This window comes from Terribium retamae (assembly GCF_022347545.1).
Taxonomy (GTDB): Bacteria; Pseudomonadota; Alphaproteobacteria; order Rhizobiales; family Rhizobiaceae; genus Mesorhizobium; species Mesorhizobium retamae.
Genome location: NZ_JAKREW010000030.1, coordinates 1 through 57,671 on the forward strand (window position 1 = coordinate 1; position 57,671 = coordinate 57,671).

54 protein-coding genes and 1 pseudogene (1 of these 55 running past the window's edge) are annotated in these 57,671 nt (G+C 59.5%); 24 read left to right on the plus strand and 31 right to left on the minus strand.

What is annotated here, in order from left to right:
- Positions 1-135: 135 nt before the first annotated feature.
- The 4 genes from L4923_RS22540 to L4923_RS22555 all read left to right on the plus strand — a co-directional run bounded on the left by L4923_RS22540 (position 136) and on the right by L4923_RS22555 (position 4,335).
- Positions 136-1,116: a DUF7146 domain-containing protein gene (locus tag L4923_RS22540; protein ID WP_239369408.1), complete on the plus strand. Its 981-nt coding sequence runs from the start codon at positions 136-138 to the stop codon at positions 1,114-1,116.
- A 362-nt stretch (positions 1,117-1,478) separates the two neighbouring features.
- Positions 1,479-2,414, plus strand: coding sequence for a DUF2493 domain-containing protein (locus L4923_RS22545; protein WP_239369346.1), 936 nt, complete (start codon positions 1,479-1,481; stop codon positions 2,412-2,414).
- Between the two features lie 143 nt (positions 2,415-2,557).
- Positions 2,558-2,974, plus strand: a complete 417-nt coding sequence (locus tag L4923_RS22550; protein ID WP_239369347.1) for a hypothetical protein — start codon at positions 2,558-2,560, stop codon at positions 2,972-2,974.
- A 143-nt stretch (positions 2,975-3,117) separates the two neighbouring features.
- On the plus strand, positions 3,118-4,335 hold the full coding sequence (locus L4923_RS22555; protein WP_239369348.1) for an ISAzo13 family transposase: 1,218 nt from the start codon (positions 3,118-3,120) through the stop codon (positions 4,333-4,335).
- A gap of 203 nt (positions 4,336-4,538) precedes the next feature.
- Here the strand turns inward: L4923_RS22555 and L4923_RS22560 are convergent, their stop codons facing one another.
- From L4923_RS22560 to argE, 5 genes are all read right to left on the minus strand, one after another.
- Complete coding sequence (locus tag L4923_RS22560; protein WP_239369349.1) at positions 4,539-5,681, minus strand: aminotransferase class V-fold PLP-dependent enzyme; 1,143 nt, start codon at positions 5,679-5,681, stop codon at positions 4,539-4,541.
- Between the two features lie 84 nt (positions 5,682-5,765).
- Positions 5,766-6,620, minus strand: a complete 855-nt coding sequence (gene trpA / locus L4923_RS22565; protein WP_239369350.1) for a tryptophan synthase subunit alpha — start codon at positions 6,618-6,620, stop codon at positions 5,766-5,768.
- A 2-nt stretch (positions 6,621-6,622) separates the two neighbouring features.
- Positions 6,623-7,843 (minus strand): tryptophan synthase subunit beta, encoded by a 1,221-nt coding sequence (trpB, locus tag L4923_RS22570; protein WP_239369351.1) that lies wholly within the window; start codon positions 7,841-7,843, stop codon positions 6,623-6,625.
- A 286-nt stretch (positions 7,844-8,129) separates the two neighbouring features.
- Entirely contained in the window at positions 8,130-9,440 is a 1,311-nt protein-coding gene (locus L4923_RS22575) for an MFS transporter (RefSeq protein ID WP_239369352.1), read from the minus strand.
- A 65-nt stretch (positions 9,441-9,505) separates the two neighbouring features.
- A complete protein-coding gene (argE, locus tag L4923_RS22580; RefSeq protein ID WP_343303924.1) occupies positions 9,506-10,681 on the minus strand; it encodes an acetylornithine deacetylase in 1,176 nt (391 codons plus the stop codon).
- A 393-nt stretch (positions 10,682-11,074) separates the two neighbouring features.
- Here argE and L4923_RS22585 point away from each other — a divergent pair, with 393 nt between their 5' ends.
- Positions 11,075-11,797: a GntR family transcriptional regulator gene (locus L4923_RS22585; RefSeq protein ID WP_239369353.1), complete on the plus strand. Its 723-nt coding sequence runs from the start codon at positions 11,075-11,077 to the stop codon at positions 11,795-11,797.
- A 564-nt stretch (positions 11,798-12,361) separates the two neighbouring features.
- On the opposite strand, the gene L4923_RS22590 is transcribed toward L4923_RS22585, so the two are convergent.
- The 10 genes from L4923_RS22590 to L4923_RS31130 all read right to left on the minus strand — a co-directional run bounded on the left by L4923_RS22590 (position 12,362) and on the right by L4923_RS31130 (position 24,551).
- Positions 12,362-13,123: an SDR family NAD(P)-dependent oxidoreductase gene (locus L4923_RS22590; protein WP_239369354.1), complete on the minus strand. Its 762-nt coding sequence runs from the start codon at positions 13,121-13,123 to the stop codon at positions 12,362-12,364.
- 737 nt (positions 13,124-13,860) lie between these two features.
- Positions 13,861-15,849, minus strand: coding sequence for a hydantoinase B/oxoprolinase family protein (locus L4923_RS22595; protein ID WP_239369355.1), 1,989 nt, complete (start codon positions 15,847-15,849; stop codon positions 13,861-13,863).
- An 11-nt stretch (positions 15,850-15,860) separates the two neighbouring features.
- Positions 15,861-17,963, minus strand: a complete 2,103-nt coding sequence (locus L4923_RS22600; protein WP_239369356.1) for a hydantoinase/oxoprolinase family protein — start codon at positions 17,961-17,963, stop codon at positions 15,861-15,863.
- 764 nt (positions 17,964-18,727) lie between these two features.
- Positions 18,728-19,573: an alpha/beta hydrolase gene (locus L4923_RS22605; RefSeq protein ID WP_239369357.1), complete on the minus strand. Its 846-nt coding sequence runs from the start codon at positions 19,571-19,573 to the stop codon at positions 18,728-18,730.
- 112 nt (positions 19,574-19,685) lie between these two features.
- Positions 19,686-20,372 carry an ABC transporter ATP-binding protein gene (locus tag L4923_RS22610; RefSeq protein WP_239369358.1) on the minus strand — a complete coding sequence of 229 codons (687 nt, stop codon included), beginning with the start codon at positions 20,370-20,372 and terminating at the stop codon, positions 19,686-19,688.
- The gene (locus tag L4923_RS22615; RefSeq protein WP_239369359.1) at positions 20,365-21,126 is read right to left on the minus strand and encodes an ABC transporter ATP-binding protein; all 762 of its coding nucleotides are present in this window, start codon (positions 21,124-21,126) and stop codon (positions 20,365-20,367) included. Before L4923_RS22615 ends, L4923_RS22610 begins: the two co-directional genes overlap by 8 nt.
- Positions 21,119-22,051, minus strand: a complete 933-nt coding sequence (locus tag L4923_RS22620) for a branched-chain amino acid ABC transporter permease (RefSeq protein ID WP_239369360.1) — start codon at positions 22,049-22,051, stop codon at positions 21,119-21,121. Before L4923_RS22620 ends, L4923_RS22615 begins: the two co-directional genes overlap by 8 nt.
- Positions 22,052-22,077: 26 nt before the next feature.
- Positions 22,078-23,010 carry a branched-chain amino acid ABC transporter permease gene (locus tag L4923_RS22625; protein WP_239369361.1) on the minus strand — a complete coding sequence of 311 codons (933 nt, stop codon included), beginning with the start codon at positions 23,008-23,010 and terminating at the stop codon, positions 22,078-22,080.
- A 63-nt stretch (positions 23,011-23,073) separates the two neighbouring features.
- Positions 23,074-24,258 carry an ABC transporter substrate-binding protein gene (locus tag L4923_RS22630; protein ID WP_239369362.1) on the minus strand — a complete coding sequence of 395 codons (1,185 nt, stop codon included), beginning with the start codon at positions 24,256-24,258 and terminating at the stop codon, positions 23,074-23,076.
- Between the two features lie 29 nt (positions 24,259-24,287).
- Positions 24,288-24,551, minus strand: a complete 264-nt coding sequence (locus L4923_RS31130; RefSeq protein WP_343303947.1) for a hydantoinase/oxoprolinase family protein — start codon at positions 24,549-24,551, stop codon at positions 24,288-24,290.
- On the opposite strand from L4923_RS31130, the gene L4923_RS22640 reads away from it, so the two are divergent.
- Positions 24,528-24,785, plus strand: coding sequence for a hypothetical protein (locus L4923_RS22640; RefSeq protein WP_239369412.1), 258 nt, complete (start codon positions 24,528-24,530; stop codon positions 24,783-24,785). The two genes, L4923_RS31130 and L4923_RS22640, sit on opposite strands and share 24 nt — an antisense overlap.
- A 414-nt stretch (positions 24,786-25,199) precedes the next feature.
- On the opposite strand, the gene L4923_RS22645 is transcribed toward L4923_RS22640, so the two are convergent.
- From L4923_RS22645 to dctP, 3 genes are all read right to left on the minus strand, one after another.
- A complete protein-coding gene (locus L4923_RS22645) occupies positions 25,200-26,516 on the minus strand; it encodes a TRAP transporter large permease (RefSeq protein ID WP_239369363.1) in 1,317 nt (438 codons plus the stop codon).
- Positions 26,513-27,040 (minus strand): TRAP transporter small permease, encoded by a 528-nt coding sequence (locus tag L4923_RS22650; protein ID WP_239369364.1) that lies wholly within the window; start codon positions 27,038-27,040, stop codon positions 26,513-26,515. Before L4923_RS22650 ends, L4923_RS22645 begins: the two co-directional genes overlap by 4 nt.
- A gap of 68 nt (positions 27,041-27,108) precedes the next feature.
- Complete coding sequence (gene dctP, locus L4923_RS22655) at positions 27,109-28,092, minus strand: TRAP transporter substrate-binding protein DctP (RefSeq protein ID WP_239369365.1); 984 nt, start codon at positions 28,090-28,092, stop codon at positions 27,109-27,111.
- A gap of 394 nt (positions 28,093-28,486) precedes the next feature.
- Here dctP and L4923_RS22660 point away from each other — a divergent pair, with 394 nt between their 5' ends.
- Positions 28,487-29,188: a GntR family transcriptional regulator gene (locus tag L4923_RS22660; RefSeq protein ID WP_239369366.1), complete on the plus strand. Its 702-nt coding sequence runs from the start codon at positions 28,487-28,489 to the stop codon at positions 29,186-29,188.
- Positions 29,189-29,310: 122 nt separating this feature from the next.
- Here L4923_RS22660 and L4923_RS22665 read toward each other — a convergent pair whose 3' ends face one another.
- The gene (locus L4923_RS22665; protein ID WP_239369367.1) at positions 29,311-29,805 is read right to left on the minus strand and encodes a helix-turn-helix domain-containing protein; all 495 of its coding nucleotides are present in this window, start codon (positions 29,803-29,805) and stop codon (positions 29,311-29,313) included.
- 612 nt (positions 29,806-30,417) lie between these two features.
- On the opposite strand from L4923_RS22665, the gene L4923_RS22670 reads away from it, so the two are divergent.
- The 3 genes and pseudogenes from L4923_RS22670 (at position 30,418) to istB (ending at position 33,051) form a co-directional block, all read left to right on the plus strand.
- Complete coding sequence (locus L4923_RS22670) at positions 30,418-30,675, plus strand: hypothetical protein (RefSeq protein ID WP_239369368.1); 258 nt, start codon at positions 30,418-30,420, stop codon at positions 30,673-30,675.
- A 68-nt stretch (positions 30,676-30,743) separates the two neighbouring features.
- Positions 30,744-32,281 (plus strand): annotated as a pseudogene (istA, locus tag L4923_RS22675) (IS21 family transposase).
- Between the two features lie 14 nt (positions 32,282-32,295).
- Positions 32,296-33,051 (plus strand): IS21-like element helper ATPase IstB, encoded by a 756-nt coding sequence (istB, locus tag L4923_RS22680; RefSeq protein ID WP_239369369.1) that lies wholly within the window; start codon positions 32,296-32,298, stop codon positions 33,049-33,051.
- A gap of 511 nt (positions 33,052-33,562) precedes the next feature.
- Here the strand turns inward: istB and L4923_RS22685 are convergent.
- The 12 genes from L4923_RS22685 to L4923_RS22740 all read right to left on the minus strand — a co-directional run bounded on the left by L4923_RS22685 (position 33,563) and on the right by L4923_RS22740 (position 48,636).
- Entirely contained in the window at positions 33,563-34,285 is a 723-nt protein-coding gene (locus L4923_RS22685) for an SDR family oxidoreductase (protein ID WP_239369370.1), read from the minus strand.
- A gap of 114 nt (positions 34,286-34,399) precedes the next feature.
- Positions 34,400-35,602, minus strand: a complete 1,203-nt coding sequence (locus L4923_RS22690) for an FAD-dependent monooxygenase (protein ID WP_239369371.1) — start codon at positions 35,600-35,602, stop codon at positions 34,400-34,402.
- A gap of 181 nt (positions 35,603-35,783) precedes the next feature.
- Positions 35,784-36,188: a RidA family protein gene (locus tag L4923_RS22695; protein WP_239369372.1), complete on the minus strand. Its 405-nt coding sequence runs from the start codon at positions 36,186-36,188 to the stop codon at positions 35,784-35,786.
- 276 nt (positions 36,189-36,464) lie between these two features.
- Positions 36,465-37,796, minus strand: a complete 1,332-nt coding sequence (locus tag L4923_RS22700; protein ID WP_275448536.1) for a fumarylacetoacetate hydrolase family protein — start codon at positions 37,794-37,796, stop codon at positions 36,465-36,467.
- 33 nt (positions 37,797-37,829) lie between these two features.
- Positions 37,830-38,912, minus strand: a complete 1,083-nt coding sequence (gene mabB, locus L4923_RS22705; RefSeq protein ID WP_239369374.1) for a 5-aminosalicylate 1,2-dioxygenase — start codon at positions 38,910-38,912, stop codon at positions 37,830-37,832.
- A gap of 481 nt (positions 38,913-39,393) precedes the next feature.
- A complete protein-coding gene (locus tag L4923_RS22710) occupies positions 39,394-40,713 on the minus strand; it encodes an MFS transporter (RefSeq protein ID WP_239369375.1) in 1,320 nt (439 codons plus the stop codon).
- Between the two features lie 116 nt (positions 40,714-40,829).
- A complete protein-coding gene (locus L4923_RS22715; protein ID WP_239369376.1) occupies positions 40,830-41,624 on the minus strand; it encodes a cyclase family protein in 795 nt (264 codons plus the stop codon).
- Positions 41,625-41,755: 131 nt separating this feature from the next.
- Positions 41,756-43,225: an aldehyde dehydrogenase family protein gene (locus tag L4923_RS22720; RefSeq protein WP_239369377.1), complete on the minus strand. Its 1,470-nt coding sequence runs from the start codon at positions 43,223-43,225 to the stop codon at positions 41,756-41,758.
- A gap of 14 nt (positions 43,226-43,239) precedes the next feature.
- Positions 43,240-44,226 carry a PhnD/SsuA/transferrin family substrate-binding protein gene (locus L4923_RS22725; RefSeq protein ID WP_239369378.1) on the minus strand — a complete coding sequence of 329 codons (987 nt, stop codon included), beginning with the start codon at positions 44,224-44,226 and terminating at the stop codon, positions 43,240-43,242.
- Between the two features lie 262 nt (positions 44,227-44,488).
- A complete protein-coding gene (locus tag L4923_RS22730) occupies positions 44,489-45,628 on the minus strand; it encodes a zinc-binding dehydrogenase (RefSeq protein ID WP_239369379.1) in 1,140 nt (379 codons plus the stop codon).
- Between the two features lie 90 nt (positions 45,629-45,718).
- Positions 45,719-47,146, minus strand: coding sequence for a purine-cytosine permease family protein (locus L4923_RS22735; RefSeq protein ID WP_239369380.1), 1,428 nt, complete (start codon positions 47,144-47,146; stop codon positions 45,719-45,721).
- Between the two features lie 242 nt (positions 47,147-47,388).
- Positions 47,389-48,636, minus strand: coding sequence for a dienelactone hydrolase family protein (locus L4923_RS22740; RefSeq protein WP_239369381.1), 1,248 nt, complete (start codon positions 48,634-48,636; stop codon positions 47,389-47,391).
- A 947-nt stretch (positions 48,637-49,583) separates the two neighbouring features.
- Between L4923_RS22740 and L4923_RS22745 the strand changes: the two genes are divergently transcribed.
- The 14 genes from L4923_RS22745 to L4923_RS22810 all read left to right on the plus strand — a co-directional run.
- On the plus strand, positions 49,584-49,985 hold the full coding sequence (locus tag L4923_RS22745) for a single-stranded DNA-binding protein (protein WP_239369382.1): 402 nt from the start codon (positions 49,584-49,586) through the stop codon (positions 49,983-49,985).
- Positions 49,986-50,212: 227 nt separating this feature from the next.
- Positions 50,213-50,467 carry a helix-turn-helix domain-containing protein gene (locus tag L4923_RS22750; protein ID WP_239369383.1) on the plus strand — a complete coding sequence of 85 codons (255 nt, stop codon included), beginning with the start codon at positions 50,213-50,215 and terminating at the stop codon, positions 50,465-50,467.
- A 100-nt stretch (positions 50,468-50,567) separates the two neighbouring features.
- Positions 50,568-50,831: a DNA -binding domain-containing protein gene (locus L4923_RS22755; RefSeq protein WP_239369384.1), complete on the plus strand. Its 264-nt coding sequence runs from the start codon at positions 50,568-50,570 to the stop codon at positions 50,829-50,831.
- Positions 50,832-50,945: 114 nt separating this feature from the next.
- The gene (locus tag L4923_RS22760; RefSeq protein WP_239369385.1) at positions 50,946-51,194 is read left to right on the plus strand and encodes a transcriptional regulator domain-containing protein; all 249 of its coding nucleotides are present in this window, start codon (positions 50,946-50,948) and stop codon (positions 51,192-51,194) included.
- 196 nt (positions 51,195-51,390) lie between these two features.
- Complete coding sequence (locus L4923_RS22765; protein WP_239369386.1) at positions 51,391-51,717, plus strand: DUF2285 domain-containing protein; 327 nt, start codon at positions 51,391-51,393, stop codon at positions 51,715-51,717.
- A gap of 135 nt (positions 51,718-51,852) precedes the next feature.
- A complete protein-coding gene (locus L4923_RS22770) occupies positions 51,853-52,134 on the plus strand; it encodes a helix-turn-helix transcriptional regulator (protein ID WP_239369387.1) in 282 nt (93 codons plus the stop codon).
- Positions 52,135-52,153: 19 nt separating this feature from the next.
- A complete protein-coding gene (locus L4923_RS22775; protein ID WP_239369388.1) occupies positions 52,154-53,332 on the plus strand; it encodes a replication initiator protein A in 1,179 nt (392 codons plus the stop codon).
- Positions 53,329-53,967 carry a ParA family partition ATPase gene (parA, locus tag L4923_RS22780; protein ID WP_239369389.1) on the plus strand — a complete coding sequence of 213 codons (639 nt, stop codon included), beginning with the start codon at positions 53,329-53,331 and terminating at the stop codon, positions 53,965-53,967. Before L4923_RS22775 ends, parA begins: the two co-directional genes overlap by 4 nt.
- The gene (locus L4923_RS22785) at positions 53,964-54,218 is read left to right on the plus strand and encodes a hypothetical protein (RefSeq protein WP_239369390.1); all 255 of its coding nucleotides are present in this window, start codon (positions 53,964-53,966) and stop codon (positions 54,216-54,218) included. The genes parA and L4923_RS22785 overlap by 4 nt, the downstream gene beginning before the upstream one ends.
- Positions 54,215-54,736 carry a DUF2840 domain-containing protein gene (locus tag L4923_RS22790; RefSeq protein ID WP_239369391.1) on the plus strand — a complete coding sequence of 174 codons (522 nt, stop codon included), beginning with the start codon at positions 54,215-54,217 and terminating at the stop codon, positions 54,734-54,736. The genes L4923_RS22785 and L4923_RS22790 overlap by 4 nt, the downstream gene beginning before the upstream one ends.
- Positions 54,733-55,278 carry a S26 family signal peptidase gene (locus tag L4923_RS22795; RefSeq protein WP_239369392.1) on the plus strand — a complete coding sequence of 182 codons (546 nt, stop codon included), beginning with the start codon at positions 54,733-54,735 and terminating at the stop codon, positions 55,276-55,278. The genes L4923_RS22790 and L4923_RS22795 overlap by 4 nt, the downstream gene beginning before the upstream one ends.
- 68 nt (positions 55,279-55,346) lie before the next feature.
- On the plus strand, positions 55,347-55,685 hold the full coding sequence (locus tag L4923_RS22800; RefSeq protein ID WP_239369393.1) for a DUF736 domain-containing protein: 339 nt from the start codon (positions 55,347-55,349) through the stop codon (positions 55,683-55,685).
- Positions 55,686-55,688: 3 nt separating this feature from the next.
- Positions 55,689-56,471, plus strand: coding sequence for a lytic transglycosylase domain-containing protein (locus tag L4923_RS22805; RefSeq protein WP_239369394.1), 783 nt, complete (start codon positions 55,689-55,691; stop codon positions 56,469-56,471).
- A 250-nt stretch (positions 56,472-56,721) separates the two neighbouring features.
- On the plus strand, positions 56,722-57,671 hold the 5' portion of the coding sequence (locus L4923_RS22810; RefSeq protein ID WP_239369395.1) for a relaxase/mobilization nuclease domain-containing protein. The gene runs 814 nt beyond the window's last position; the window shows 950 of its 1,764 coding nt (coding positions 1-950); it begins with the start codon at positions 56,722-56,724; its stop codon lies off the right edge, out of view.

The following is a 57,671-nucleotide window of genomic DNA, read 5'->3' on the forward strand; positions in this document are numbered from 1 at the left end:
CCCCCGCCCCCCCCCCCCCCCCCGGGGGGGGGCCGCCCCCCCCCGCCCCCGCCCCCCCCCCCCCGCCGGGGGGGGGGGGGGCCCCGCCCCCCCCCCGCCCCCCCCCCCCCCCGCCGCGCCCCCCCCCCCGAGGCGGTGTGCAGGCATTATCTCTCGAAGGGCAAACGCGAAGGCCGCTACTGGCTGGTCGGGGACGTTCGCAATACCCCCGGTCGGTCGATGTTCGTCCGGCTCACCGGGCCGGAATCCGGCAAGGGTGCCGCGGGTAAATGGACCGACGCCGCCTCGGCCGAACATGGCGATCTGCTCGATGTCATCCGTGCAAGGTGCGGTCTCGTCGATTTCAGGCAAGTCGCTGACGAAGCCCGGTCCTTCCTCAGCCTGCCGAGACCTGAGCCTGATCCACCTCCCAAGTCCCGGCCGGGAAAAGCGCCAAGCGGATCGCCGGAAGCGGCGCGGCGTCTGTTCGCCATGGCGCAGCCGATTGGCAGGACCATCGTGGAAACACATCTGCGGAACCGTGCGATTACGGCTTTGCACGAAACCGGAAGCCTCCGCTTCCACCCGCGCTGCTACTATCGGCCCGAAGGTCACGGTCCGACAGAGACATGGCCCGCGATGATCGCTGCCGTCACCGACCTTGGCGGCGTCCAGACCGGCGCGCATCGCACATGGCTCCTGCCCGATGGCAGCGACAAAGCCCCTGTCGACACCCCACGGCGGGCGATGGGCCATCTCCTCGGACACGGCGTCCGCTTCGGTGTGGCGGATGATATCCTGGCGGCGGGCGAAGGGATCGAGACCGTGCTGTCGGCACGCTCAGGTTTGCCCCGGATGCCGATGATGGCGGCGCTCTCGGCGGCGCACCTCTCTGCCATCCTGTTCCCCGCGTCGCTGCGGCGGCTCTATATCGTGCGCGATTCCGATCCGGCGGGGGATGGCGCGCGAGACAGCCTGGTCGAGCGGGCGAGAGGCGTCGGGATCGAGGCGGCTGTCCTGTCGCCGGTGCGCGGGGACTTCAATGAGGATCTGCGCCAGCGCGGCATCGATGCTGTGCGGGCGGCCTTGCGGGTTCAGATCGCTCCTGAGGACGTAGCCAGGTTCATGGAAGAATGAGGATCCCGGTGAAGAAGGGCAAGATGGCAGCCGTCTTCTGTCCCTGCCATATCCGGTCTGGCGCTTCCCCAGGGGTCGGAGAGGCCGCAGCCCACGGCCTTCTTGAGAGGGCGATCGGCCCACAAACGGGCCGGTCGGGCAATGGCCGGGTCCGGCTAATTTCCGCCGGCGGCAGACCACCCCACGCGACGGGTCGCGTGGGGAGCCCGGATCAGCCGCCTTTGCAGCGCGAAACAAATTAGCCGGATCCGGCCATCAAGGCCCTCGCGAAAGCGCGAGGACTGCCAGCCCGTCCCGCCCGTGGGCTTTCGTCGCCATGAAGGCCGCGATGGGCGCGGTCGATCCGACGAAGGAAGCACCCCATGCAGACCGAATATGACGAGACAGGTTTCGAACCGGTCCACACCTCATCCCCCACCGACCATATCCTCACCGAGCTTCAGCTCTACGGCTATCGTCCGTTTCAGGATGAACCCGACCCAAGGCCGCTTCCCGAAGGCAATACCGTCGCCGGCGCAGTCGCTGACATCTTCGACGCCCTGGTCGTCACCCTCGGCGATACCCGCCTCGAGCCTGACCTCGACGAGCTGCTCTGGGGGACCGTCAATCTCTTCCACCGCGCAACCGACCGGATCGAACGCGAACTGGACGATAACGAGCAGGGCCAGCGTCGCGGGCAGCGGGAACAGGACGGCAGCGAGGTCAAGTCAGTTGAGCTTGAGCGCCTCACGGCCGAGGGGCAGACCCTGATTGAGCGGCGCAACAGCATGGAACTCTTCCGCGATATCGCCGCCGAACGGTTCGAGCGCCACACCGGATCGGCCTGGCGGCCGCGCTCCGGCTCGATGGTCAACCATCGCAACCTCACCTCGGCGATGATCGACTCCAGAGACTTCCTCGCCGCCAAACGCCGGGCGGAGACCGAGGTGATGCTGCCCGCCGGTCCCAAGGTCGCCTTCACCGGCGGTCTCGACTTCAACGATCATCGCCTGATCTGGGCCAAACTCGATCAGGTCCGCGTCAAGCATCCCGATATGGTGCTGCTGCACGGTGGGTCACCGAAGGGCGCCGAGCTGATCGCGGCCAAATGGGCCGACAATCGCAAGGTGCCACAGGTCGCCTTCAAGCCCGACTGGACCAAACACGCCAAATCCGCGCCCTTCAAGCGCAACGACGCCATGCTCGAAGTTCTTCCGGTCGGCGTCCTCGTCTTCCCCGGCACGGGCATTCAGGAAAACCTCGCCGACAAGGCCCGCAAGCTCGGCATCCCGGTCATGAAGTTCGATGGCGGCGCTTGAAGCGCCGCCTTTACTTGACCAGGCAGTCATATTCTGGCTCAAATACCGCTCCATGGAGAACCGGCGAAGTAGCATAGTCGCAGGCGGAGCGTATTACCCCGGCAGCCTGTCGTGATCGTCCAACCGTTCATGAGGAGGCTTCCATGACACTGATCCTGCTTGCCATATCCCTTTCAATCGCCCTTTGCGTGATCGCTTATAACTTCGCCGTATACGCCTTGCCCTTCATGGTCGGGTTGACGGCGTTTCAGTATGTCTATGCAACCAACGCTGGCTTTCTCATGTCCGGCCTGGCTGCCATCGGCGCGGCTTTGCTTTCTGTCGGGCTAGTCATTGCCGTGCTCGGCTTCGCAAAGAACCCGGCGCTTCGCCTTGTCGCGCTCGCCATCTTTGCCGTACCCGCCGCTATCGCCGGCTATGCGCTCGTCTACGGCGTCACGAAAAACGCCATCGACTCGACCATTGCTCTCAATCTGCTCGGCGGCGCTGGCGGCCTGTTTATCGGCATTGCGGCGATGCTCAATCTCAATGCCCTTGGGACAGCCGTTCTCTCGCGCTGACGTCCACATCCCGTGAGCTGAAGGCTGCATCCAGACTAAGGACATCTGCATTGATAACTGAATCGGATTTGGTGATGGCTGCGTCGGTTTGACTCATCGGGCTGCGATTCCTGGCGTGAGGTTTGTGGGTTACCGATTGGGTCATGATCGACCGACGCGGGATCGAGCAGCGGTGGGCGGCGGACGGCTCGAAGCGGGACGAGCGTGGCCGACGGGTGTTCGCCGCGAGTGAGGCGCGGGCGGCGGGTTGGGGCGGGCTTCCGGCGGTGTCGCAGATCACCGGGCTGGCCCGCTCGACAATCGGGCGTGGCCTTGCAGATCTCGATGCAACGGCGCCGCGCGGGCGGGTGCGTCGCAAAGGCGGTGGTCCCAAGCGGTTGATCGAGCGCGATCGGACCCTGCTGGCCGACCTTGAGCGCCTGGTCGAGCCGGCGACCCTGGGCGATCCGGAGCGCCCGTTGCTGTGGGTATCCAAGAGCTACGACAAGCTGGCGCAGGCGCTGGCCGATCTGGGCCATGCGGTCAGCCCCAACAGCGTGCGCAAGCTGCTCATCGGGCTCGGCTTCTCGCGCCAGTTCAACCGCAAGGCGGACGAGGGCTGCAAGCACCCCGACCGCAACGCCCAGTTCGAGCACATCAGCGCGAAAGTCACAGCGGCGCAGGCCGCAGGTCAGCCGGTGGTCTCGGTCGACACCAAGAAGAAGGAGCTGGTCGGCGAGTTCAAGAACGGCGGCAGCGACTATCGTGCGAAGGGCGATCCGCGCCGTGTGAAGGTTCACGACTTCGAGGACAAGGCGCTGGGCAAGGTGGTCCCCTACGGGGTCTACGATGTGGCCGCCGACGAGGGCTGGGTCAGCGTCGGGATCACCGCCGACACCGCCGACACCGCCGAGTTCGCCGTCGCCTCCATTCGCGCCTGGCTTGCGCGCATGGGACGCGAGCGCTACCCCCAGCTCAGCGAGCTGACGATCACGGCCGACTGCGGCGGCTCGAACGGCGCGCGCGTGCGGCTGTGGAAGCGCGAGCTGCAGACCTTCGCCGACGACAGCGGTCTTACGCTCCACGTCCATCACTATCCGCCCGGCACGTCGAAGTGGAACAAGATCGAGCACCGGCTGTTCTGCCGCATTACGCAGAACTGGCGCGGCCGCCCGCTGAGCGACCGCCTCGCCGTGGTCGAGCTGATCGGGGCGACGACGACCAAGACCGGGCTCAAGGTCGAGTGCGCGCTCGACCCCTGTACCTATCAAAAAGGGATCAAGGTCTCCGACGCAGAGATGGCAAGCCTCGACATCACTGGCGATGAATTCCACCCGGAATGGAACTACACCATCAACCCGCGCTTCCCGCCGAAACCATAGCGGTTATCAATGCGGGTATCCTAAGTTGCCTGGGTGGTGGAAACCACCCTCGTGCAGCGGTGGTGATCGATGTGATCGAGACGGCCTTTGTCAACTCTCGCCCCGATGGGGTATGGGATTTGCGCTGGTTTGCCCCAGCGCATGAGAGGTCTTTGTGAATTGCCGCTGCGATTCAATCATTGAGGCATAGGCTGTCAGCTGGATCATGCGCCAAGGTCCCGGTGGCGTTCAAGAGCGCGCAGCAGACGAGCGACGTCCTCCTCCCCATTGTAGAAGTGAAAACCGCACCTGACATTTCCGTCTCTACAGGATGTGACGATGCCATTCTCGGCCAAACGGCCGACGAGAGCCGCGTCGTCACTCGAGCGTATCGCCACCATCGGACCTCGCCGGAGATCATCGCGCGGCGTCACCACCTGCCAACCCGACTCCCGCAGACTGTCCATACAGCGGCCGGTCAGATCACGGATATGGGCACCGATTGCCTCTATGCCGAATTCGTGAATGATTCCCAACCCGGCCTCGGCGGCGAAGCAGCCAGGTACAGCAGGCGTGCCAGCCTCGAATCGCCGGGCGGTCGGCGACGGGTTGTTGGCGAAAATGTCCATGGCAAAAAAGTCGGCCTGAGCGTACCACCCGCTGGACGACGGTGTGAGGCTCTCGACCAGTTCCTCGCGAATGTAAAGAAAGCCCACGCCGGAACTGCCCAGAAGATATTTCATCATGCCGCCGACGGCAAAGTCGACGCCGAGTTCTTTGACGTTAAGCGGCTCTGTGCCCACTGATTGGTAGCAATCCAGAATCAGAAGCGCGCCCTTGCGTTTTGCGATTTCTGCAATGCCCTTGACATCGAGTTTTGCGCCGTGACGATAACAAACATGCGAAATCGCCACGATTTTCGTGTGCTCGTCAATAGCCTCTTCGAAGGATTCGAGCGGGATATAGCCATCTTGGCTCTCACGCACATGGACCACGTGTCCGCCTCGACCTTCCTGCGCGTGCCAGATCTGGGCACTTGTCGGGAATTCAAAGTTACTGACGACGATCTTGTTGCGCTCGCCGGTGAAGTCGAAGGCGCTCGCCAGGGCATTGATACCCTCCGATGCAGAGCTCGTCACGGCGATTTCTGTCGATTTTGCCCCGAGAAGCCGAGCAACGCTGGATCGGACGGCTTCATATCGTCCGAGCCACCCTTCCCAATTCGCTCCATATATAAGGCACTCGTTGATGTAGGCTGCATAAGCCTGTTGAACATCGGTCGACAGGAGCCCGTGGGAGCCACTGCTCAGATAGACTCGGTGCGAGAGGGTCGGGAAACGAGCCTGAAGGGTATTTACATCGATCATAGCTGTCCAATGCGCGTGCTGTTGAGGTCTGTTCCACTTACTGAGTCCGCTGCTGCGGGGGAGTTTGGAACATGTGCTTGGCTGTCAAATGGCTGTTGAGACATCCCGCCCCCGGCGATCTAACTGTCTCACTCCGCAGACGAGTTCGGTGACAAGATTGGTGACTGCCTTGACCGGGTCGGCGACGACGCGGCCGGTCGAATCGAGCGTGTCTGCAATGGCGCTGACGATCGCCGTGCCGACGACAACCCCGTCGGACGCTCTGCCAATCACATGCGCCTGCTCAGCGGTCTTAACACCAAATCCGACACAGACGGGCAGTAACGTGCTCTTCTGGATACGCGCGACCGCCGCAGCAATATCGACGGGATTGGGCAATGCATTGCCCGTAATCCCGTTCATCGAGACGTAGTATACAAACCCGGATGCGTTCTCCAACACCTTCGGCAGACGGGCATCGTCGGTGGTGGGCGTCGCCAGGCGTATGAAATCGATACCCGCCCTGCTCGCGGGGATGCACAGTTCCTGGTCCATTTCTGGCGACAGGTCGACAATGATCAATCCGTCGATTCCTGCATCCCGCGCATCGGCCAGGAAACGATCGACCCCGTAGGAATATATGGGGTTGAAATATCCCATCAGCACGACTGGCGTTTGGTCGTCGACCTGACGAAACTCGCGTGTCAGTTGCAGCGTCCTCTTCAGCGTTTGACCGCCCTTCAGGGCCCGCTGTCCGGCCGCCTGAATTACCGCACCATCCGCCAGAGGATCGGAGAAAGGCATACCCAGTTCGATTACGTCGCTCCCGCACTCGGGCAACGCCTTCATGATCGCAAGGGATGTATCGAAGTCCGGATCTCCGCCCATCAAATAAGTGATGAGCGCTGCACTGCCCTCAGCCTTCAGCTCTTCAAATCGACGACCTATGCGGTTATTCATCGCTAGATTTCCATGTTCAAAATATCTGCAACGGACTGGACGTCCTTGTCTCCTCGCCCTGACAGGTTGACGATTATGATCTGGTTGGCATCCATCGATGGGGCGATCTTAACGGCTTGAGCGATGGCGTGCGCCGATTCCAGCGCGGGAATTATTCCTTCCACCCGCGTCAAAAGCTGAAACGCTTCAAGTGCCTCGTCGTCGAAAACCGGGACATAGTCGACACGCCCGCTATCCCGAAGCCATGCATGTTCCGGACCGACACCGGGATAGTCGAGGCCGGCCGAGATCGAGTGACCCTCAAGAATTTGACCATCGTCGTCCTGCAGCAGGTAGGTACGGTTGCCGTGAAGGACGCCGGGCCTGCCAGCGCTCATCGAGGCACAGTGTTCGACACCCTTGAGGCCGCGACCACCTGCTTCCACACCTATAATCCGAACACCGACGTCATCGAGAAAGGGGTGGAAAAGACCGATTGCATTCGACCCGCCGCCGATAGCGGCGATGATAACATCCGGCAGGCAACCTTCCCGTTCGAGGATCTGGCTCCGCGCCTCGGCGCCAATGACCGACTGGAAGTCGCGCACCAACTCCGGATAAGGATGCGGCCCGGCGGCGCTACCGATCACGTAATAGGTGTCGTGTACATTCGTAACCCAATCACGCAACGCCTCGTTCATCGCGTCCTTGAGTGTGCTGCGGCCGCTCCGCACAGCCTGAACATCAGCCCCAAGCAGTTTCATGCGAGCGACGTTGGGCTTTTGGCGCTCCATGTCGGTTATGCCCATGTAGACGACACACGGAAAGCCGAACTTCGCAGCCACCGTGGCCGCGGCGACGCCATGCTGTCCGGCTCCCGTTTCCGCTATAATGCGCGTCTTGCCCATTCTCTTCGCCAATAGAATCTGGCCAACGCAATTGTTGATCTTGTGGCTGCCAGTGTGGTTCAAGTCTTCGCGCTTGAGATAAATCTTTGCCCCGCCGAGGTGCCTCGTCAGGCTGTCCGCAAAATAAAGCGTCGAGGGACGTCCTACATAAAACGTCGAGAGCTGCTGCAACTCGGCCTCGAAGGCTGGGTCGCCTTTGGCTTCCCGCCATTGCCTCTCCAGATTGAGAACGAGTGGCATGAGCGTTTCAGGGACGAAGCGGCCTCCGTACTTGCCAAACATTCCCTGCTCGTCCGCGCCGGTACGAAAGGAATTGGGTACGGGACGTGCGGTCATTCATAACTCCTGGGAAGCATCAAGAACATTGTGCTTGCTTAATAAAGGACCGGCAGGTGACAAGTAAAATGATCACACCCGAGGCTGACCAGTCTCTCGCAGGGTTTCGTGATGTATGTGGGCATCAACTTGTACCCTGTGAATTCCGGCAACGGCGGCATCTGATCGTGGGCGCGGGGCCGATCGCGCGCCTTGATGCGATCGACCCCGCGCATTCGACCCTTTGCTGGGAGGGCCTCTAGCCACATCCAAGGCGACGGCTTGCGCCAAGCTTCCACTCGAACGCTCACGCTGTCCGCGGAAGAGCTTTTGCGGGCGACAGACCAGGAGCGACGATTAAGGCCAATGCGGCGATCACGACCGCCCCGGCAATGCCTGTGAACGCCAGCGCAGTCGATCCGAGCTGCTGTTGCGACAGGCCCGTCACATAGGGTCCCAGGAACGCGCATACGCTGGCGCACATGTTGATCAGCGCAAAACCTGCCGCTGCCGTCTTGCCATCGATGAAGCTGGAAGCATGCACCCACAAAAGTGGCGTTACCCCGATCAGCAAGCCGGTCGCGATCACGACGCCACCGATCGCCCCCACGGAGGCCTGCGAAACAAACGCACTGACGGTCAAAGCCGCGGCACCCAAGATCAGGCTAATAGCGATGTGCCACCGGCGATCCCCGAAATAGTCCGAGCTGCGCCCAAGACCGAACATCGCAACCGCAGCGGTAATGTACGGAATGCTGGAAATGTTGCCGATTGTCTGCAGGTTCGTGATGCCGGCATCCTTGATGATCGTTGGCAGCCAGAAGACACCGAGATAGATGCCGAGATTGGTTGCGCCCAGAACCAATCCGAGAAGCCAGATACTCTTGTTGCCGAAAACGGTCCAGAAGTTCGGATTGTCATGTTTCCTTGCGCGCGCGCCCGCCAGCTTCTCGTTCAGAAGTGCCCGATCCTCGGGGGCCATCCATTTCGCAGTGGTGGGGCTGTCGCTCAGGAATACGAACAGAAGTCCACCAAGCAGGATTGCTGGTAGGCCCTGCAGCACAAAGAGCCACTGCCATCCCCGGAGTCCCGCGACCTCGTGAAAATTCTGCATGATCCAGCCCGATAGAGGGCCGACGATCAGCCCGCCAACGGTCGCGCCGATGGCAAAGGTGGAGAATATTCTTCCCCGCCGATTGTCCGGATACCACAGTGTCAGATAGTAGATGACGCCCGGGAAAAACCCCGCCTCGGCGGCGCCAAGCAAAAACCTGAGGACATAGAAGGACCACTCCGTATTGATGAAAAGCATCAGGACGGAAATGATTCCCCAAGTAATCATGATCCGCGCAAGCCATACGCGAGCGCCCAGCCGGTACAGGAACAGGTTGCTCGGAAGCTCCGCCAACGTGAAGCCGATAAAGAATATCCCAGCGCCAAATCCATATATTGCAGCGTCAAAATGCAGATCGTCAAGCATTTGCAGCTTTGCAAAGCCTATGTTTGCTCGATCAATGTAAGCTATTACATAACATATAAACAATATAGGAACGATTTTATACGTTATCCTCCGGAATAGCGCGTCTTCATCAATGTTTATGTTTACTCCGGCGGTCATTTTCTGCTCCCATTATTAATCGTTGCTGTGACCCGTTTCTCACCAGATACTGCTAAATTTTCAGATCAATCTCCCGTCGATAATTTATTGACCATCTGACGGATGAAATCTTCGCAGGCTGTCAATTGGTCCAACGTGACGTATTCGTCGGGCTGGTGTGCCTGATTGATGCTGCCTGGACCGCAGATGATGCTGGGTATCCCGATGCCTTGGAAAAAGGGCGCTTCCGTACCGTAGGCAACTTTGCGACATTCGGTATCGCCAGTGATTTGCACGGCAAGCTTGTACACTTCGTCGTCAGCCGGCGTATTGAGGCCGGGATTTGCGAGAAGCTGTTCGAAGTCTATCGACGCCCTGGAATCCTTCGCCTTCATTTCAGGCAGCAGCTTTTCCGCCACAAAGCGCTTTATGCTGTCGATGAAATAGTCGCCGGAGATGCTCGGAAGGAAGCGATACTCAAAGTAGAATTCGCAGACGGCGGGGATGATATTGTTCCATGTCCCGCCCTGAATCATGTTGACGGACATTGTCGAGAAGGGCACGTCGTAGCCTTCATCCCGCCTGCCGCTTCGGCTTTCCTTTTCCGCCAGTCCTTGGATGAAGGAAATGAGGCGGGACGCATATTCGATCGAATTGACCCCGACAGGTGTCAAGGAAGAATGGGCGGAGACACCTGTCACGCGGCAGCGATAAATGCGTCCGCCCTTGTGCGCGGAGATGACGCGCATGTCCGAAGGTTCACCCACGATGCAGCCGCGTGGAGAGACGCCCGCTTTTTTGATTTCTTCGACCAGCCCGGGCACACCCAGGCAACCGACTTCTTCGTCGTAAGTCAGCGCGCAATATATTGGTTCACGCAGGCGGGCTTGCTTGAAGCGTTCGGCGTTTGCCAAAACCACGCCGACAAAGCCCTTCATGTCGCACGCGCCCCGGCCATAAAGGCGTCCGTCACGGATATCCGCCTGAAAAGGGTCGGACGTCCAGGTTTGCCCGTCAACGGGCACAACGTCGGTATGACCTGAAAGCACGATACCGCCAGGTCCTTCGCCGAATGAAGCGAACAGGTTTGCCTTGGTGCCATCCGCATTGAAATTGTAGAGCAACCGAGCCCCGGCCCACTCCAGTCTCTCGGCTGCCCACTCTATCAATAACAGATTTGAATTTCTCGACGTCGTATCGAACCCGATCAAGCTCGAAATACACTCGATAGTCTCTTTAGATGGTGATCGGAGCGACATCATTTGCCTTTCGGCTGCCGGCGCTTACACGGCACGCCCATGAACGGAGTACACTTGCTGTCGAAAATGACGGAACTCCAGGGCACAAGTAAAATGGCGGCCTTGCCATCAAAGCCATTGATTCCAAGGCTTGTTCGGCCGTTGGCTGCAGATTTCAGGGCTTCGACTTGTACCCTACTTCACCCGTACTCTACGCTCATGCCGCTTTGTGGCATGACACAGGCCGGGTCCTATTCGGTGAAAGGTGATGCCGGAGGGACAAGTCGACCTGTTACGGCGCCTTGAAGCGGGTCTACAGTGAAGGCCAGGGGTTCAGCCCTCGCCTTCGGTATGCGTCCATGATGACCCTTGGATTTGACAAGGCCCCGCAATTTCGGAACGCTCGGATAACCACCTATGACGTCTCTACCCGAAGAGCACACCTACGAGCGTATTGCCCGGGAAATCACTGCCGAGCTCACCGACGGCATGTGGCGCGATGGCGACGCATTGCCGTCGGAGGCCGCGTTGACGATCAGTTTCAACGTAAGCCGCAAGACGATCCGTCGGGCACTCGACATCGTCGCGCGTAGCGGTCTTGTCGATCGTGCCCAAGGCAAGCATTCGATTGTCCGCAATCCCCGCATTGAGAAGGCGGTCGGCCAAGCGACCGATTTCTCCGCTGAGACCCGCAAGGCCGGCTTGCGTCCCCGCTCTCGTCTCGACAGCGTGAAGGTTCGTGGCGCTACCCTCGGAGAGGCCGTTCATCTCGGTTTAACCACCGGAGCTGACGTCTTCGAGATCGTGCGGACGCGCTTGATCGAAGGCCTGCCCGTTGTGTGGCAGACCTCGGCCTTGCCCGCCCAATTCGCACAGAAGCTTGACAATCTGGATCGATCGTCCGGTTCGCTCTACGGCGCGATCAAGCTCAAATTGGGTATCGAGATCACGCAGATCGAGGACCGTCTGTCCATCGTTGCGGCCCGCCCAAAGGAGGCCGCAAGCCTCAGGGTGGCGGAGGGCACGCCACTCATCAGCATGAGACGGATCGCCCGCACTGGCGATGGACAGCCCATAGAACTTTCTGTCTCGCTGATTCGACCCGAGTTTTTCGTCTTCCAGACATCGAGGAAGGTTTGACTGGAGTTGTCGCCACCATGCTGCAAAAGCTTACTGTGACTGTAAGCGACCTTCATTGTGGATATTGTTCGTTGGAGATGCTTAACTGCCTGGTTATACCAATGGCCGTTGTGGCCCACTTGTGCGGGCTTTCGCTGGTGCCGGTTTGATGATTCGATTGGTACGGGAGCGTTCGCACCATGACGGCCCCTGTCGCAGTTCGGTATGATTTTCACGGCGGCCGAGCTTCGCCGGCTACGGCAGGTTCGAAGCACACCGGGCAGAGCCGTCGGCCTGTCTCTGGTGGCGGTGCTGGACGGGATGGGCCGGGGGCGGCAGCCCGGCTCGGCGGGATGGATCAGCCAGCAATGTCTCAGTTTGATTTCAGCTAGCAACCCCAATGCTGTCGTTGAGGCTGTGCCCGCCTTAACAATTTCGAGTCCAATGCGACTATCGAGATTTCGGTCCATTCCGGGCTATCCAGCGAGCAATGGGATCGTTTTCCAATTCAGATGGTCAGGCGGTATGTTCGCGTAAAGCCATGTCTGCGTGCCTTCCTGGCTGCCCTTCAAGGGCGACCTATCATCAATGGGTGATCATGCCACCGTCGGCATTCAGGAGCTGTCCGGTGATCCAGCGGGCCTGGCGCGAAAGCAGGAAGGCGATCGCATCGGCGATGTCGTCGGGGCCACCGGCGCGCTTGAGGCATTGCTGCCCGATCATTGCGGCCTTCTGCTGGGGCGTGACGGTCGCTCTTTCGATCTCGGTGAAAGTCGGGCCGGGCGTCAGCGTGTTGACGCGGATCGATTGATCGCCGAGCTCGCGCGCCATGGCCCGCGACAGACCCAGGACGCCGGCCTTGGACGAGACGTAATGGGCATAGTTGGGCCTCCCAAAAAGGATCGTCGAGGAGGCCACATTGACGACCGAGCCCTCGCCCGATGCCGCCAGCGCCTGGCGGGCGGCGCGCGTCATATTGAAGACGCCCTTGAGATTGACGGCCTGCACCTGATCCCACTCTTCGGAGGGGATTTCCCAGAACGGCCGCATCGTCAGTGTGGAGAAGATCGAAGCGTTATTGACGAGACCGAATACGCCGCCAAAGGCCTCGATTGTCGCAACGACGGCGGCCTCGCAAGTGGCTTCGTCGGCGACGTTGGTGCGCACGAACAGGCGCCGGCCTGTACCCGGCGCCTCCTCCTCGGCCACGGAGCGGCCCTTGTCCTCATTCCAGTCGGCGATGCAGACATCGACGCCTTCGGCAACGAGCGTGAGAGCCAGGCGGCGGCCGATGCCCTGTCCGGCGCCTGTGATAATAACGGCACCGCGTGAGGGATAGCGTTGCATGATGGGTTCCTTTCGTGCGGGCGGTTCAGGCGGCCGCTTGGCTGTGGCGCGCGTCGAGCTACAGTGTGATCAAGAGTTGCTCGTCCTTGCGCACAGCTTCGGCGTCGAGTAGCTTGCCGCAGGCAGTATCAACGTCGAAGCCCACGAAGCTGCCATTTCCTGATTTGTATTCGAAAAGTGGTTGTTCGGGTACGCGCCTGGACTCAAGCCTCTCGAACATAGGCTGATAATGTCTGCGACGAGACCAATGGCCGCAATCACAAGCAACTGCGACAACAAATGTTCATTTGCTCCCTCCGTGGCTGTATCGCGTGCTCAAGCTTCCGCTCTGACTGTGCGCCGCATCAGTTCTTGAATCTGAAGAGTGGCTAAGCTTTCATGGAAGACAGGCTGCAGGGATGCTTCACCTATGACTTTGCCACTCTCTGAACGCGCCTAAGCCTCAGCCTGGCTCCTCAATTCCCAGTGCCGGTATGATGGCTCATCTGTCGGCGCGATCTCTGTCGCCAGCAGGACATAGCAACCGGGGCAGAAGACCTGGCGAAGGCCGATCGGCCGATCGGTGAAATGTGACGCCGGGGCGCGTACCCCGGGCCCCGCATCCTGGGAGGGTCGCTCGCGACGGATGGCGTAGGCCAAGGGGTTCCCAACGCTCGTTCCCAATTGATGGTCGCAGTGGTTGCAGACGACGTTTCCGCCCGATAGCAGCCGAAGATTGTCATTGATCTTCATTGCTTTTACTCCGCTGCCTGGTTCGGGACGGGTTCGCCGACGCGCTCGCATCGGATTTGGGTGCGGCGCCGGCGCGTTGCGGTCTCGTCCGCGCTGCCATCAGAGTTCAGCAGTACGCCGTAGACGTCGTTGGCCGCGCTTGGGGACACCTTGCGGGCCCCCACGTCGCGGGCGACGAGGACCGGATCCCGAAGAAGCGGGTCACCGTACCCCCCACCCCCCTGCCAGTGTGTATAGTAGACGTCCTGCTCACCGAGTTCGGTTTCCAGATGCGCCTCAAGAATGTCGGCGGCGCCTCCGATTTCTTCCAAGGTTGAGGGGATACGGCCGGCTCCGAAAAGCTCGGCGACACGCGCATTGCGCTTGAGAACATCGTACTGGGTGCCGGCAGGATAGCCGCCGCTGACGCCTGTCGCCTGAGGCAGCGCCTTGCCGGTCGCGGAGACCACGAGATGTACGCCGCCGATCGGAGAATCGTGTGGGATGAAGCAGCTCGAGCCACCCATGCCGCCACGGAAGCGACCCGGTCCACCCGAATCCGTCTCCTCCCGCCGCCATAGATAGAGCATGGGGAAGCTGAATTCATTGATCTCGACGTCGGCGACACGCCCCATCGGGATGCAGTTGAGGCCCCCGGTATCGACCCCATCCTGATCCACTCGAGCGCCGAGCCCACCCGCCATAGAATCGCAGATCATCGTAACGAAGGGGTTGCCGCGCTGATCCAGTCCCGCAAGGACCGCGAGATCCCAGGTCCCGCAGCACACGCACATTAGCGACTTTCGATGGTCTGGATGGACGTCAAGCATTCCAGCGACGCATTCTGAAACGACATTCTGCGTCGCCCACGCGGATGCTACCGAAGCTTTGCCAATGCCAGCGGGGAAGTTGCAGTTGTTGATCGTGCCTGGCTCACTAACGATATCGAGACAGCGATAGAGGCCGCCCGGTGACCACGGGATATCGCCACACAACATGGTCAGCACTATGGGCATGATGCCACCGCGCAAGCCGGCGAAGGTACAGTTGGCGAAACCTTCCGTTTCCTTATCCGTGCCGGTGAAGTCGAACTTCAAGCTGTCGCCGCGCTTCGTCATGGTGAGCAGGATCTTGTAGACATTGCGGTCGCTGTGGCGGAACGAGTCCTGATGGGCGACCCCGCTCCACGCCCCGTCCGGGAGCGATTGCAGCTTGGCGCGAAGTCTTGCCTCAGCATCGTTCATCATCCGCTTCATGACCGCCTTGACAGTTCGCGCACCGTATTTTGCGATCAGGGCGGTCAGGCGCTCCTGGGCGATGTTGTTGGCGCCGATCTTGGCGCGAAGATCCAGCGCGATGAGACGCGGCACCCGGGAGCGGCGAAGATACATGTCTTCGATGTCTGACCGGATGTTGCCAGCCTCGACGATTTTCACGGGCGGGATCGGCGTCGACTCCCAGAAGACGTCGCGCCCTTCGACCGACCAGCTTCCCGGCGACACGCCTCCGAGGTCGACCTGATGGCACACGACCGCGGTCCAGGCGAAGACCTCGCCGTCGTGAATGAGTGGCGCAAAGACTGTCACGTCGTTCTGGTGCAGCCCGCCGCCGACCCAGGGATCGTTGCACAAGAACATGTCGCCGGCATGGAAACCAGCTTGTCTGGAGCGATTCTCCAGCGTCCACTTCACGGCCATGTCGACCGAGGCAGCAAGCTGCGTGTTGTAGAGACCGACGACAACGGAATCCCCACATTCGTCGAGAATGGTCGCGCCGAAGTCGTTGCAGTCCGTCACCACGACGGAACCCGACATGCGCTTCAGGCCGTCGCCCATCTCTCCGGCGATCGCGGCAAGACGGTGGCGGATTACCTCATAGGTCAGCGGATCGAGTACATCGATGTCCCCGTCATCCACCGTGTGCAACCTGGCGCCGGAAGCGAGCTTCCTCGTCTGCTCAGCTGATTTCGGCTGATATGCGAAACGCTCCGATCCTGCGATTTGAATGAGCGGCATGTTTTCCTCCCTCAGCCCGAATTCGCGACGCGAATGATGAGATTGCCGTAGGTGTCCACGACGCCGGCGAAGCCTTCCGGCAGAGCGACGGTGGTAGTCGGCGCCTCGATCACGGCGGGTCCAGACAGTTTCGACCCAGAGCCCAAGGCGCGGTAATCGTAGATCGCTGTGTCCTGCCACCCTTTGCGCGTGTCGAGGAAAACCTTGCGGATTGACGACGGAACCGGATCGGTAATCGCGCGCTCATGTGCAGCGAGGTCGGGCCGGATTGGCAGGATGCCGACGGCACGTACCCTGTAAGTGATGATCTGCAGGCCCGCGTCGCTGAATCCCGCTCCCTTGCCGTAGATGCGCTCGTAGAGCTGTTCGAAGCTAGCGCCAATGCCGGCAATCTCCGCTTCACCGAGCATGCCGCCCGGGACAGGAGTCGTCACTTCCGCCATCTGCATCGTGTAACGCAGTTCGGCTTCCCGCTCGAAGACCACGTTTGCAAGGCGCAGCTTCTGCTGGATCAGGCGTTCGGCGAGTTCGGCTTCAAGCTTCTCGAAGTTGCCGTTAAGCGTGACCGGATCGACAGGGAAGTTGCTTGGGTCGGACATTTCTGCGGTTAGCACGATATCCGAGGACGCGAGCCCGTAGGCCGAAAACACCGCCGCGGTCGAGCCGAGCGGCACGACTACTTCGGACACGCCGAGATCGGCGGAATAACTGACGGCATGGACCGGTCCGGCCCCGCCAAACGAATACAGCACAAAGTCCCGCGGGTCGTGACCACCATTGACGACGACACTGCGAACAAGGTCAGCAGTCTGGGCATTCTGAATGGCGTAGATGGCGGCCGCTCCCTGCTCCATGGTCAGGCCGAGTGGCTCGGAGATTCTGGTGCGGATCGCTTCGGCCGCGAGCTCCTTGGACAACTTCTTGCGGCCGCCGAGAAAATTGTCGCCGTTGATGATGCCAAGGACGAGGTCAGCATCGGTGACGGTTGGTTCGTGACCGCCTTCGCCGTAGCAGACCGGACCGGGACGGGCGCCAGCACTACGGGGTCCGACGCGCAGATTGCCGCCCCCATCGATCCAGGCGATCGCACCGCCGCCGGCGCCGATGGTACGGACGTCGACCATCGCCGTATTGATCTGATGCTGATGCAGCACAGTGGTCGTCGTCGTACTCGGTTTGCCGTCGCGCACCAGCCCCGCGAGAAAAGTGGTTCCACCCATATCAGTGGAAATGATGTTCCTGTGCCCGAGACGCTCGGCCAGACGCAGGCAGCCAACAATGCCGCCGGTAAGAACGGATCCCAGAGTGCCGACGGCGTATTTCGAGGCGTCGGCGGCCTGCACGCAGCCGCCGGAGCCCTGCATGATCAACAACGAGCCGTCGAATTTCTTGGCGCGCAACTCTTCTTCCAGCGGTGCCAGGTATCCCTTCAACACCGGTCCAATCTGAGTGTTGATAATGGTCGTGGCACTGCGTGTATATTCTCGTATGCGCGGGCTCGTCTCATGCGATAGGGCTACATAGAGCTCAGCCGCTTCTTCCTGGACAATTTCGCGAATGCGTCGTTCATGTACCGGGTTGCGGAACGCCCACAACAGCGAAACGGCAATCGCCCGAACACCGTCATCGTAGAGCTTTCTCACTGCGGCGCGTACGCCCTGTTCGTCGAGAGGAACGATGACCGCTCCCTTGTGATCGATACGCTCGTCAATCTCGATCACGTCCCGATACGGCACCAGCGGTGCAGGCTTGTTCGTGCGCGAGATATTCTGAACGGCGCTCGGATCGAGGCCCGCATAGCGTCCTTCCAGATTCATGATCCGGATGGAATCGCCGTGCCCCCGGGTGGTCAGAAAGCCGACCCGCGCCACCTCGCCAGTGATGACGGCGTTGAGCGTTGAGGTCGTACCGTGAACGATGTATTCTGTCTTCGACAACAATTCTTCCACGCTGCTCCCGATGGCGCTCGCCAACTCCCCCAGCACATTGATGAAGCCGCGCGAGAAATCGGGGGGCGTCGAGTGGGCCTTTGCGGACACCAGCATGCCGTCCGTGCTGGCCAGAAATCCGTCCGTGAAGGTCCCACCGGTATCTACGCCGATCGCATATGTCATAGAACCTCCCATTGCGATGTCTTTGGATAAGCATGCCTCACGGGGGAGTACTCGCCGCCTGCATGGTCATCGGTACATCGAACCTGATTGCGGCCAAGCCGCATCTCGCCAGTAAAAAGACGATAAAGGATGCTTTTGTCGTATGTCAATCATTTTATCGATAAAAATAGCTTTGTGTAGATTGACGCTTGCAGATTCAAGAGGAGGCGGGCGCTCGGAGCCCAGATCGTGGGCGCTTGCTTTATCTCACGGTCCAACCCAAGCGTTTTGGATGCGAGAGTTGGATAGCAGCGCCTTTACCAGAATCCGCTTCGACGACGGCGAGCTTCTCTGCCTTCCTCTCCCAGCTAAGCACACTTCGTCTTAGTGGCGGACCGATTGGGGTCTCCGGCAATCTCCCAGTGCCGTTCATGCACCATGGCAGCGCCCGCCTTCATAGCGTTCCGGTCACTGCCCCATCCGATCCGGCAAAAAAGTGACGATGGGCGGAAAGAGCGCAACGTACAACTTCCTTTATTCGCTCCGGCATAGCCGGAGGCTTAGCGGATGAAGTTAGACTACTACCATAGACGTCCCTCGAACGTCTTGCGACGGGCGCCCAGCTGATCCGCGCCTCAATCGAAATTCTTCAGGGGAACCGGGCAGTGTTGCGGTCCACGCTTCCTGCCAGTAACTAGATGCAAAACTGATGAACGGTCAGAAGGCAAATCGAATGGACCTTTCGTCGAGCCTCCATAGACTTGGGTTGATTGACCGTTTGATCCCTATGATTCTTCTCCTGTTAGTCGCGCGACGGAAAATTCGAACGGCCGCGCGCGGGGTCGACTTAGTTCGCCGATAATGCTGAAATGCGAGTGTCCAGCCGTTTCTTCGCTGATCACGGAACGTCCGGCTTTTTTTACAGCGCAGGCGTAGGACAACATCTGTTCCTTAAAACCATTCGGCTCAGCATCTCCCACCGCTAAGAGAAGCGGCGTGCTCTGCGCTGGCAAATGATGGATTGGGCTGCAGCTCCTGATGATCTCCTGGTCGAGTGGAAGCCATTCCTCGACAAATGTTTCGGCCAGCAGACCCAGATCGTAAATCCCACTAAGCGCGACTATCCCGACGACCGAGCTCGCCGGCAAACCAGCCGCCGCAAGACTATCCTCCGCGCCGATCATCGTCGCGAGGTGTCCACCTGCTGAGTTTCCTGCAAGGACAATTCTCGACGGATTCAAACCAAAGCGAGATGCGTTCCGATGAAGCCAGGATATTGCATTGCGAGCACTCTCGAAGATCGTCGAGATTGAATGCTCGGGTGCCAATGGATAGCCAATCGAGGCAAAGCCAAAACCGCGTTTCAGATACTCTGCGGCGAGGAAGGCACGGGGGATCCGGTTGTTGGCCTTCCACCAACCGCCGTGGAAGAATGCCACGAACGGGGCCCTCCCCTCCTCAGATGGAGCGAAAATGTCGATGCATTCGTCTGCCAACGTTCCGTACTTCAGTCCAAGACGAGCACTGTGCATGCCGCGGACAGCAACGCTGCGATCGATGTACTGCGCTAAAACGTTGGTATCAGACTCGCGGCTCGCATCTAATGAATAGGCCCATTTCCCGTTCACCATCCTTTACCTTCCTCCTTGATCGAAGCTCAAATTCGCCTGGGAACGACCTTTTGGATTGCCTGCAATATTGGATGCAGGGAGTCGTGTAATGCCGCATCTAGAATAGACGTCCTCAAACGCTGATAAGGCTCTCTACTGTGTCTCGTTCGGTCTGCAACCTTGTGGAACACCCACTCCACACCACGCGTCCCTTCTGTATGACGTAGTGCCGATCCGCGAGACGACGCAGCTTGTCGATGTGCTTGTCGACCACGAGGATCGCCTGGCCCTCACTCTTCAAGATGTGGAGGCACCGCCAGATCTCGCCGCGGACGATCGGCGCCAAGCCCTCGGTCGCCTCATCGAGGATCAAAAGCTTTGGGTTGGTCAGCAACGCACGTCCCATGGCCAACATTTGCTGCTCACCGCCCGACAACTGTGTGCCCATATTGCGGCGACGCTCATGGAGGCGTGGAAATAGCTCCAGAACGCTCCGGATACTCCACTGGCCCGACCGCGCCGTTGCAATTAGGTTCTCTTCGACGGTTAAATTCGGAAAAATCCGTCGACCCTCTGGAACCAGACCGATGCCAAGTGCGGCAACACGATGTGCGGGCCAATTTGTGACATCCCGACCGTCAAACCGAACGTGACCACCGGATTTCGATATCAAGCCTAATATGGACATGATGGTTGTCGTTTTGCCCATGCCGTTGCGACCCATCAGTGTCACTGCCTCGCCCTTCCCGACGGTAAGCGTAACGCCGTCAAGAACCCGGCTATGGCCATACGCAGCCGTTAATTCCTCAACCTCAAGCATGCTCATCCTCCTCGTGGCCGAGGTACGCCTTGCGGACATCTGGATGCCCGCGGATCTCGTCAGCCGGGCCGGACGCGATCACTCGGCCGAAGTCGAGTACGGTGATGCCATCAGCCAGCGAGAACACCGCTTCAATGTCATGCTCAATTAGAAGCATCGAGACGCTTCCTTTTAAGTTCTTCAGCAGCGCGATCATCTTGGTCGCCTCATCTGGACCAAGGCCGGCCAACGGCTCGTCGAGCAGCAAAAGGAGTGGATCAAGCGCCAGCGCGACCGCCACTTCAAGCTGCCGCTGCTCGCCGTGGGAAAGCTGCTCCACGACATCGCGACGTCGCTCCAAAAGGCCGATTTGTGCCAGGACAGTTTCGGACTGCTCGACCGCATCACGCGACGCCGTCGCCCGTCGCCAGAACCCTGTCCAACCACCCCGGCGGAGTTGACTAGCTAGCAGGACGTTCTCAAGCACTGAGAGGTTGAGACATAGCGACGTGATCTGAAACGACCGCGCCATTCCGAGCCTGACGCGGGCCGAAGTGGAAGCGTGTGTCACGTCGGTGCCGTTGAAGACAATACGCCCGCTATCTGGACGCAGTTGGCCGAAAAGCTGGGAAAGCAACGTCGTCTTTCCAGCACCGTTGGGACCAATTATGGCATGGATGCTGCCATGGCTGACCTGCAACGAGACACTGTCAGTGGCGGACAATCCGCCGAAACTCTTGTGCAGGCACTCTACGAGCAACAGTGGTTCAGTCATGACGTTTCTCGCTTGAAACGACACCCGCAAGACCGCGAGGCATGAAGAGAGCGACAAGCAGCACCATCACACCGACAATGATAGGCCAATGAGGGGTCATGCCCGATGCCAATTCCTCCACGATTAAGAGGAGACCAGCTCCGAACAGAGGGCCAAGGCCAATACCGAGCCCTCCGAGGACAACCATGATCACCAGGTCCGCCGACCGCGTCCAATGCAAATCGATGGGGCTTACGAACTCCGCATTGTTTGCGAGAAGGAAACCGGCCATTCCCGCCATTACCCCAGAAATGATGAATGCAACCAACCGGACGCGCATTGGGTCATAGCCGAGTGCGCGGACCCGAGCTTCGTTCATTCGCGACGCCTGAAGAACCAGACCGAAACGCGAGCGCGTGAGCCTTTCGACGACGAGCACGCAGACGCAGAAGAATATCGCGGCAGCCGCATACATCACAAATCGGCCGTGCAGCGCGAACCCTGCAAAGGTGCTCGGTTGAAAGATCGTCATCCCCTCGTCACCGCCATATTGGTAAGCACCGATGGCGGCCAGATAAAGGATTTGACCGAAAGCCAAGGTGATCATCAAAAAATACATGCCGCGTGTACGAAGACTGATCCCCCCGATGATCGCTGCGACTCCTGCTGTTAGAACCAGGATGGCGCAAAGCTGCATGAAGCCATCGGCCATCCAGGCAATTTCATCGTTGTAGGCATGATAGCCGCCGATGCCAACGACGTAGGCGCCAAGTCCGAGAAAGGTTGAATGGCAGAGGCTGAGGAGACCGCCATATCCTAGAATGAGGTTCAGGCTCACTGCCGCCGCGGCTAGAATGAGGATACGCGTCGCGAAAGTGAGAGCGAAAATCGCATCAAAGGCGACGGCAAGCGCAGGAATGACAGCAAGCGCCAGCACCAGAACCATGCCCGCAAGACGGTTCTTGGCTCGGTTCATGACGCCCTCGCCCTGAACAGTCCCTCAGGGCAAACAGCGAGGACGGTCGCCATCAGGATGTAGATCATCATACCGGATAGCGAAGGCCCGACGCTCGACGCTGCGGTGCTGCCAAAGACCAGCGAAATCAGGGATGTTGCGTATGATCGTCCCAAGGTGTCAATGAATCCTACCAAAAGCGCAGCCCAGAAGGCGCCGCGGATTGAACCTATGCCTCCGATCACAATCACGACGAAACCAAGGATGAGCACCGGCTCACCCATGCCAACCGAGGCGGACATGATGGGGGCGGAAAGACTTCCAGCGAGCCCGGCGAGTGCCGCGCCGAGGCCGAAGACGAATGTGAAAAGTAGGTCGATGTTGACGCCGAGGCCGCGAACCATTTCCCGGTCGCTGGCACCTGCCCGGATTAACATGCCAACTCTGGTACGAGCTATCAGCACATAGAGGAAGGCAGCGACGGCCAACCCAAACACAATAAACACGAACCTGAACAAGGGATATGTGAGGCCCGGGAGAAGTTCGATCGAAAGATTGAGCTCTGGTGGCAAGACCACAGTCAGACCCTGCGAACCCCACAAAATCCGAGCCACCTCATTGAAGATCAGAATGAAGCCGAATGTCGCAAGAACCTGATCCAGGTGTGGGCGCCGATAGAACCTGGACAACGCGAGCACCTCCACGACCGCGCCGATGATCGCAGTGGCTGCGACCGCAACAGCTACGGCCAGATAGTAGTTTCCAGTGATTGAGGCGAACCAGGCGGCCACAAAAGCACCCAGCATGAATAGCGAGCCTTGCGCGAGATTGACGAAGTTCATGATGCCAACGACCAAGGTCAGGCCGGCAGTGATCAAAAACAACATGATCCCGAACTGTAAGCCGTTCAGACACTGCTCTAGGAACAGCAAAAATGCCGCTTGAGACATTGTGGAATTTCCAGGGAAACGAGGGCCAAATGCGACTTTCGAAATTGCTCTCGGCCAACTCCATTATTTCATCTGACAATCGTTCACGTAAGTATCCAAGTTGTCCGTCGCAGCCACGGACAGGGTTTTGGTAGTGAACGTGCCATCATCAGCCGGCACCACCTGTATGAGGTAAAAGTCTTGGATCGGGAAATGATTGGTCCCGAAACGGAATTTGCCGCGCACGGATTGGAAATTTGCAGCTTCCAGCGCCTCCCGGAGCTTGCCTTTGTCGCTCATCTCACCATTGACGCCACGGACGGCGCTGTCGATCAGCATGATCGTGTCATATGCGGAGGCGGCAAAATTTGAAGGCTCACGACCATGTTTTTTCTTGAAGGCGTCCACGAAACGACGATTCGCCTCGTTATCGAGGTCGACCGACCAGAACATGGTGAGCAGAGAGCCGTCCGCCAGAGCACCCAGCTGCGGAAGTGTAAGACCATCAAAGGTGTAGTTGGAGTAGAGCGGGATTTTTCCCTTGAGGCCCGCCTGCTGAAACTGCGAGACAAACTGCAGGGCATGCGCTGGAGGATAGAACACATAGGCTGCATCCGGTGCCGCGCTCTTGATCTTTGCAATCTCGCTTGAGAAGTCGAGCTGGTCCGGCCATTTAGTGTAGTCCTGGCCGATGACCTCACCATTGAAGTGGCTGAGAAGGCCACCAACCATTTCCTTGCCGGCTACGTAGTTCGGAGCCATCGTGTACAGGCGTTTCACGCCCTTTCTATTCAGCTCGTCGCCCATAACGCGAGGCGCCTGCTCGGTCTGATCACGTACGGCGAAGAACCAAGGATTGCAATGCTTCCCCGCCAGTACACCCGGACCGGCGTTCGTACTGAGAAGGAAGGTTTGGTTGTCGGCGGCAGCTTTGTACGCGGCAAGCAGGACGTTGCTATAGTTGTAGCCGACGAGAAAATCGACCTGATCCTGGAGGATCAATTTCTCAGTCTTCTGCTTGCCGAGCGCCGGGTTAAGCGCATCATCTTCAACAAACAGCGTTACCGGGATTCCGCCTATTTTCGAGCCGAGTTGCTCAATGGCAAGTTCAATACCTTCCTTGGTCGCTTCCCCACCGGCCGCTGCGGACGTAGTCAATGTGGTTACGAGACCTAGTCTGATTTCCGTTGGCGGAGCCGCAACTGCTGATGAAACCATCAACGCGCCAAGTGCGCTTCCCAAATATTTCAATAACGTCTTCTTGATCATAGCTCTCCCTCCCTCGCTTAAGCGGTGGTTCATTTCGGTGTGAGTTCCCGACTATCTGCTAGTGGCCGTCGTTCGCCCCTGTTGTCGCCATTGATAATGCCGAGGACGAGGTCGGCATCGGTGACGGTCGGTTCGTGACCACCTTCGCCGTAGCAGACCGGACTAGGACGGGCACCGGCGCTACGGGGGCCGACCCGCAGACGTCTCTTGGCCCTCCTGCGCGCCGTGTTGCTCAACCGGAACCTCCCGAAGACAACAGACGATAAAGGATGTTTTTGTCGTATGTCAATCATTTTATCGATAAAATCATTGGTGTCTGCTTTCCTACGCCGGCGTTCCGATCCTGGAGTCTCTCGGATTTGTTGAGCACCGGCGATGGCGATTGCGCGAAGACAGCAATGCAGGAAGAAAGCGCGGATATCGTCGGCCGATTTGATCCGGCGGAAGGGTTTTGGATCAGCGTCGACGGTCTCGATCTCGCTTGGAGTCCGCTTGTGAACCGATGGACACCTCTTGGCTTGCCGTGAGATCGGCGAAGAAGCACTCGAACTGACATAGCCGGTGGCCCGCGCCATAACCCGCAACGACCAATGGGGCGCGTCCCGGCCCGTCGTAAACACCTTCGATGCCATGTCAGGCAAAGCGTAACCGCCACAGCAGGCCGACCGTCTCGGTATCGGCGCCCAGCCGAGCTCAAATCTGCTTGTCTTGCAAACCGGCAGCAGAGTAAGCGATCTGAGCGCGGCGGGCCAGACCCTGCTTCGCGCGCACCCGCTTCGCCAAGTCCTCCAGTTCCTGCCGCACGGCCTAGGTTAACACAATCGAACCGCAACGGCGCGCTTCTGCCCTCCTCTCTCATCTAAGCGCGCTTCAACGGTTGGGGACCTGGGCAATCCCGTGGGTTCATGCACCATGACGGCTAGCCGTTCTTAGCGTTCCGGTCACTGCCCCATTCGGTCCGGCAGAAAGGTGACGATGGGCGGGAAGAGCGCCACGATCAGAATGCCGAGACAAATGATCCAAACAAACGGCCAGGCAGCTTTGTAGAGATCCGACATGGATGTGTTCGGCAGCGCGCTCTTCATGGCAAAGAGCGTGTAGCCGAAAGGCGGACAAATGCCTCCAACGGTCGCGACAATGAGCAGCATGGTGAAGAACCAGATCTCATGGATCTGATAGATTGCCAGGATCGGCTTGTAGATTGGCACCAGAACCAGAAGCAGCGCGACCTGGTCTAGAAACAGGAAGATATGCAGCAAGAAGGGCAGCGCCAACATGATGAAGATCATCACCGCCACCGGCAAGCTCATCGCGGTGATGAGTTCTCCAAACATCTGCGGCGCACCGGCAAAGGTGAGCAACTGACTGAAAATGACAGCGCAACACATGATGAGCAGGATCAAGGATGAGACGGTGACGCCGGTGTAAAGCGATTCCCGTAGCATTCGGAGCGAGAGGCCACCGTAAAAGTAAGCGAGAATGAATGCTCCGAAGACGCCGGTCGCAGCCGCCTCCGTCGGTGTGGCTATTCCCAGCATGACCAGCCCCATCACGAGGAAGAAGATGAAGCAGGCGGGAATCATCTGAAGGATGGCGACAAGGACACTGCCCTTTGCCTCTTTCGCATCTTGGGACACATCCGGCGCGAGAGCCGGATTGCGCCAGACACGCCCCATCACATAGATCAGAAAAAGCGCGGTCAGGAGAATGCCGGGGCCGGCCCCGGCGATCAACAGCTTGCCGGTCGAAACCTGCGCGATAGTCGCCAGGATGACAGCGAGCACGCTGGGCGGGATGATCGGATCGAGGCTCGCACCTCCCAGGATTGTGCCGGCCGACAGCTTTGGATCATAACCACGCTTGATCATCGCAGGATAAAGCGAACGCCCGAGGAGACCGGCGACAGCCATAGCCGCGCCAGATAACGCGCCGAGAATGGCCGACAGCAGGATGCACAAGATGTATTGTCGGCCCCGCACACGGCCGATGAGCCGATCGAGCGAACTGAAGAGATGCTCCATCGCGCCGGATCGGAACAGCAGTTCACCCATCACGATGAAAAGTGGCACAGCAGCAAGCGTATCGGTGTTGGCGGTCGTAAAGATACTGTTCGCGAACAGACCGAAGCCAGACGGACCGAAGAAAAACAGAATTCCGGTCACGTTAACAACGAGAAAGGCGACGAAGATAGGTGCGCCAGCAAGCAGCAAGCCAACCAGTAGCACAAGGGCAATAATGAGCGTAACGATAAGAGTCATTTCGCCATCGATTCCTGGTTCGCAGGCTCTGGGGAAGGCTGAGGCAAATCGCCGAAGGCCTGACGAAAGAAATAAAGGCAGGCACTCAGCAGCCCGTATGAAATCACGATGAAGAGCCACCACTTTGGAATGGGAAGATAGGTGTTTGTCCAGACGTCCATCCTGTACTCGCTTAACATCTGGGCACCGGTAATCAACGCACCGACGAAACACGCAAATCCGGAAACGAGCCTGGTGGCGGTGAGCAGCAAAGCGCCGACCTTCGGCGACACCAGTTGATCGTGAAGGTCGATGGAAACATGCGCGCCTTGGCGCGCGAGGTCGGGCAAAGCCAAAAATATGCTGGCGCACAAACCGTAGGACACCAGCGGGCTGGCCCAAATTGTCGGCGAGTTGAAGAAATAGCGCGAGACAACCTCGAAACAGTAGGAGATGGTCATGACCATCAGAACAACAGCCGCAATGGCGAATCCGGCACGACTGAGCCGATCATGGATCGCTGCCAACAACCTCAGAAATTCCATCCGACGAACGCCCCCTTTGTTAAACGAGCAAAAGCCGCAAGCCTTCGGCGGCCTCGCTCTTATCACCGTCAGTTGGTCAGACCGTTTTTCTTGGCGAATTCCTTGAGATCAGCCACATCCTTGGGGTCTTTCTTCAGGGCCGCGTCCCAAAGACCCTTTTCATAGGCCGCCGACAATTCTTCAGCCTGTGCCGGGGCCATCATGGTGATCTGGGCACCCTTTTCGATCAAAGCAGCTTCTTCCGATTTCATGAGTTTGAGCCATTCGGCTTCCCAGGACGCTTCGATCTTCTTCCCCTCTTCCAAAAGAATGCTCTGCTCGGCCGGGGTCAGCGCCTTCCATGTGTCGAGGTTGATGAACAGGGAATGGACAGGCGCACCGAAGACCGGACGCAGCAGATATTTCGCCACTTCGTTCCAGCGGTAGTTGATCACACCGATGACCGGCCAGGCTGCCCCGTCGATAACGCCCTTCTCAAGGGCCGTGTAGATTTCACTTCCGGGCAGAACGACGGGCGAAGCTCCCAGCATCGACAGTACACCGGCATAGGATTGCGTTCCGCGGATCTTGCGACCATTCATATCGTGAGCAGGCGTGACCGGATCGCGCAGGATGATTTGATAGCCGCTGTTCTCCGGCGGCTTGGCCATGAAAATGACCTTCACATTGAAGCGCTCGTAGTGTTTGTCGACCAGCTCGATCAAGCCGGCTTCTCGCCATTTCCTAACGTCACCCTTCAAGCCGTCGACCGCCATTAAGAATGAAGTGTTACCGAAATGATAAGCCGAATGAGTAAAGAGTAACTGGAAGACACCACTGCCCACCGGCTGTAGTTGCTCGAAGGAGGGAACGGTCTCCGGGCCGCTTATTTTGAACTTGATGTCACCGTTCGAAGCCGCTTCGACGTTCTTGGTATACTGCTCAAGCAACAGGGGATAGGCCGGATAAGTGTGGTCCCAACTGGATATGACTCGGAACTCGGCCGCTGTCGCTGTTTCCGTTAGCAAACCAGCCACGAGTGCGAGGGACGCCAATATTCTTTTGAAACCCACCTTGTTCCTCCTTGTGCTTCAACTTGCCCCCCAAGCGTCTTGCCTTTCCGGGGAATACGATGGGGGACCAAGCTGCGCCCTCCAACGCAAATAACCGCTAAATCAGTATTTTGTCGTCTGTCAATATCTTTACCGATAAAATCGACGACGACTGGGCTTTCTAACCCCATATTGGCAATATGGCTTCCAGATGTGGCAATGGTTGCACGTATGCGCAGGTCCGGCCCCCCTTTCGCGGACACTGGTCCTCTTCCGAAGTTCGCGGCCCAAAGGATGTTGCCCGCTCGCACCAGCGCCCGTTAAACCGCACCCTAGGAAAACGTCGATAAAGACCAACTTTCTCGTTGATTTTTTAGGCCCGCAATGGCACATCGTCGAAAATGGCGGTACGAACATGAACAATCTCGAAAGACCAATTGTCGACGTTGAGGACGAGGGTGAAGGCTCATCGCAGGCCGTGGCGGCGTGGCAGATCCTGCGCGAGGACATATTGTCCGGCGAGCTTGCGCCCCAGACTCGTTTGCGAATTGGGATGCTCAACAGGAAGTACAAGATCGGGCCGAGCCCTCTTCGCGAGGCGCTATCGCGTCTGGTCTCGGAAAACCTCGTCGTCAGCCTTGACCGACGCGGATTCATGGTCGTGCCGATCTCGCTTGCGGATTTCCGGGATCTTACGGACATGCGCAAGATGCTCGAAAAGCAGGCCCTCGAACAGTCGCTCAAACACGGCGACGAGAAATGGGAAGCGGCATTGGTGGCTGCGCTTTACAGGCTAGAACGGGTTCAGGAACGTATTGATCGCGGCGACGACACAGCTATCAACGAGTGGGAAGGCTTGAACAAGGCATATCACGATGCCTTGGTCTCCGCCTGCCCCTCCGGCTGGCTGCTAAGGCTGCGTGAGCAGGTTTATGTTTGTGCAGAGCGGTATCGCCGGATTTGCCTCTCTACCAAGAGTATCGAGCGAAACGTCAAGCAGGAGCACGATCAGATTCGAACCGCAGCCCTAGCGCGCAACATGCAAGCGCTCGCGCCGCTGATTGATCAGCATCTGGAACGTACTTTCAAAAAGGTGGCGGGCAGTGGGAAGCTGTAACAGCAGCCGGCACGGACATAGCGCGGCCGATTGACGGTCTGTCTGGCTATTGCTTGTCCAGGATCGTTGCGCGCGCGACTTGTCATGCGCCATGGTTTACCATGTTGGCCAACCGCAATCGTTCAAGATTGATGCCGTCGACTTATCGCGATTTGAGCGGCTTGGCCGTAGAGACTCGCGAGCAAATCCATGTGCATGCCCGTCTTTTCGAGGTTGGCCGCCCACTCATCGAGCGCGTCAAGCAACGGGGGCAGTGTCTCTCCACGGAGGGCGGCATACGCGTCGCCGACGGCCTGTCCTTTGGCGGTTGTCCGATAGCGCGTTTCCTTGCGAGATGAATTGCCTTCAGTCTCGATGAGGCCCGTCCTTATAAGCTTTCGCGTGGCGTACTGAAGATTGGGAATGTCGACACGGTTAAGCAACTGCCCAATCTCCGAGAGCCGCTTCGGCTCGCTGCCGATGTTAACGACATTCACCAGAGCGACATCGTCACCGGTAAGAGGCACCTCGCAGACCGCAGCAAAACATGCGGCTTTCCAGCGATAATACGCCTGAGTAAGCCGCTCCAACCTAAACTCAAAATCGGACAGCCGAGATTCAATGTCGGAGCGCGCCAAGTGCGAAACTTCCCGCCGTGCAGCAAGGGGGGTCGGCTCTCGCTGCACTACGGAATTGTCCCTTTCGCTGGGAGTGTGGTTTCGGCTATGTTTCAAAGGGATCTCCCGATTAGCGTTGCCCATGACGGCACTTTCTGCCGACTCTTTCCGTCTACATGATATCGATCTTATAATAAAAACTTCAATGAGGAACGCATCGCTCACCAAAGGGTTGTCGCAACTTTAGCGGGACGTTTGCCGTTTAATTCTCGATCCTGGCTAGGCTGTGATCAGTTGCGATCAACGAGCGCCACGCCGGTGTTCTGTGTTGCGCCGCGGGCCTCACAGAAGGATCCAGTTTCCCGAATCGCTAGCGATGTGGTTCTTGGGATGTCGGCGGATCAGGAAGGCGCCTCCGAATCGCAGGTCGCTATGCGTCGCGCGATGAAAGCATCAAAGAACTCCTGCCAGATCGTGGAAGCGATTTCGGCGGCACCACGAAGATGACCGGCTGTTCGTGGAGGCAGTTTTGTGTCACTATCGGGCGGAGATCCCGAGGCGAGACCGGCCGGGTGGGTTCGGTCACTTCCTGGTCATCCATGCGCGCCGTACGCACTGAAGCAACAGCGGGGCTTGGCAGAAGGTTTCGAACTTCTCGCCGCCGACTGTGAACATTCGATGATCGCGCGTGCCCATCAGCACAGCGCTGAGGAAAAAGGGAGGTCAGGAGCGCGAAGCCGTTGGGGCAGCCGGCTGAGCACAAAATCCACGCACGGCGCGATGGCTTGGCTGCGGATTCCGACGTTATCCGGCCAGGTATTCCAACCTGAAGCCGGCCACCGTTCCGACGTGAAGCCGGCCACGATTCCGATCAATATCCGGCCACTTTGAGGGGCTGAAGACACACCACCTGGGTCAGCAACTTTGGCATGACGGACCTTTTGAACAAGGGACGGGCAATGCCGGCAAAGAGAAGGCTGACCATGAGACAATTGCGACAAATGCTGCGGCTTGCCGGCGACGGTACGAGCAGCCGCGAGATCGCGCAGAGGCTGGGGATCGCGCGCAGCACTGTGCAGGATAATCTGAAGCGCGCGGAAGCGGCGGGGCTGAGTTGGCCGCTGCCTGGCGACCTGACCGACGATGCGCTTGAGGACCGGCTGTTCGCCCGAGCCGGGGGCAGGCAAGGCCTGCGCCGGCTGCCCGAACCGAACTGGGCGGAGCTGGCGCTGGAGCTGAAGAAGCCAGGCGTCACGCTGATGCTTCTGTGGGAGGAGTATCGCACCGTCCATCCCGGCGGCTACGGCTACAGCCGCTTCTGCGATCTGTTTCGCGGCTTCGAGCGGCGGCTGTCACCGACGATGCGCCAGGAGCATGTCGCCGGCGACAAGGTCTTCGTGGATTATTCCGGCAAGAAGCTCTCGATCGTCGATCCGCTGACCGGCGAGATCCGCGAGGCCGAGATCTTCGTCGCAGTGCTGGGCGCGCCTCCGGCTTCACCTACGCGGAGGCGACCTGGACGCAGACGCTGCCCGACTGGATCGGCGCGCATGTGCGCATGTTCAATTTTTTCGGCGGCGTTCCGCGGCTGGTCGTGCCCGACAATCTGAAGTCCGGCGTCAACCATGTCTCCTTCTACGATCCGGAGATCAACCGCAGCTACGGCATGATGGCTTCCCATTACGGTGTCGGCGTCCTGCCGACCCGGCCACGGCGCCCGAAGGACAAGGCGAAGGTCGAGAACGGGGTTCGTTTCGCCCAGACCTGCATCCTCGGACGACTGCGGCGGCAAACCTTCTTCTCGCTGGCCGATGCCAATGCTGCGATCGCCGGGGCGCTCGACCGGATCAACGACCATGTCATGCGCCGCCTCGGCGTCAGCCGTCGTCATCTGTTCGAGACCGTGGAAAAGCCTGCCCTGGCCAGCCTGCCGGCGCAGCATTACGAGTTCGCCGAATGGCGCCTGGCCCGCGTCGCCACCGATTATCACGTCGAGTTCAAAGAGTTCTTCTATTCCGTGCCGCACGGTCTCATCCGCCAGCAGGTCGACATCCGCGCGACAAGCAGGACGATCGAGATATTCCACCGCGGCAAGCGCGTCGCCGCTCACCAGCGCCGCTATGGCGGGCGGCGATACGGCACCAATCCCGAGCATATGCCCAGTTCCCACCGTCGCTATGCCGAGTGGACGCCGGCGCGCTTCCGCCGATGGGCTGCTTCGATCGGGCCGCACACCGAAGGATTGATCGTCGCCATCCTGGCAAGCCGGCCGCATCCCGAACAGGGCTTCCGAACGTGTCTGGGCATCCTGCGCCTTTATCGGGATCTCCATCGTGAGCGTGCCGAGGCCGTATCGGCTCGCGCCATCGAGATCGGCGGGCTGACTTGCAAGAGCATCGCCGCGCTCATCACCAATCACAAGGCCGCCAAGCCTGCCGCCGGCCCCGGCGCCATCATCGACCACGCCAATCTGCGTGGTCCCGGCTACTTCCATTGAGGAAATCAAAGATCATGCTGACCCATCCCACCCTCGACATGCTTCGCGACCTCGGCCTGCACGGCATGGCCAGAGCCTTCCAGGACCTCGACGTGCAGGCGGAGGCCCGTGCCCTCGACCACGGCGAATGGCTCGCCATCCTGCTCGATCACGAAGCGACGCTGCGCCGTCAGAAGCGCTTTGAGGCGCGTGCCCGTGCGGCCAGGCTGCGCCATGACGCGCAGGTCGAAGATGTCGACTTCCGCGCCGAGCGTGGCCTCGACCGTTCGCTCTTTCTCAAGCTCGCAAGCTGCGACTGGATCCGGCAGCGTCACGGGCTCTTGCTGACAGGCCCGGCCGGCGTCGGCAAGAGCTGGCTTGCCTGCGCCCTCGGCCACAAGGCCTGCCGAGACGACTTCTCAGTCGCCTATCACCGCGCGCCACGGCTCTTCGCAGCGCTTGCCCTGGCAAGGGGCGACGGCCGATACGCCCGGATGCTCAAGGCGCTCGCCAGAACCGATCTGCTTATCCTGGACGACTGGGGGCCTGAAAAGCTCAATGACGAACAACGCCGTGACCTCCTCGAGATCATCGAGGATCGCTACGAGCGGCGCTCGATCATCGTCACCAGCCAGGTGCCCGTCGAGCGCTGGTATGAGATCATCGGAAATCCGACCATCGCCGACGCCATCCTCGATCGCCTCGTGCACAATGCCTACCGCATCGAACTCACCGGCGAGAGCATGCGAAAACAGAGGCCCATCCCAGCCCCGGAAACGGCTCTGACTTGACCCGAAACGAAACTCGAACCAAACCTCAACAACGACCCAGGTGATCGCCAAGGTGGCCGGCTTCAAATCGGAATCCCGGCCGGAATGAAATCGGAATGGGTGGCCGGATATTGATCGGAATCACCGGCCGGCTTCGTCGGAATACGCAGGCTTGGCAATCGGCCTTCATCTTACGCTTGGCTGGGAGCAAGACGTGTGCGGTGCAGACACGCATGTCGGGTCGGGTAGACCAGATCGCTGCCTTCATCGCCGAAAAGGCATTCGATGCAAAAGAGCGGGTGCTGGATTTGCTGCAAAGCGCAGGGATCGAACTCGTCATTCCGTCGCGCGCCAAATCGAAAATAAGCCCTCGGTCGATTGCGATGATCCGCAAGAACCATGGAGCGCGCTCTTACCAACGAAAACGCAGCCTTGACGGCGTTCGAAACCGGAACTGCCCGTGTTCCGGGTTTACAACGCCCGCCGGGCCGCTGGTGGATGGGGTCGGGCTATCCTCCCAGCCGTCGCTTGCTCAGATCAGCCCAGATGCCAGTTCACGTTCCACAGCTTTTGCATCGCTCGCGAGACGCTCCGCGAGGCTGCGCGCCATCTCGCCGACGTAGATTTCCTCTTCCCCGGCCTCGAACCCGTCAAGGATGCCCGCGGCAGCCTCGGCCGGTGTCATTTTTGGTACGTCAAGGTCCGCCGTCAAACGAGTGTCGATGGCGCCCGGTAGCGCCGCGACAACGCGAACGCCTTTCGGCGCTAGCTCACCGCGCAGGCCTTGAGTAAGACTAAGAGCTGCTGCTTTCGATGCGCAATATGAGCCCATCAGCGGAAAATTGATTCTCGCCAGCAATGCCAAAATGTTGAGCACGGCACCACGGCTTTGGATCAGAGGGGATGCAAAGGCTCGGGTCATGCGCAACGGCGCGAAATAGTTGACCTCCATTTCCTCGCGCGCGATTTGCAGATCCGAGGTGCGCATGAAGGTCGCATTGTGGTTTACACCAGCATTGTTGATTAATAGCGTGACGTCATTGGCAATCGATGCGGCCTGGTCAACCTCGTGGTCGCTGGTGACATCAAGCCTAATCGGTATGACACCGGGTGCGTTTGCGAGCGCGGAGACATCGCGGCCCGCAGCGTAGATTTTAGCCGCGCCGCGCGCAGCTACGGCCGCTGTCAACGCCTGTCCGAGGCCGCCCGTAGCCCCCGTTATGAAGACGATGGATCCTTTGATGGGTAGCGTCATGCGACCGCCTCTACCTTGAAATGACACGACAGCAACCCTGCCTATTCCGGCCCAGGACATGCGGATGGGTCACAATAGTCGATAATCCGACAACGAGACCGTCTTAAAATGTGATCAACTGAACCGTTCACCGGGATGCGGCGAGTATAGCCAGGCAATTCCGTCATGGAGTTGCTGTTGCGTTCGAGAGCCGAAATATCCCGCGCGAAGATCGGCCAGAAGCCCACTCACTTGGCAAAGCTCAATCATCTGTCGGGCCGAGAATTGGACTCGCGCGGTCCGTAGGTAGCGTTTCTCGGCGTATTGCTCAAACGCGGACGGCAACTCTCCCGACGTCGCGCGAACCTGTTCAACAAGCTGTGCGACATCTTCGAGGGCTTGGCAGGCACCTTGGGCCATATACTGCAACATTGGGTGCGCGGCATCGCCAAGGACTGCTATTGCACCACGCGACCACCCGCGGGTCGGGGTCCGATCCGTAACCATCCACTTGCGATCGGCTGGAAGCAGATCAAGCAGTCGATGAACTGTCGGGTGAAAGCTCGCATAGGGAGCCGTCATCTCTTCACGACTCCCGGCGATGTCCATGGGATCCAGCTCGCGGTCAGCTTTGAACGTAACCACGAGATTGAACAGTTCCCCTGACCGCAATGGGTAATGCACAAAGTCAGCGTTCGGCCCGGTCCACATGACAACCTCGGGCGCCCAGACGTCATCGGGAATTTGTTCACGCGAGACGACGCCCCGATAGACGATGTATTTAGGCGCGGGAGGCGGCCCGTCATTGACGATGTGAGAGCGCACCACTGAACGAAGCCCATCAGCTCCGATGAGCGCATCCCCGTCGACACTTCGGCCGTCAGCAAGCCTAATGCGTACGCCTTGACCAAGCTCTTCTATCTTTTCGACCCGCGAATTCGTCGCGAGATCGATCCTCGGATTTCTCCTGCACGCTTCCAGCAAGAGTCCCAGAAGGTCGGCGCGATGAATTACGGCATAGGGATGTTCGAAGCGCCCCACGAATTCATCACCAAGTCCAATTCTAACAATGTCTTCGCCCTCGAAGGCGTCGCGCATGACAAGTGCACCAGGTTTCCACGACCACTTGTCGAACTCCTTCAGCAATCCCAATTGTTGAAGAGCCCGTGAGCCGTTGGGCGCGATCTGGATACCAGCACCCACTTCGCGGAAGTCCTCTGCTTGCTCGAACACTTGAACCTGGAACCCGAGATCTGCGAGTCCAGTGGCAGCGGCCAGTCCGCCGATGCCCCCCCCTACGATCAGAACCTTCCTGGATCTGCCTACCTCGCGAGCCATGTCGCCTCCCCTTGTCATAGTGTTAGTACTCCACAGCTGCATCCCATGGCGTCGTCGACTCTCGGCATTGCGAAGCGGCGATCCGTGCAGACTTCATTGATGGGTCTCATCGCACGGATCGGCTTTTCCGGTGGCGTGCTACCTAACATCGCGTCGGGTAACCCTCTCCGATCATATCATGTTACCCGGCAACGGAGGCGTTGATGAAGCCGGTTGCTTCGATCTCAACCTTGAGCTCCGGCGTCGCAAGCGCGCTGATCCCGATCAACGAGCAGGCTGGAAAATTACCGGTGAAGAATTCCTCGCGGGCACGCCAGACTTCCTTGCGTTCGGAGATGTCGGTCACGAAGATAGTCATTTTGACAATATCATTCATCCTCGCACCAGCGGCCTCGACCAGAGCCTGAATTTTCAGGAATGTCTGGCGAGATTGCGAATACATATCCTTGCCGCCAGCAACGTTGCCGTCCAGATCATGTGCCGTCATACCGGAAACGAAAAACTGATTTCCGACCACAAGGCAGTTTGACCACGTCTTTGGCGGGGCCTCCTTGACCTTGTCGCTGATGATACGCTTGATCGCCATGAGTTTTCTCCTGTTAGAATACGATAAAAGTTTCGACCAGCCGCCAACTCGCTTCGACTGGTCCGCCGCAAGTGCTGGAACGCGAAATGCTCAGCTGCTGTTCAGCGCGCAAAGGGGCGACCCCGCATACTCAAGATCAGGTGCGTAGACCTCTGCTTCGCCTGCTCGCAGTGGCGTCTGCGCCGCCGGACGGCGGGCCTGACGGCCCTCCTCTAGATAGTCCCGCGGCGCGCCTCCCTATTCCGCTTATGCCGACGCGCTTGCCTGTTCCGCGGCCTAGACCCTTGCCTCAATGCGGGGAACGATCACGGCTTCCACTCTGCCGACATCTGCGATCTCGCCTTGGAGCTTGTCGCCAACCACAACCGGCCCCACGCCAGCAGGCGTTCCGGTGAAGATCACATCACCAGGGCGCAGGTAATAATACTGCGAAAGGTTGGAGACGATTTCCTGAACCGACCAGATCATGTCGGCGACCTTGGCGTTCTGCTTAATGTCGTCATTGACGCGCAAGACAATTTGTCCGACCGGGTCGCTGTCCAAATCCTCGGCCGCCTTGATCGGCCCGAGCACGGCAGACCTCTCGAAAGCCTTTCCGAGCTCCCACGGCCGCCCCTTGTCGCGAGCCGCGAGCTGAAGGTCGCGGCGCGTCATGTCGAGGCCAGCGGCGTAGCCGAAGATCGCGCGCGAAGCTTCTTCGGGCGTCACAGGCGACGAGATCGCTTCGCCCAAGACGACGACCAGCTCCATCTCGTATTCATATTTGCTTGTTCCCAAGGGATAGGGAATGTGCGCGCCGCTAGGCACCAATGCATCCAACGGCTTCATGAAAAAGAACGGGGCTTCGCGTGTCGGATCGACGCCCATCTCGCGGGCATGCTCGGAGTAGTTCCGGCCGACACAGAAGATACGGTTCACCGCCACGCTCGCTTCGCGGCCGGCCACGGGCAACGTGACCGCGGGGCCGTTGTTGAACAGGACGTCGCCATCGGTTGCCGCCAAGGCGCTGCCATAACCCGCTTCGTTGAGATAGCGCTTGAGGGCGCCGACGCGATCGGAACCCCAAAACTTCTCGCCATCGACCACAAAGAACGGAACGCCGAGGACACCACTTTCATCACACCAAGCGGCGTTGCCAGCCAGCTCCCGTTCAATGACAGCAGCGGCCGCCTTTGCGGCGTCGAGTTCACCATCGGTGACGCCCACCTCGCGAGCCAGAGCTTCCACAGTGGCCGCGTCGCTGATGTTCTTGCCGTGCGACCAGTACGCGCGGCTGACACGAACCGTGTAGGCCTCGAAGAGCTCCGACCTGTTCCGCAGCAGCCACAAACCAAGGTGGGTAGCCGCCGACACGTCGGTCAGCCGCCATTCCGGCGGAGACCACTCCAGTCCACGCCAGCGGGCGCGCCGCTCACAATCCTGGCGATTATAAGGAAACCGCGGATTCTGCTGCGTGATCGGCAAGCTGGAGGGCCGAGGCACCTCTTTGACGAGGCACCAATCGATATCAACCCGGTACAGTCGCTTCAGCGCAAACAGCTCATCGACGATCAAGGCGCAGAACGGGCTGCGATAGTTAAAGACGACTTTCAGTTTTGGCAATGGCATGTACGAAGGTCCTAGCGTCCCGGATAGCTTGGCTTATGGGTTGAATTTCGAGGTTATCTTCTGGTGGCCGTCATTCGGCTCGTAAGTCTGTTCCCGCATCATACCCAGCACTTCCAGCACAGGCTGATCAGTGATCGAGAACAGGAAGGCATCGCTGCCTTTGCAGTGGTGCTCGTGCCACGCCCACGTCGGCACGACGAAGACATCGCCGCGTCCCCAGTGGAATTCGATTCCATTGATGACGCAAACGCCTTCACCCCCGATCACGAAATAGACCGTGCTTGAGGTCGACCGATGCGCTTTCGTCTTGGTGCCGGCCTTCAGGAGTTGCGCGCGACAAGACAGCGTCGGCAAGGTGGGGCCCGAGTTGATCGGGTTTACGTATTCAAGGATCACCCCATCAAAGAGGCTGCCTTCAGCGCTTCTGGCGTCTTGCAGAGCCTGATGCATCTCAACCCACGGATATCGAAGCGCCGGCTGCGATTCCGGATACTTCCCCCAACCGGTTGGCCGATACATGCCCAGTTGCTGGCGCGAGAAATTGTCAGGCCGGCTTGGACAGACCTCGCCCTCGCCCGGCTCAAAAACACTTGCTTGCAAGAGATTCACCAGAGGAAAATCCAGAGCATCCAGCCAGATGATGTCATCCGGCGTCTCATTGGCGTGCTCGTGCCAGGCATGGGCCGGAGTAAGGAGAAGATCGTTCTCCTCCATCATAAGCCGCTCGCCCTGCACCTTTGTGTAGACCGCGCCTCCCTGACTGCGCGCAGCAAACCGAATTGCTCCAGCCATATGGCGATGCGCCGGGGCGCGCTCGCCCGCACGAACCAACTGAAACGCCGTCGCGATCGAATGGGAGGTACTGTAGTAAGGCGTCAGATCAGGATTCACATGCTCCATCGAGCGGCGTTCCGCGCCGCGCTCTGGGGTGATTAGATCCCCCGCACGCATCAAAAGCGGAATGATATCGTCCCAACGCCATAACCACGGTCGATAGCTAACCCTCGGCTCGCGCGCGACGAACTCGGACACATACTTCCACGTTGGCGCCATGTTGGCTCGCGCCAAATCCTCATGCAGTTGGTCCAGTGAGTCATTCTTAAGCAAAGAGCTCATCATCCTCTTCCCAGCTATTTTACACAACAACGATAATACGTTATTTTATCGTCTGTCAATGTTTTTCTCGATAAAATGGTATCGCAGCGAACGTTAAAGGCACCGTCGAACAGCCAATTGCCCGGCTTTTCGCGTGCGTCGAGTAGGCGTCCTTATGGATGCTCTCGATCCGAGGACGCCACTGTCGATAGTGCGGCAGGCGACTGGCACTCGTAGCGAGTGCCCCGGCAAGCTTGCGGGGAAATCCAACCAAACGTTTCCGCCGTACGTTGCTTGGCGGGACCCAGTACACGCGTACCTAGAGCATTTTCGGCGAAATCTGAACGCCTCCAATGCTCTATCTCTTTGTTTTTACGCAATTCCAGCAAAACCGCTGCGCACTTTTGCTGGAATTGCTCTAGCCGCAGCAACTCGAGGCTCTACAGAGCCTCGAGTTTGGACTTCGTGGGCGGTTTTTCTGCCCGCTATCCGATATCGCGTATCAGGCAACCGCTCTCTGAGGCGCTCCTACGGCCGCCGGTTCCGAACCGCGCCCGACCCGAGGGAAGGCCCAATAGAAAACCATCGGCAAGGTACCAGCTATGATCAAGGACGAAGCGAGCAGAGCGATGGCTATTGTGAAGGAACCAGTGAATTGACGAATGAGTCCCACCATATAGGGCCCCACCAAACCACCGACTTGACCGCAGGAGTTGAAGATCGCGAGACCAGCAGCGAGCGCTCCATCCCGGAAGGCTGTTGCGGGTACGGGCTGAGCTACCGTCACAAAGGAGTAGGAACAGGCCAGGCCGATGGACAACAGCGCCCAGCTTGCCACAGGCGTATTGAGATACAAGGAACACAACGCTGCCGTGCCTGCCAACGTCCCCAGAACGAAGAGGTGCCAGCGCCGGTCTCCCGTACGGTCTGCAGTTCGACCCACTACCAAGCAGATGGTGACACCGAGAACATAGGGGGCCGTCGAGAGTAAGCTGGTCGCGAACGCCGAGTAGCCAACGAAGCGCTCCTTGATGAGCTGAGGCATCCAGAACACCAAGCTCCAGAGACCTAAGTTCAAGAAGAAAAACATAATACCGTAGATCCAAACGCGCGGCGAGCGAAAGATATCAGAGAAGCCGTGGCGCGTCATATGACTGGAGAGATCTTGCTTCTGTGTAGTGATCGTATCGACGAGAAACGAGCGTTCCTTCTCTGTCAGCCAGCGTGCCTGCGCCGGGTCGCGTGGCAGGAAAATGATGAAGACGATGCCGAGCAGGATCGGCGGAATACCCTCGATCAGGAACATCCACTGCCATCCATGCAAGCCGAGATAGTCAATTGGGATCAAAAGTCCCGCAAGCGGACCTGCAAAGATGCCCGCGCATAGGGCGGCAACAATGGTCCCACTGACAGCCGACGTCCGGTTCTCGGCGGGATACCAATGGGAGAGGAAATAGAGGGCACCGGGAACGTAGCCTGCCTCGGCGGCGCCGAGGATGACTCGGGTTATATAGAACGAGTGTTCGCCCTCGACAAAGGCCATGCAGCAAGCAACGATTCCCCAGGTGATCATGATCCGGCCGAGCCAGCGCGGAGCACCCATCCGATGCAGGGCATAGTTGCTCGGGAGTTCGAACAGAATGTATCCGAGGAAAAACAGACTGGCGCCAGCACCGTACACGGCTGGTGAAAGGCCGAGGTCTTCGCTCATATACGGCGCGGCGAAGCCGACGTTAATTCGGTCGAGGTGAGCCAGGAATAGCCCGGCCGATATTAACGACAGAATTCGAAAATTCAACTTACGTTTGAGTGCTTGATCCATATACTCCTCCCTCGATCAAGTGCCGCGATTTGGCACAGATGTCGTCGCAATGAGTCGCTGTTCGGCGACCAACCGATGGGCCGCCGAGCAGTCGCATGACCGTCCTCCGGGTCGTGCTAGGCTTGCCTTGCCGTCAGAGCCATGGCGCGGATCGGACTGCCGGTGCCGTTCTGGATCTTCAGTGGCGCCACGATCAGGATGGCGCCGCGCGCCGGCAACCTGTCGAGATTGCAGAGGCAGGCGAGGCCATATTTGTTGGCCTTGTGGATCAAGGTATGCGCGGGATAGGGCGGTTCCATGCCGCCGCCTTGGCCGGCATCGGTACTAATTGTCTCCGAACCCCAACCGCAGATTCCTTTGTCAATCAGGTACTGAATGGCCTCGGCAGTTGGTCCGGGCGAATGCGGGCCACTTTCGTCAGAATTTAGGAACTCGGCCTCCGAGCCGTTGCGCTTATACCAGTCGGTACGCATCAGCACCCAATCGCCGCGGCTGATTTCGCCGTTCATCTTCTCCCAGGCTTTGATGTGGTCGACAGTGAGCAGGAAGTCGTGATCTGCGGTCGCCTCCTTGGAGCAATCGATGACATTTACCGGTCCGACAAACCTACTAACCGGAATCGTATCGGTCGCGCCGTCGGCATGCTCCTTGCCGGAGATCCAGTGGATCGGAGCATCGAAATGGGTACCGGAATGCTCGCCGAGTTTCAGCCAGTTCCAGGCCCACCACGGTCCATTCTTGTCATAGGTCGAGATCGTATGGATCTCGACCTTGGGTGTGCTCACCGCCAGATCTGGCGGCAGCTTGACCACTGGCGTTTTCGGCCCAAGCACTGCGGTCAAATCGAGCACTTCGATTTCGCCTCCAACAAGCAGGCTGGCAAGCTCGCCAAGAAGTCTCTGTGCGATCATCTTCGTATTCCCTCCCGTTTTGGTATTGTCGATAAGCAATGCGTCGACCTGCGCGCGGCAAGAAATCGCCGGCGTCCCTTACAAAATCGACGTGGGCTTTAGTGGCTCGCCAGAATGCGAGCGCCCGAATTCTAGAATGTAATATTGATGTTCTTGATCTGGGTGAACGCCATCAGCTCATCGATACTTTCTTCTCGACCGATGCCAGATTGCTTGTAACCGCCGTAAGGCGCACCAAGGAAATGCGGCCCTGCGCGGTTGATCCAAACGAATCCTGCCTCAATTCGAGAGGCAGCGCGATGAGCAGTGGCAAGATCCTTGGTAAAGATCGCTCCCGTCAGCCCGTACTCAACGTTGTTGACGTCCGCGAAAAGCTTTTCCTCGTCGTGCCATTTCAGCACTGACAAGACCGGGCCAAATACTTCCTCCCGGGCAATGCGCATTTCGCTCGTAACGTTAGCGAACACAGTGGGCTCGACATAAAACCCGTTCTGCAGCTCAGGTGTCTGCGGAACGCTTCCGCCGGCCACCAACTCAGCCCCTTCGTTCTTGGCGACGTCGATGTAGCCGAGCACCTTGTCAAGATGAGCTCGAGAGACGAGTGCTCCCATCGTGGTGGCCCGATCGGTGGGAATTCCAGGCCTGTATCTCTTGACCTTCTCAAGGATCCCGGCGAGGACCTGATCGTATACGGCGTCGTGCACAAACACTCGCGAAGTCGAGCCGCAGGATTGCCCACACCACGCAAAGTTCATGCCGCGGACTGCCCCGTCGATCGCCTGCTCAAGGTCGGCGTCTGGATACACGATCAGTGCGTTCTTGCCACCAAGTTCAAGGATGACTTGCTTGAGTTGGTTCGCCGCCTGTCTTGCGATCGCGCGCCCGGTGGGCACACTGCCGATGAGTGTGACCATTGGAATTTCGGGATGCGAAACAAGCGCTTCGCCTGATGGTGTACCTCCGGTGATTACATTAAGCACACCGGGGGGAAAGACCCCATCCAGCAGCTCCATCATACGAACCGCCGACAAGGGCGCCTGGGGCGGCGCCTTCATGACTACGGTATTGCCAGCGGCGATCGGCGCGGCGAATTTTCCAGCGCAGAACATCAGAGGATGGTTATAGGCGACGATCCGAGCACACACGCCCAACGGTTCGCGCAGAGTCATATTGGTTACGCCACCCCCCATGGGAATAGTTTCACCTTTGATCTCAGTGACCAAGCCTGCGAAGAATTCAATCTGGGCCGCGGCATGCAAAGCGTCACCCGCCATTTCGGTTACCGGGTTGCCGCAGTTCTGCGCATCGATTAGGGCCAATTCCTCGGCATTCTCACGCAAGATTGCGGCGGCCTTCCTGAGCATCGCCGCTCGATCCAGGGGCTTGCTGTAGCGCCAGGTCTCGAAAGCCTTTCTGGCCGCCGAAACCGCCGCTTTCACGTCTACAGCATTGGCGTCCGCACAATGTCCGAGGCTTTCACCCGTACCCGGATTGAACGTTTCGCTGTAGCCGCCCAGCGGCACATGCCACGTGCCGCCGTAATAGAGATCCCGCTTCTTGGGCAGAATCTCGTTCAGGCGCCCCTGAGATACCTCCCTCATCTTCTCCTCCCTCGTTAAGTTGTAGATCTCTTCGCATTAATATCGAGGAAGAGTTCGGATATGTCTGGCTTGCTCGCGATGATTTCCTGGTCGTGCAGATGGCGGACAAAGGTAGAAATACAATGGCTGTTCGCCGCAAGGCCGAAAGGCCAGTAATCCCGGCCCATCAATCGACGCGTATGTTCAATTTCATGCACAATGAATGGAACGGCCACGGACAGGGCGTTCAAGTCGTATAGCTTCGCGACAGCACGATTTTTTGCCTCTTCAAATGCATCAAATAGACTTTGCGCGGCCCACTGGTGTTGGTCATAGATCTCGCGCTTCATAACGATCGTGTGCATGATCGGGAAAATGCCGGTTCTGCGAAAGTAATCCTCCTCGACTTCGCGGCAGTTCTCGAACAGGTATCGCACCGTCCCTTCGTTGCGCTCCATCGCCCTGGGACTGTGCACCGATAGCAGCGCATCAATCTCGCCGTTCTCCAGCATGACCTCCAAACGTGGCTTGTCCTGTTTGGTCCCTGCCACCATGTCGCCAGCCTGATGAACCTGATCGGTATTGGCCGCAGCTTTGACATCGGTCCCGGATACCCACTCGATCTCGTGCGGCATGACACCGTAGTCGTCCATCAACGCTCCGCGACACCACACGGCACCGCTCATTTGATACCAGCCAATTCCGACCCTCTTCCCCCGCAACTGCTCAGGGCGCCGAATGTCGGAGTCCCCGCGCACGTAGAGTGCGGAATGCCTAAAGACGCGGGATGGAAACACGGGGAGCGCGATCAAATCGTTTTGTCCCTTCGCGCGCATCTGCACATAGGCCGACGTGGACATTTCGGAAACGTCCCACCGCAAGTCCTTCATCTGCTCGTAGAAGGTCAACTCCGGAGCCTGCGGCGTATAGTTCAGCTCTATGCCTTCAGGCCGGATGTCGCCTGTCCGGAAAGGAAGGGTACGATCGTACTCACCGCACGCAAAATTTAGTTTCAATGGCATCGACAGCTACCCTCCAAAGACGACACGATCATTTTACCGCTTAAATTACAAACTATCGATAGATTGTCGGATTGACAAGCGATTGCAGCCCATTTCCTCGAGGTTTTCGCAGACTGCCACCGTATGAGTAGCATCGACGATCAACCGGCCGCCCGGCAGGTAAGCCGAAGGATTTCAAACCTTTGTAGGTGTTTGAGCCGGTGGCTTTGGGGCCATGAAGAGCGCCAAGAGGACCGCCGGTCAGATTGCCGTCGACGCTAGTTCATAGCGCCGGCGTCGGTACGTCCCTGGCGACTTGCGGCATGATGACCGGCTTTACTTCCCTAAACTCGCTCATCGCCAGCAGCGCGTCGGATAACCGATCAAGCGGATATCTGTTTGAGATCAGCTTGTGGAAATCGAAGTGCTTTTGCCGCGTCGAGACGAATTCGATGGCCTCATAGAAGTGCCTGGCTCCCGCCATCACCGTGGAAAAGATCTGAACACCTCGAAACAGAAGCCGGGGTGAGATCCGCACATCGCCCTCACCCGAGATTCCGACCTGAACCAGTCGGCCACCGGGTCGGGACATTCGCAGGCCCTCCACTACCGCGTGCGAATTCGCGCAATTCAACACAACATCCGCACCGCGCCCGAATGTGAGATCGCGAACCCAGCGCACACGCTCCTCGGGATCCGCCACGTCGGTCAAGTCAAGTACGTGATCCGCACCCCACTGTTCGGCAACCTCCAACCTCGCCGCCGGCGCACCAATGACCAGCACCTTCTTGGCGCCGCGATCCTTGGCGACCGCCAGGGCGTAAAGTCCAAGCGGTCCGCATCCCTGAATCAAGACCGTCTCGTGGCTCGATATCGACCCCAACTGTTCAAAGCTATGCATGACGGTCCGCAGCGCGCAGGCGGCCGAGGCCGCAATTTCAGGCGCCACGTTATCCGGCACGCGAATGAACAGTGCTCCGGGCGGAAAGTAATGGTACTCGCTGCATCCCCCCATCAGCCGACTGGGATGGGAATGCCCATAGCTCTTAACTTCGTGGCACAACGACGTTTGCGTCGATACGCGACAGTAGTAGCAATGGCCACAATGCGCGTAGGCTGAAATGATGCGATCGCCCGGCTTCAGCGGCACGTTGAGTACGTCGACAATATCCCCCCCGGTTTCCACAATCGTACCGCATGTTTCATGCCCTGGAATGTAGGGCAGCGTCAGAGGCTGTAGAAAGGGCTGGTCGCCGCCGCCCTCAGTGAAGTGCCCTGTCCAGCGATGGGCATCTGTCCCACACAAGGTCGCAGCATCTACCCTGATCAGGGCGGACGACGGCTCGATTTCCGGCAGTGGAACGCGCCACAGTTCGGCGGGCGCCTTAAATTTTGTGACGACTGCAGCTAAGCTTTCCGTCATTGGGTGCTCCTAAAGTCAGGCAATTTGCGGATTGCCGGGGGGCATTTCGCGTGTCCGCGAGTTCTTTGTCCCGCAGCGTGGCGAGCGGATTCACGAAACAGGTTCTTCTGTCAAAGGGCTGCCGGCGCAGGCAGCAACACTCGACCTGAACAAGGTCAGTCGCAGAATCGGATAGAGCACGACACTGACGCCAAGTGAGGTGAAGAACTGAATTGTCACGATCCTGTTCAGAACATAGTGCGCCAAGATCGTAGCAACGACTGTCGTAATAACACCGGCCCAATTGACCAACTCTGTGCCGGCCAGACCGTTCCTTCCCACTTTACGGCTGACGATGAAGTAGTCGACGATCATGATCCCGGCGAACGAAGTCGTAATCACTCCGAGGATTTCGATCCAGGCGTTGAACTGGTCCAATATTCCAAACGCCACCATCAGGAGGCCTATAAGGTTCGCGACGACGACCATCACGACCCTGTTCATTCGAAGTCCCATGGCGTCAAATAGATTGGAAAGCGCAAGCGAGCCGCTATAGGTATTCAGCACTTGTGCCTTGCCCTGTGCCAGAACCATGAGTGCGACGCCGATTCCGCCACCGAACAGCAGGAAGGCAGCGGTCACACCCTCCGGGCTCATCGCCAGTTTCTGCGCCGCCTCGGGAGCCATCTGCATAACGGTCGTGTAATACATCACCAGCTCGCTCATGGCCGCGTACATGAACACGCCGCCGACAAACACCATGCAGATCTGTGCCGAGAAATTGCCTACTGCAGCAGCCGCACCAATATCGAACGAACTCCTTGCGTATCGACCGAGGTCTGCATCCACCAATGCAAGCGCCCCGGCAGCGCCGACGAGTACATTCGTACAGAAAATAAACTTGCCAAGATCGCTCGTAGCGCCAAGGCTCGCGAGGGCTTCTGGCGGAAACAGCGCAGGAAAGTCAAAAATGTGACCGTCCGCGTGCGACCTCACAACTCTCCAGGTGATGAACAGCAAAAGCCCGACAAAGGCGGCCAGCGTATATGTGGACACCTTCGACACGGCTTCGAACCCGTAGGCAGTCAAGAAAATCCATGCGACGGTCAAAAGACCATACACAACGATCTTGTTGGCCAATGTGTCCTGGAAGCCAAACGCAAAACGGAAACCAGCGTAGAGCAACGCATTCTCAAGGGCCAGGAACCCGATGATCATAAAGCCGAATATGAGCGAACCGATCAGGCTTCCGCGCTTACCGAAACCGTAGTGGCGCGCCATAACCGTACTGGAAAGCCCTGTTTTAAAGGCAATATGCCCACATGCCCATCCGATGAGCGAGCCAATGACTGCCACGAAGACACCCGCCGCCATCGCAATCTTGAAGCCAGCGACAAAGGTCGTTAGCGCCCCCAAAAAGAGCTGAACCAGCGTGGTCACGATACCCGCCGTGTTCCAGGATAGCTTTAGCCACCCTTGCCGCAAATGCTGCGGCACTGGCTCCAGCGCATGGTCCTCCATCCTCCCGTCAATTTTCATCTCCTCCCAACTCCCTTTCGCCTCACTGGATGTATCCGTTGACTACAAACCAAGACGCCAACATCCCCTCCTGGACGCCTTACTGACAAGGAAGCGCACCGACGCGCGGACACTTCCTATGATTCAGATCGTCGCTGTCTAGTGCCTTGGTTCGGCGCCGACAGAACAGTCGACGCGATTATTGATACCAACCGCCTATTCTCCGCTGGCGGCTTGTTCTCGAACCGTCAATTCGATGAGTTTTAGTTTTGCTCAGCAGCGCCCGGTGCGCTTTCCGTCCAGCGGGCCATCAGCGTGTTCGATGGAAGCGTCTCGTCGAGGAGCTTTTTTGCTGATTCCGCCCCCACCACTGGGAGATTACCGCGCTCCAACAGGCCGATCTGAACCAAGACCGAGGCTTGATCCCAATAGATGTGCTCGTTGTATAGCTTGTCTCCACGAAAGCGGACGATCGCAACCAACGGAACTTCGACATATTTGCCTGTTGGCGGGACGCCCGGCAGCATCCAATCGATCTCGATGTCGTGCGTGAAGCAGAGCAGACACTCGTCGACAATACGATCCGCGCCAATGGTGCGGGAAACCGGGATTACCTTCGCGTTTTGCGGATTCTTCGGGATGAAGTGGTTCTTATAGAACCGGTGAAGGTCGCGATACCCAACACCACCGGTCAAGGTCGGAATGTGGTTGACGTAAGGCTGCGGTACCATCGTCGCCATAGTCGCATCAACATCACGCTCGATGAACTCAAGGTCGCTGTGGCGTTGCCACAGGCTGTCAAGGTCATAGTTCGGACCCATCACCTTGCGGAACAAGGCGATCGAGCGCGAGTGGGCCATCAGGCTCGCGGACTTGTTGAAGCTTACGCGCTCCGGGGACGCAAAGGCGTGATCGCAATCAGCATAAGAATAGAGCTCGGCGTCGGGACGATGCGCAAACGCCTCTTGAATGCGTGCGCGAGACTCCTCCGGCACAAAGCGATCAAGTTCAGCGAAGTGGAATACGATCGGACAGCGCACTGACTGGGCTTCGGCAAGATGTGTATCAATACCGACACCATAATAGCTGACAACGCAATCGATATCAGTTCGAGCAGCCATCAGATAAGCGAGCCTGCCCCCCAGACAGAAGCCAAGCGCACCGACTTTGCCCGTGCACTCTGGGCGAGCACGCAGCACAGCCAGGGCGGAGGCGGCGTCCTCAACCCCTCGCTCGACATCAAAGCGCTGATTGAACCCCATTGCCTTGGCAACATCGGCGTCTGCGTAGGTCAAATCCACACCAGCTTCAAGTCGCCAGAACAAATCAGGAACTAGAACGACGTAACCCTCTTCCGCGTAGTAGTCAGCTACACTACGCATCGAGGCGTTGACGCCAAATATCTCCTGCAACAATACAATGCCCGGCCCAGAGCCAGATGCCGGGACTGACAAATATCCTTTGAAGGCCCCGCCGTCAGCGGTGGTGAGTTCAATCCATTGTCCCGTCATGCTGATCCTCCTAGGGCGCCGGCAGTTACGGCGTTCACTGCCGCGGCGCCAACCTCATCATAAATTCATAATTGAATTCTTCATATAAGTTTCTATGTGTCAACGGGAATCTGGAAGCCGCGAACAGCTCGGTGCGCTGAGACAGCGCGAAACGGAACTATCTCTGAACAACAGGCTCGCTGCGAATCGGCCCTTTGATTGCGGGTAGCTGTCAATCCAGTTTCGTTCCGCCATCGTCCGGGGTCATGGCCCTTTCCGAGGCCGAGAGCCTCACGCCGATGTTCGGGCCGGGCACCTCAACGTGTGCAACGACATTCGTATGACGTCAGCCGGTTCAACGAGGTCGCCACCACTGTTGGTCGGCCTATTATTGCGCTCCCTTTTTGCACTCTCCTCAAGCTAGGGCCGCCGCTGTCGTCATCGATCTTTGTCGAGTAGCGCGATGGCCTTCAAGGCTGCTCCACGGTGGTGGTGTCCGGTTTCGCTATCCATCTTTTCATTCCTTCCCGAATGCTATGCCGGCATTGAGCCGCTGAGCCGAAGAGGTACCGGGGCGTTCCTGTCCCGGCGGCCCACGCGGTCCTTACCTTCACGCCCGTTTCGGGAAAGCGGGCGACCTATCGTTTCAGCTATTTGGGTCGCGTCGAACAGTGGGCTTCAGGACCATGGTCCAATGTTTGTGCCGGCAGGACAATGGGCCTGCTGTCGTCTCCGAAGAGCTTTGCCGAAGGACTTATCCCTCCAACTGACTGATCCCCTAAGCCCGTTCGGTTTCCACCAGCAACCCCGCAGCTCCGGACCGAGTTGGCGCAAAGCGCCTGCCCGCACCACTCCAGGCCTTGGGGGTCTGGTCTCCGCGAAGGCGTCGATGCGGGTGTCTCCCGACGGGACTTGGCCGGGTCTCGTCGGAGGGACGGTCCCTCGGACTGAAGCAACGGAGACATCAAATGCAGAACATCGTCATTCTCGCCGGTAACATCGGTCAGGAGCCCGAAACCCGCACCACCCAGGGCGGCACCAAGATCACCCACTTCACGCTGGCCACCTCGCGCCCTCGCTATTCTGAAGGCAAGGTTGTTCGGGACGAAAACGGCTATCGGGTTCAAGACACCGAATGGCACCGCATCACCGCCTTCAACGGCCTCGGCAAGACGATCCAGCAATATTGCGAGAAGGGCATGAAGGTACTGGTCCGCGGCCGCATTCACTACACCAAGTGGACCGATCAGCAGGGCAACGACCGCTACGGCTGCGAGATCATCGCCGAAACGGTGGACTTCCTGAGCCGGGCGAAGCAGACCGAAGCCGATGACGGCAAGTTCGTCGATGACCAGGACATCCCGTTCTGAGACGGAGCCAAAAAACCCGGCGGCGCGCGCCGCCGGGCCCTTCTCTGCATCGCGAAGGTTGCGCAAAAGAGCCTGGCCACGGCGTCAGCAATGACCGAATCACCCGCGAACCGCTCCCGGTCGCTGGCCGGGCAAAGCAGCGATTACAGGTCGCTTTCCCTATAAACTACGGCTATTATAGCCGTAGTTCTGGCGTGACGGTTGGTGCCGGTGGGAGGTGATCATGCATGATCACCGCCCGACAAACACGGGCCGCGCGCGCACTGCTGGGCTGGACACAGGAGATGCTCGCTGACAGGGCCAGAGTTTCGCTGACCGCGCTTAAACGCATGGAGTCCGCGACGGGTCTGCGCGTGTTTGAAAGCACCAGCGATCAGGTGCGCAGAGCCCTGGAAGCGGGAGGCATTGCCTTCATCAATTCCGGGCGTAACGAAGGGGTGATGTTGGTCGATGTACAGGAAACAGCAGAACGCCGCCAGTAAACCCGCTGCGGGTTTCAAGGCCGCTGTCGCCCATCCGTCATCACATTGTTGTAATATTAGCCGTTCTGTTTCCTTGAGAAAGAGCACGGTGTAGCTCTCCATGACGACTATCGACTTCCTCGACGAAGCTCCCTGCGGCCCCGCCCTTACCGAATATGACCGGCAACACGTCAAGCTTTACATGCGGCTGCTCGACGCCGAGGCGGACGGCGCCGAATGGCAGGAAGCGGTCGAAGTCCTTTTTGGAATTTGCGCCAGGACCGAACCGGAGCGCGCCCGCCGCGTTCATGACAGCCATCTGGCTCGCGCCCACTGGATGACTGAGCATGGCTATCGGCAATTGCGCCGCGGCCTGCCGCACTGAAGTCAGGCGTTGTCGTCGCGACAACACCTGTTGTCATCGATCAGACTTCACAAGCTATTGAGCTTTCGGAATCAATGCTCGTCTGACGTGTACTCAGTCACGGGGGAGACGCCAATGCTGCCCGATGCGAGAGAATGGCAGACATCATCAACGTATGACTTCATGGATGAGATCGGCGTCGACGATCTGGCATGGGAATGCTTGCGCCGCAACAGGGATTACCAGAAGGATTTCGCCGGTACTTTGGCGCGTGGACCGGCGGGCTCCGACAAGTCCGAAACGATAGGGCATCGGTGGGGTCTGCGATTTCGCCGCCCGGCCAAGCCTGAGCGCGCTCGATCAGCCTGTATTCTGGACGCCTGAGGCCGATACCAGCATCCTGCATATCGGACCGGCTCCGGACCTGACGCTGACCGATCCTCGCTTCCTGGCGGATATTCGTTCCATCCATCAGCAGGCCGCAATCGAAGGCCTGCACATTGCTTGTTTCACCGAGAGCGGCCGTGTCCGTCTGATCGCGCTCCCCGACCTGCGGCCGGACGACCCGATTGGCGCTTTCGTGCCGCTCGATGCCCATGGTCTCGACCGCATCCAGGCCTTTACGCGCCTGTGGCGCAGCCTCCACGGACTCTCTGTTCCGTCTGATACCCGTATGACGGTGCAGCAGCGTCGTCGTCTCAAAAATATGCTCCGCGCCGTCGATGGCCGCATGAATGGCGCCGACTATCGCGAGATTGCCAAAGTCATCTTCGGCGTTGAGCGGGTCGCACACGATCCCTGGAAAACATCAGCACTGCGCGATGCTGTTCTTGATCTGGTCAAGGATGGCTTCGCCATGATCGACGGCGGTTATCGCAAGCTCCTGCGCCATCGCCGCCGTTCCTAGCCTTTTCCACGATCAGGGGGGTGCGATTTTAGCCTCCTAAAATTCGCACTCCCCCCAACCAATTCTTCTTCGCCATCGTGGCCCTCGTCCACCGCTGAACACCAGCGGTTTCAGAGAACCCCCACGGAGGCCACCATGAGAGCCGATCTCGCTACCCTGCCGCCGCGCTTCCTGCGCACCAAGGAAGCGGCCGAATTCCTCAGCCTGTCAGCACGTACCCTCGAAAAGCACCGCACCTACGGAACCGGTCCCGCCTATCGCAAGCTCGGCGGCCGTGTCGTCTACGCCGTTGACGAACTGCAAGCCTGGGCCGGACGCGGCGCCGTTACCTCAACGTCGGATCCGCGGGGCAGCGTCCTGCCGGCCAAGCGGCACGAAGCCATGCCGGCAGTCCATGCCGGCCGCCACGCCCGCTGAACCTCCCGGCTCCCCCACAATGACGGCGCGGCATCGCCCATCCCCGGAGCGCGGACAGCTCGATCTGTTCTACGCGCTCCCAGGCGACTTCGCGCCAAGAGACGCGCAGGATCTCATGGCCTATCCGTTCTTTTCCCTCTCCAAGAGCCACCGCACCGCCCCGATCGATTTCGTGGCCGGCGACATCTCGATCCGTGTCGAGGCCGTACCCGATCATGGCATGGCCACGATCTGGGACGCCGACATCCTGATCTGGGCCGCCAGTCAGATCGTCGAAGCACGCGACAAGGGTCTGCGCACCTCGCGCCTGATGGCCGCCACCCCTTACGAAATCCTGAAGTTCATCGGACGCGGTACGAGCTTGCGCGACTACCAACGGCTCAAGGCCGCTCTCGATCGCCTTCAATCCACGACCGTCTCGACGACGATCCGCCAGCCCGCTGAAGGACGTCGTCACCGCTTCTCGTGGATCAACGAGTGGAAGGAGCGAACGGACCGCAACGGCAAGTCGGACGGAATCGAATTGATCGTACCCGACTGGTTCTACCGGGCAGTCCTCGATGATGCGCTGGTGCTCACCATCGATCGGACCTATTTCGAGCTGACGGGCGGTCTTGAGCGCTGGCTCTACCGGATCGTGCGCAAGCATGGCGGCCGCCAGCGCAAGGGGTGGCGTTTCGACTTTCGTCACCTTCACCAGAAATCCGGCAGCCTGTCGCCATTCAAGCGCTTCGCTTTCGAGCTCCGCGACATCATCCGGCGCCAGCCTTTGCCCGGCTACGCTCTGTTACTTGAGGTCGAACTTGGTGGCCGGACGCTGCTTGCCTTTGAGCCGTCTCCGCCCTGTGGACAGGCTGTGGATTCGTTCGTGCCATCCGGAACCCGCCGACGCGTGCTATCCGGAACCGGCCCCTCGTGCCAACGGGAACCCAAACAGGGTATACGCTCCGGAAATAAAAGACGAAATCGCGCCCTTAACTTAGAGTCTAACAAACAGTCTAACCTTGAAGAGCGCGCGCGCGATGTGGAAAACAACGACAACAACAACATCCAAGACGGGTCAGAAAACGCCGAAAGATCATCACGCTCCGGAAGCAATACACCCGTTACGTCTTTCCGTAAATCCGCTTTTACGGCCTCCTCTTCTTGTGAACCTCCGCAACTCTCCTTCGGCGGTAAGCCGGGAGGCGCGGAATGATCGTCGCGCTCCTCAATCAAAAAGGTGGCGTCGGCAAGACGACACTGGCGCTGCATCTCGCCGGTCAATGGGCGGCTGAAGGCAGGCGCGTCACCCTGATCGACGCCGACCCGCAAGGCTCGGCTCTCGACTGGTCCCAGCAGCGCAGCCGCGAGGCTCTGCCACGCCTGTTCGGCGTCGTCGGTCTGGCGCGGGACACGCTGCACCGTGAAGCGCCGGAACTTACTCGTGACGCCGATCACGTCGTCATCGACGGGCCGCCGCGTGTCGCCGGCCTGATGCGCTCGGCGTTGCTTGCCGCCGATGTCGTCCTGATTCCGGTGCAGCCATCACCCCTCGATGGCTGGGCATCGGCCGAGATGCTGGCGCTGCTTGCCGAGGCGTGCATCTACCGCCCGCAGCTCATCGCCCGCTTCGTGCTCAATCGTTGTGGCGCGCGCACGGTGATCGCCCGCGTGACGGCTGAGACGCTCGTCGACCACGATCCGCCTTTGCTGCCGGCGACCATCGGCCAGCGCGTTGCCTTCGCGGACACGGCGCAGTCCGGCCGCCTGGTGTTCGAAGCCGATCACGACAGCATGGCCGCCCGCGAGATCGCCGCCTTCGCGGCGGACGTCGGGAGACTGGCGCCATGAGCAAAACCACGTCACGGCGCGGCTTTGTCGCTCGTCCCACAGATCCCGACGGATGGATCAAGGCTGCTGATCAGCCGCCGTCTGGCCCGTCATCCGGCGTCGGCTTCACCGCCCGGCTGACCATCGACGTCACGCCGGACCTGCGCGGCCGCATCAAGATCACCGCCTTCCAGCGCGGCGTCACCGTCGCCGACATGCTGCGCGAACTGCTCGCGCGCGAATTCCCCCCGCCACCAGGAGACCCGTCATGACCGGCATCGCGGCACCCCGCATGCGCGGCGGCCCGATGCCGTCGCCCGCTCCATCCGACCGTCTCACCCATGTCGAGCTGACCTGGGTGGAAAAGCAGATCGAATACTGGATCAGGTTCGGCCGGCACGCGCAGGAAACGATCCTCGACTGTCGTCGGCGCGTGCTTTCCTTCCGGCCCGACACGATCTTCGCCTTCGTCCGCTGGGCCTCCAACGACTTTGGCACGATCATCTCACGCATCGATATCGTGCGCGCCGTCGAGCCCGGTCAACCCTATCAGACGCTGCCCTTCGTGCGTCCCGGCGGCGACATCCTGCTCAAGATCGAGAGCTGGCCCAAGGTCGAGCGCGTCCTCCAGCTCGCCGACGCCATCGAGGCGCTGAAGCTCGATCCAGCCGACGCAGCGCCCGACTACTGGCGCCATGTTCACAACCGGCTGACCGCCGGCCACGAGCCGCGCACCTACACGCGCGACCAGCATCAGGCGTGGCTCAAGCGCCGGAGGATCGCACCATGACCGACCTTAAATGGGTGATGGCGACCTTCGTGGCGACCAGCGCCATCGCGGTTTCAACGTGGATCGACGCGCCGACCAAACTCATCTGGAACGCCTCGGCCAGCACGCCGATCGGCTTCTACGCGATCGAGCCAACCGGCCGCCTGGAGGTCACCGATCTGGTCGCGGTCGATGCTCCCGAACCGATCGCCAGCTTCCTTGCCGTGGGCGGATACCTGCCACGCGACACGCCGCTCCTGAAGCGCGTGCTCGGCCTTCCTGGACAGACCGTCTGCCGTGCCGGCGTCCTCATCACTGTCGACGGCGTGGAAATGGGAACAGCGCTTGAGCGCGACCGCTTTGGCCGCCCGCTGCCTGACTGGCAGGGCTGCCGCATCGTCGCCGAGGGCGAAATCTTCCTGATGAACTGGGACGTGCCCGACAGTCTCGACGGGCGCTACTTCGGTCCGATCCCGGCCAGTTCGGTCATCGGCCGCGCGGTTCCCTTGTGGACCGACGAGGACGGCGAAGGCCGCTTCGAATGGCGGGCGGCAACGCGGTGAACGCGCTGCCTTCACCGGCCCCACTGCTCGCCACATCCCCCTCCACCGCAAACTGAAAGGAACCCACTATGCCCCAGATCGGCGAATTCACCCGCGAGGAAACCGGCTTCACCGGGCGCATCCAAACGCTCGCACTCGCATGCGAACTCAGCATTGTTCCCGTCGAACCCTCGGACGCAGAGAAAGCACCGAACTATCGTGTCCATCTCGGCTCGGATGACAATGGCCCGGAGATCGGCGCGGCCTGGACCGAGTCCAGCGAGAAGGCCGGCGAGTATCTGTCGCTGCTGATCGACGATCCCACGTTCGCGCAGCCGGTCCGCGCGCGCCTGTTCCAGAACGGCGCGGATGCGAGCTCATGGTCACTGCACTGGAGCCGTCCTCAGAAGCGCGGTGAACGGGAATAGATAATGCGGATCGCTCACACGAACCCCGCATCGCCGATGTCAGCCGGGCGGCCCAGCGCTGCCCGGCGCATCATCCTCTTTCTCCTTTCCGGCCTGACCTTCGTCGCTCCGCCGCTCGCCGTTCAGGCGCAGAGCGCGCCATCGGCCGAGCAATCGTCGCGCGATCCCTATGCCGCCTTCGTGACGGAAGCCTCGCAACGCTTCGGCATTCCCGCGCACTGGATCAGGGCAGTTCGGCGTGTCGAAAGCGCCGACGACGTGCGGGCCGTGTCGTCGGCGGGCGCCATGGGCCTGATGCAGGTCATGCCGGGCACCTGGGCGGAACTGCGCGTCCGCTACGGTCTCGGCCGCGATCCCTACGATCCCCGCGACAACATCCTCGCAGGCACCGCCTATTTGCGCGAGATGCTCGACCGCTACGGTTCGCTGGGCTTCCTTGCGGCCTACAATGCCGGTCCCGAACGCTACGAGGAATATCTCGCGGGCCGTCCCCTCCCGACCGAAACCCGCGCCTATGTCGCCACGCTCGCGCCGATGATCGGCGTCGGAGGAATTGCCCCTGTCGCGCCGGGAAACATCGCCGCCGCTGCCGCCGGTCCGCATGCATGGCGTCGCGCACCGCTCTTCGTCTCGCCTTCCGCGCGCAGTCTGGATGCCAATCAAGCGACATCCAAACAGCAATCCGGCGACATTTCGGCGGCACCTTCGGCAGGTCGTGAACCAGCCATTGCACCACAATCAGGCGGCCTGTTCGTCGCCCGTTCCGGTGGGGGAGAACGGCCATGAGGGGCTTCGCACAATGGCGCGGCGTGGCGTGGTCTGGAGAGGGCTGTGCGGGATGGAGGGGGGAGCGGGGAGCAACGACAGCAGGACGGCCAGATAAAAGGACCTCGCCAGATTCGCTCAAACCATTGACATGGCTTGGCTTTTGGCGTGCCGGTCGGTCGAGTCGCGTGCCGCTTTTTCTGATTTGTTTCGCGTTTTCAACGCTGTTTTCGGCACTGTGCCCGCTTGCCCTCTCTGAGGGGGCCTTCCCATGAGCGAGGGCGACAGCGAGTTCCGCGTCCGGCCTGGACGCATCAAATCCACCCGCGCCGGCAAGCCGAAGAGCTTCATCAACCAGGTGCTGCGGGCCGCAAAGAAGGCAGGCCACAGCTCAGGCGAGGTGCGAACAGCCAAGCGCGGGGCCAGCCGCGGTCTCTCGACCTTCGGCCGTGGACGAACCAGCTTCAGCCGCTCGCGCATCTTCAGCGCATCGCGCCGCGTCGTGGTGAAGGCGCGCGTCGTCCGCCACCAGGGCAAGTCGTTCCGCTCGGCGCCGCTCTCGGCCCATCTCGCCTACCTCAAACGCGAGGGCGTCAGCCGGGATGGGGAGAAGGGCGTGATGTTCGACGCGACGAACGAGCGCGCCGATGATCTTGCCTTCTCCGATCGCTGCAAGGATGACCGGCATCACTTCCGCTTCATCGTCTCGCCCGAGGATTCCGGCGAGATGACCGACCTGCGCGAATTCACCCGCGACCTCGCCAGCCAGATGGAATCCGATCTCGGCACCAAGCTCGACTGGGTCGCCGTCGATCACTGGAACACCGACAATCCCCATGTGCATCTCTTGGTGCGCGGCGTCGATCAGACCGGCGCCGATCTTGTGATCTCGCGCGATTATATCAGCCGCGGCCTGCGCTCGCGCGCCGAGGATCTGGTCTCGCTCGAACTCGGTCCCAAGCCCGAACACGAAATCCGCAACGCGCTGGAAAAGGAAGTCACCGCCGAACGCTGGACGCGGCTCGATGTCGAGATCCGCATCGCCGCCGACGAGACCGGCTTCATCGATCTGCGGCCGGAGGCATCCGGCAAGTCCGATCCATCGCTGCGCCGCCTGATGGTCGGCAGGCTCCAGCATCTGGAGAAAATGGGCCTCGCCGCTCAAGGCGCTCCCGGCGAGTGGACAGTCGGGCTGGAGGCCGAACGAACCCTGCGCGATCT

Bases quoted from the DNA above. Each gene is read 5' to 3' on its own strand.
- L4923_RS22545 (WP_239369346.1), top strand. From the start codon at position 1,479: ATGCAGACCGAATATGACGAGACAGGTTTCGAACCGGTCCACACCTCA.
- L4923_RS22550 (WP_239369347.1), top strand. From the start codon at position 2,558: ATGACACTGATCCTGCTTGCCATATCCCTTTCAATCGCCCTTTGCGTG.
- L4923_RS22555 (WP_239369348.1), top strand. From the start codon at position 3,118: ATGATCGACCGACGCGGGATCGAGCAGCGGTGGGCGGCGGACGGCTCG.
- L4923_RS22560 (WP_239369349.1), bottom strand. From the start codon at position 5,681: ATGATCGATGTAAATACCCTTCAGGCTCGTTTCCCGACCCTCTCGCAC.
- trpA (WP_239369350.1), bottom strand. From the start codon at position 6,620: ATGAATAACCGCATAGGTCGTCGATTTGAAGAGCTGAAGGCTGAGGGC.
- trpB (WP_239369351.1), bottom strand. From the start codon at position 7,843: ATGACCGCACGTCCCGTACCCAATTCCTTTCGTACCGGCGCGGACGAG.
- L4923_RS22575 (WP_239369352.1), bottom strand. From the start codon at position 9,440: ATGACCGCCGGAGTAAACATAAACATTGATGAAGACGCGCTATTCCGG.
- argE (WP_343303924.1), bottom strand. From the start codon at position 10,681: ATGATGTCGCTCCGATCACCATCTAAAGAGACTATCGAGTGTATTTCG.
- L4923_RS22585 (WP_239369353.1), top strand. From the start codon at position 11,075: ATGACGTCTCTACCCGAAGAGCACACCTACGAGCGTATTGCCCGGGAA.
- L4923_RS22590 (WP_239369354.1), bottom strand. From the start codon at position 13,123: ATGCAACGCTATCCCTCACGCGGTGCCGTTATTATCACAGGCGCCGGA.
- L4923_RS22595 (WP_239369355.1), bottom strand. From the start codon at position 15,849: ATGCCGCTCATTCAAATCGCAGGATCGGAGCGTTTCGCATATCAGCCG.
- L4923_RS22600 (WP_239369356.1), bottom strand. From the start codon at position 17,963: ATGACATATGCGATCGGCGTAGATACCGGTGGGACCTTCACGGACGGA.
- L4923_RS22605 (WP_239369357.1), bottom strand. From the start codon at position 19,573: ATGGTGAACGGGAAATGGGCCTATTCATTAGATGCGAGCCGCGAGTCT.
- L4923_RS22610 (WP_239369358.1), bottom strand. From the start codon at position 20,372: ATGCTTGAGGTTGAGGAATTAACGGCTGCGTATGGCCATAGCCGGGTT.
- L4923_RS22615 (WP_239369359.1), bottom strand. From the start codon at position 21,126: ATGACTGAACCACTGTTGCTCGTAGAGTGCCTGCACAAGAGTTTCGGC.
- L4923_RS22620 (WP_239369360.1), bottom strand. From the start codon at position 22,051: ATGGTTCTGGTGCTGGCGCTTGCTGTCATTCCTGCGCTTGCCGTCGCC.
- L4923_RS22625 (WP_239369361.1), bottom strand. From the start codon at position 23,010: ATGTCTCAAGCGGCATTTTTGCTGTTCCTAGAGCAGTGTCTGAACGGC.
- L4923_RS22630 (WP_239369362.1), bottom strand. From the start codon at position 24,258: ATGATCAAGAAGACGTTATTGAAATATTTGGGAAGCGCACTTGGCGCG.
- L4923_RS22640 (WP_239369412.1), top strand. From the start codon at position 24,528: ATGTTTTTGTCGTATGTCAATCATTTTATCGATAAAATCATTGGTGTC.
- L4923_RS31130 (WP_343303947.1), bottom strand. From the start codon at position 24,551: ATGATTGACATACGACAAAAACATCCTTTATCGTCTGTTGTCTTCGGG.
- L4923_RS22645 (WP_239369363.1), bottom strand. From the start codon at position 26,516: ATGACTCTTATCGTTACGCTCATTATTGCCCTTGTGCTACTGGTTGGC.
- L4923_RS22650 (WP_239369364.1), bottom strand. From the start codon at position 27,040: ATGGAATTTCTGAGGTTGTTGGCAGCGATCCATGATCGGCTCAGTCGT.
- L4923_RS22660 (WP_239369366.1), top strand. From the start codon at position 28,487: ATGAACAATCTCGAAAGACCAATTGTCGACGTTGAGGACGAGGGTGAA.
- istB (WP_239369369.1), top strand. From the start codon at position 32,296: ATGCTGACCCATCCCACCCTCGACATGCTTCGCGACCTCGGCCTGCAC.
- L4923_RS22685 (WP_239369370.1), bottom strand. From the start codon at position 34,285: ATGACGCTACCCATCAAAGGATCCATCGTCTTCATAACGGGGGCTACG.
- L4923_RS22690 (WP_239369371.1), bottom strand. From the start codon at position 35,602: ATGGCTCGCGAGGTAGGCAGATCCAGGAAGGTTCTGATCGTAGGGGGG.
- L4923_RS22695 (WP_239369372.1), bottom strand. From the start codon at position 36,188: ATGGCGATCAAGCGTATCATCAGCGACAAGGTCAAGGAGGCCCCGCCA.
- L4923_RS22700 (WP_275448536.1), bottom strand. From the start codon at position 37,796: ATGCCATTGCCAAAACTGAAAGTCGTCTTTAACTATCGCAGCCCGTTC.
- mabB (WP_239369374.1), bottom strand. From the start codon at position 38,912: ATGAGCTCTTTGCTTAAGAATGACTCACTGGACCAACTGCATGAGGAT.
- L4923_RS22710 (WP_239369375.1), bottom strand. From the start codon at position 40,713: ATGGATCAAGCACTCAAACGTAAGTTGAATTTTCGAATTCTGTCGTTA.
- L4923_RS22715 (WP_239369376.1), bottom strand. From the start codon at position 41,624: ATGATCGCACAGAGACTTCTTGGCGAGCTTGCCAGCCTGCTTGTTGGA.
- L4923_RS22720 (WP_239369377.1), bottom strand. From the start codon at position 43,225: ATGAGGGAGGTATCTCAGGGGCGCCTGAACGAGATTCTGCCCAAGAAG.
- L4923_RS22725 (WP_239369378.1), bottom strand. From the start codon at position 44,226: ATGCCATTGAAACTAAATTTTGCGTGCGGTGAGTACGATCGTACCCTT.
- L4923_RS22730 (WP_239369379.1), bottom strand. From the start codon at position 45,628: ATGACGGAAAGCTTAGCTGCAGTCGTCACAAAATTTAAGGCGCCCGCC.
- L4923_RS22735 (WP_239369380.1), bottom strand. From the start codon at position 47,146: ATGAAAATTGACGGGAGGATGGAGGACCATGCGCTGGAGCCAGTGCCG.
- L4923_RS22740 (WP_239369381.1), bottom strand. From the start codon at position 48,636: ATGACGGGACAATGGATTGAACTCACCACCGCTGACGGCGGGGCCTTC.
- L4923_RS22745 (WP_239369382.1), top strand. From the start codon at position 49,584: ATGCAGAACATCGTCATTCTCGCCGGTAACATCGGTCAGGAGCCCGAA.
- L4923_RS22750 (WP_239369383.1), top strand. From the start codon at position 50,213: ATGATCACCGCCCGACAAACACGGGCCGCGCGCGCACTGCTGGGCTGG.
- L4923_RS22755 (WP_239369384.1), top strand. From the start codon at position 50,568: ATGACGACTATCGACTTCCTCGACGAAGCTCCCTGCGGCCCCGCCCTT.
- L4923_RS22760 (WP_239369385.1), top strand. From the start codon at position 50,946: ATGCTGCCCGATGCGAGAGAATGGCAGACATCATCAACGTATGACTTC.
- L4923_RS22770 (WP_239369387.1), top strand. From the start codon at position 51,853: ATGAGAGCCGATCTCGCTACCCTGCCGCCGCGCTTCCTGCGCACCAAG.
- L4923_RS22775 (WP_239369388.1), top strand. From the start codon at position 52,154: ATGACGGCGCGGCATCGCCCATCCCCGGAGCGCGGACAGCTCGATCTG.
- parA (WP_239369389.1), top strand. From the start codon at position 53,329: ATGATCGTCGCGCTCCTCAATCAAAAAGGTGGCGTCGGCAAGACGACA.
- L4923_RS22785 (WP_239369390.1), top strand. From the start codon at position 53,964: ATGAGCAAAACCACGTCACGGCGCGGCTTTGTCGCTCGTCCCACAGAT.
- L4923_RS22790 (WP_239369391.1), top strand. From the start codon at position 54,215: ATGACCGGCATCGCGGCACCCCGCATGCGCGGCGGCCCGATGCCGTCG.
- L4923_RS22795 (WP_239369392.1), top strand. From the start codon at position 54,733: ATGACCGACCTTAAATGGGTGATGGCGACCTTCGTGGCGACCAGCGCC.
- L4923_RS22800 (WP_239369393.1), top strand. From the start codon at position 55,347: ATGCCCCAGATCGGCGAATTCACCCGCGAGGAAACCGGCTTCACCGGG.
- L4923_RS22805 (WP_239369394.1), top strand. From the start codon at position 55,689: ATGCGGATCGCTCACACGAACCCCGCATCGCCGATGTCAGCCGGGCGG.